The organism is Streptomyces sp. NPDC003042 (assembly GCF_053591315.1).
In genome coordinates this window covers 1-56709 of record NZ_JBSFTP010000005.1, presented here as the reverse complement: position 1 = coordinate 56709, position 56709 = coordinate 1, and the positions used below count along the sequence as shown (strand labels likewise).

Below are 56709 nucleotides of genomic sequence, written 5' to 3'. Positions count from 1 at the left end.
ACTTCTTGAACTCGTCCGGGAGGTCGAACTCGTCGGCGGACCGACCCTCCGGGCCACCCGCGGGAAGACCGAAGGGGTTGGCGGCGGCCGCGGGCTCGATCGCCTGCGGGCCCTGCTCCTTGCGGAGCGCGGCTGCCGCCTCTTCTTCCCTGCGCTTCATCGGGTTGCCGCTCTTGCGCTTGCCCTTGGCCTGCTTGACCTGCTTCTTCTGCCGGCCGGGGCCGCCACCCATCCCGGGCATGCCCGGCATGCCCGGCAGGCCGCCGCCCTGAGCCATGCGGGACATCATCTTGCGGGCGTCGAAGAAGCGCTCCACGAGCGACTTGACGGCGCTGACCTCGCTGCCGGAACCCTTGGCGATACGGGCACGGCGCGAACCGTTGATGATCGTCGGGTCCTGGCGCTCGGCCGGGGTCATCGACTTGATGATCGCGGCGGTGCGGTCCACGTCGCGCTCGTCGATGTTGTTGATCTGGTCCTTGATCTGCCCCATGCCCGGCAGCATGCCGAGCAGCTTGGAGATCGAGCCCATCTTGCGGACCTGCTCCATCTGGGCCAGGAAGTCGTCGAGCGTGAACTCCTTGGGACCCTTGGCGAGCTTGGCCGCCATCTTCTCGGCCTCGGCCTGCGAGAAGGTCTTCTCGGCCTGCTCGATGAGGGTGAGCATGTCACCCATGTCGAGGATCCGGCCCGCCATGCGGTCCGGGTGGAAGGCGTCGAACTCGTCGAGCTTCTCACCGTTCGAGGCGAACATGATCTGCTTGCCGGTGACGTGCGCGATGGACAGCGCGGCGCCGCCTCGGGCGTCACCGTCGAGCTTGGAGAGCACGACGCCGTCGAAACCGACGCCGTCACGGAAGGCCTCGGCGGTGTTGACCGCGTCCTGGCCGATCATGGCGTCGACGACGAAGAGGATCTCGTCGGGCGAGACCGCGTCACGGATGTCCGCGGCCTGCTGCATCATCTCGACGTCGATGCCGAGGCGGCCGGCGGTGTCGACGATGACGATGTCGTACTGCTTCGTGCGCGCGTACTCGATGGAGTCCTTGGCGACCTGGACCGGGTCACCGACGCCGTTGCCGGGCTGGGGCGCGTAGACCGCGACCCCCGCGCGCTCGGCGACGACGGAGAGCTGGTTGACGGCGTTGGGGCGCTGGAGGTCGCACGCGACGAGGAGCGGGGTGTGGCCCTGCCCCTTCAGCCAGAGGCCGAGCTTTCCGGCGAGGGTGGTCTTACCGGCACCCTGGAGACCGGCCAGCATGATCACGGTGGGGGCGGTCTTGGCGAACCGCAGCCGCCGGGTCTCACCGCCGAGGATCGTGACAAGCTCGTCGTTGACGATCTTGAGGACCTGCTGGCCGGGGTTCAGCGCCTTGCTGACCTCCTCGCCACGGGCCCTCTCCTTGACGTTCGCGATGAAGGAGCGGACGACCGGGAGGGCGACATCCGCTTCAAGGAGCGCGATACGGATTTCCCGGGCCGCCGAGTCGATGTCAGCCTCGGACAGCCGGCCTTTGCCGCGCAGGCCCTTGAAGGTATTCGCCAAGCGGTCGGAGAGCGTATCGAACACGGTGGTCGCGATTCCTCGGGTCGGGGGCGGTGTCGTCGTCCCCCAGGGTATCGGGCCGAGCCGCGGGCTCGACCCTTCGGGCGGTTTTCGGGCTCCGCCCCGCACCCCGCGCCTCCAACGCCGACGGGGCTGGATTCGGCTGATGCCGTCCGCTCGGCGGGGGCGCGGGTCCGGGCGGAGCCCGGGGACCGGTGGAAGGGCGGGGCGGGGACCGGCTCCGCGCAGCGGCCGGGTCCCGCTACGCCAGGGCCGACTGCACCGAGCCGGCCAGGGTCGCCGCCTCCGCGGCGGACAGGGGTTTGCCGTTTCCGTCGACCACGTACACGGTGTCCACCGCATTGGCGCCCAGCGTCGAGACGTGTGCGCTGCGCACCCGTACGCCCCCCGCGTCCAGGGCGCGGCCGATCCGGTGCAGCAGTCCCACCGCGTCCGGGGCGCGCACCTCCAGGACCGTGGCCAGGGAGGAGACGTCCGGGACGACCGTCACCCGGGGCGGCGGCGGGACCACCCCGCGCCGTCGCGGGTACGCCGCCTCGCGGTCGGCCAGCTTCGCCGGGACGTCCAGCGACCCGTCGAGCGCCCGGATCAGGTCGGTCCGCAGCCGTGCCGCCTCCGGCAGCGAGCCGTACTCCGCGGCCACCCGCCACCGCAGTACGAGTACCTCGCCCAGCAGGTCCGGGAGCTCCATCGACCGCAGGTCCGCCGCGCGCACGGTGAGCCGGTGCAGCGCCAGCACCCCGGCCACCGCCGGGAGCACCCCCGGTTGGTCCGGGACGGCGACGACCAGTTCCACGCCGACCGCGTCGTCCTCCTCCCGGCGGGCGTGCAGGGCCAGCACCGGCTCTCGCGTGCGCAGTGCCTCGACCGCCAGGCGTTCCTGTTCGGTGGTCGGGATCTCCAGTTCCGTCGCCGCCGGGGCCGCGCCGCGCAGGACGGCGGCGACGCGGGACACGAGGTCGGCGACGAGCGAGCCGCGCCAGGTGCTCCACGCCGCCGGGCCGGTGGCGAGGGCGTCGGCCTCCGTCAGGGCGTGCAGGATCTCCAGCGTGCCCAGGGAGCCCAGGGCGCGGGCGACCGAGCGGACCGTGGCCGGGTCGTCCAGGTCGCGCCGGGTCGCGGTGTCGATCAGCAGCAGGTGATGGCGTACGAGGACGGCCAGCACGGCGGCGTCCCGCGCGTCGAAGCCGACCCGTACGGCCACGTCGCGGGCGATGGTCTCGCCCGCGACGGAGTGGTCCCCGGGCCAGCCCTTGCCGATGTCGTGCAGCAGCGCCGCCATCAGCAGCAGGTCGGGGCGGCTCACCCGGCGGGTCAGCGCCGAGGCCCGCACCGCGGTCTCGATGAGGTGCCGGTCCACCGTCCAGGTGTGCACGGGGTTGCGCTGCGGGCGGCACCGGACCCGCTCCCAGTCGGGCAGTAGTCGGCTGATCAGGCCCTCGGCCTCCAGGGCCTCCCACACCCCGACCATCGGCTCCCCCGCGCCGAGCAGGGTCACCAGTTGCTCCCGCGCCTCCGCCGGCCAGGGCACCGGCAGCGGCTTGGCCTGGGCCGCGAGCCGCCGTACGGCGTGCAGCGACACGGGCAGGCCCGCCTGTGCGGCGGCCGCGGCGAACCGCAGGGGCAGGGCGGGATCCCGGTCGGGCCGGGCGGCCAGCGCCAGTACGGCCTCTCCGTCGGACTCCACCACTCCCTCGGCCAGCGGCGCACGCTCGGCCGCCGCGGCCCCCCGGGTCCCCAGCAGCCCGCGCAGCCTCGGCCGGGCGGCCCGGGCCCGCACGACCCGGCCCACCTCGCGCCAGGTGACGTCACCGGCGTACGCGATCACGCGCGCGGCCTCGTACACCTCCCGCAGCAGGGCGTCGGCGTCGAGCAGTCCGAGCCGGGCCGCGACCTGGTCCTGCTCCTGGAGCGCGAGCCGGTCGGTCGCCCGGCCCGTCACCAGGTGCAGCGCGTCCCGCGCGTCCAGCAGCCGCCGTCCGGCTTCGGCCAGGCCCTCGCGCGGGGCGTCGGCCAGCCAGGACGCGGCGACGGCCCGCAGCGCCGTGGCGTCCCGGAGCCCGCCGCGGGCCTCCTTCAGGTCGGGTTCCAGCAGGAAGCGCAGCTCTCCGGCCCGGTCGGCCCGCTCCAGGCACATCGAGTGCAGTTGCGGCAGCCGCTTGACGGCCTGGTTGCGCCAGTCGGCCAGCACCGAGGTGCGCAGCCCGGCGAGCAGTCCGGCGTCCCCCGCGACGGACCGGGCGTCCAGCAGTCCCAGGTGCACCTTGAGGTCCTCGGCGGCGGTCTTGCGGGCCTCACCGGGGGTCCGCACCGAGTGGTCCAGGGCCAGGCCGAGGTCCCAGACGGGGTACCAGAGACGGTCCGCGAGCATGCTCAGCACCCGTGGCTCGGCCCGGCCGTCGTGGAGCAGCAGCAGGTCGAGGTCACTGCGCGGGGAGAGTTCCCCCCGCCCGTAGCCGCCGACGGCGACCAGGCTCGCGCCGCGGACGCCGGTCTCCCGTACGGCGGCCGTGAACAGCGCGTTCAGCCATTGGTCGGTCAGCGCGGACAGGGCGGAACGCCGCGAAGGCCCGGACCGCGACTCCTCCTGGAGGAGTCGCAGCCGGGCCGCGGCGTAACCGCTGGGTCCCGAGCCGACTGGTCCGTGCGTTCCGCCCGTGCCGTCCGTGGTCTCTTCGACGCTCGTCACCCAGGAGCTCCCGTCAGTTAGGGCCTGTCCGGTCGATCATGCCGGGCTCGCGTGCCCTGGTGCGCACTCCCCCAGACTCCGTCCGGGGGGACCCCCGGCCGCGTTGTCGTCGGTCACCGACGCTCCGCGTCGATTCCCTCCTCCGCCTTGCGATCGCACGCACCAGCCCGCGCTCGCTTCCGGCCCGACCGACCGGACAGGCCCTACAGCGCGTCAGCGCCGCGCTCGCCGGTGCGGACCCGTACGACCGAGTCCACGGGGACGCTCCACACCTTGCCGTCGCCGATCTTGCCAGTGCTGGCGGCGCTGACGACGACGCGGATCACTTCCTCCGCGTCGGTGTCCTCGACGAGCACCTCGATGCGGATCTTCGGTACGAGGTCCACGGTGTACTCGGCGCCCCGGTAGACCTCGGTGTGGCCGCGCTGGCGTCCGTAGCCGCTGGCCTCGGAGACCGTGAGGCCCTGGACCCCGAACACCTGGAGGGCGTCCTTGATCTCGTCCAGCTTGTGCGGCTTGACGATCGCGGTGATCAGCTTCATGCGTCAACCTTCTTGCTCGCGGTGGCGGCGGGGGCGGAGGTGGCGGTGCTCCGCGAGGAGGACCCGCCGCCGGCCCCGCTGAAGTCGTAGGCGGTCTCGGCGTGCTCGACCTGGTCGATGCCGGAGACCTCGTCGTCCTCGGTCACCCGCATTCCGATCGTCTTGTCGAGGAGGAAGGCCAGGATCGCGGACGCCACGAGAGAGTAGGCGAGGACCGCGAAGACTCCGATGGCCTGCTTGCCGAGCTGTTCCAGGCCGCCGCCGTAGAAGAGGCCGGCCACGTCGGACTGGACCTTGCCGGTGGCGAAGAGGCCGACGAGCAGCGAGCCCGCGATGCCGCCGACGAGGTGGACGCCGATCACGTCGAGGGAGTCGTCGTAGCCGAACTTGTACTTCAGGCCCACGGCCATGGCGCACAGCACACCGGCGATGACGCCGATGGCGATCGCACCGAGCGGGCTGACGGCGCCGCCGGCGGGGGTGATGGCGACGAGGCCCGCGACGGCGCCGGAGGCCGCGCCGAGGGTGGTGAAGGAGCCGTGGCGCAGCTTCTCGTAGCCGAGCCAGGCGAGCATGGCGGCGGCGGTGGCGACCTGGGTGTTGACGAACATGACCGCGCCGACGCCGTCGTCGTTGCCGAGCCAGGAGCCGGCGTTGAAGCCGAACCAGCCGAACCACAGCAGACCGGCGCCGAGCATCACGAGCGGCAGGCTGTGCGGGCGCATCGGGTCCTTCTTGAAGCCGACGCGCTTGCCGATGACCAGGATCACGCCGAGGGCCGCGGCGCCCGCGTTGATGTGGACGGCGGTGCCGCCGGCGAAGTCGATGACGCCGAGCTCGAAGAGCCAGCCGCCCGCGCCCCACACCCAGTGGGCGACGGGGAAGTAGACGACGGTGACCCACAGGGCGGTGAACAGGACCCAGGCGCTGAACTTGACCCGGTCGGCGAGGGCGCCGCTGATCAGGGCCGGGGTGATGACGGCGAACATCAGCTGGAAGACGGCGAAGACGAAGACGGGGATGGTGTAGCCGTCCCACAGCTCGGTGACGCCGATGCCGCTGAGGCCCACGTAGTCGGAGGACCAGCCGATGACGCCGCCGGTGTCGGCGCCGAAGGCGAGGCTGAAGCCGTAGATGACCCACAGGATCGTGACGATCCCGAGGCTGATGAAGCTCATCATCAGCATGTTGAGGCTGCTCTTGACGCGGACCATGCCTCCGTAGAAGAAGGCGAGTCCCGGGGTCATCAGCATGACCAGGGCGGAGCAGATGAGCATGAACCCGGTGTTCGCGGCAGACAGCGTCGGGGCGTCTGCCGCGAGGGTCGTGATGGCTGATGCCATCGGCGTCTCCTCGTCGTCGGTACGTTCGCGTGCGGGCGATCGTGAAAACCTGAGCGGCGCAAGGCGTAGGCCTGGGGGTGGGCCTGGCCTGGGGGCTGGCCGGTTATTGACCCCGAGATTCGCGCAGGCCGGTTTCCGGCGCAGCCGCTGGGTGTTTCACGCCGATGACGAAGAGTTCGGCAGTGTTACAGCCCCATGAACGGCGCAACCACCAAATTGAGCAACCACGACGGCGAGCAACCACCTCCGCGAGAGCGGCGGCGGCTTAGCCGCAAAGGGGGGTCGAGCAACCACCTCCGCGAGAGCGGCGGCGGTTCAGCCGCACAGGGGTGCTCAGACGGCTTCGGCGGCCTCGGGGAGGCGGGACGCGAGGTGGTCGGTGAGCCGGACCACGTCGGCGACGTCGCCGTACTCGCGGGCGGCGGCGTCGACGGTCTTGCGCAGCCGCGTGTTCACCCGTTCCGAGCGCACCTTTCGCGCCACGTCGAGGGCTTGGTCCACGAGGACGGTCGCCTGCTCGGGTTCGCGCTGGAGCAGGTGGACGGTGGCCATGCCGATGAGGTTCAGGGCGTACGAGCGCTGGTGCTCCTCGTCCTTGGCGAACAGCTCGACCGCGCGCTCCATGACCGGTTCGGCGAGGGAGGCGTACGTGGGGCTGCGCCCGGCGACGTAGGCCAGATCGCGGTAGGAGTGGGAGTTCTCGCCGTTGAGCTCGGCCTCGGAGAAGAAGCGGATCCAGTCGGGCTCGGGCTCGGGTTCGCCGCCGAAGCCGACGTCGGAGAAGGTGTCCTCGGCCATCCGGACGGCGCGCTTGCAGCGGCTCGGCTGGCCCATGTTGGCGTAGGCGCGGGCCTCCATCGCATACAGCATGGCCTGGGTGCGCGGGCCGGCGCAGTCGCGGCTGCCGTACTGCGCGAGGTGGACGAGTTCCAGGGCGTCCTCGGGGCGGCCGAGATGGATCATCTGGCGGCTCATGCTGGACAGGATGTACGAGCCGAGCGGCTTGTCCCCGCCTTCCTTCGCGGCGTGCAGCGCCAGGACGAAGTACTTCTGCGCGGTGGGGTGCAGCCCGATGTCGTAGCTCATCCAGCCGGCGAGTTCGGCGAGCTCGGCGGCCACCTTGAAGAGCCGCTTCATGACGGGGGCGGGGTGGTTCTCCTGGAGCAGGTCGGTGACCTCGTGGAGCTGTCCGACGACGGCCTTGCGGCGCAGTCCGCCGCCGCACTGGGCGTCCCACTGGCGGAACATCACGGTGGTGGCTTCGAGGAGGTCGAGTTCCGGCTCCGACAGCCGGGGCGGCCGGTGCCCGTCCAGCAGGCCCGCCGGCCCGCCCTCGGTACGCGATCCGGGGTCGGCGGCCGGGACCGGGACGAGCCAGCGCTGCATGGGCTCGATGAGGGCGGGACCGGCGGAGAGGGCGAGCGAGGTCCCGAGGAAGCCCCGGCGGGCCAGCATGAGGTCGCTGCGGGAGAACTCGCTGAGCAGTTCCACGGTCTGCGGGCCGGCCCAGGGCAGGTCCACGCCGGAGACGGAGGGGGTCTGGTGGGCGGTGCGCAGGCCGAGCTGCTCGATGGCCACGACGGAGCCGAAGCGTTCGGAGAACAGCTCCGAGAGGATGCGCGGCACGGGCTCGCGCGGCTGTTCTCCGTCGAGCCAGCGGCGTACGCGCGAGGTGTCGGTGCTGATGTGGTGGGCGCCCATCTGGCGGGCGCGGCGGTTGACCTGGCGGGCGAGTTCGCCCTTGGACCAGCCGCTGCGGACGAACCAGGAGGTCAGCTGGACATTCTTGTCGGCGGATTCCTCGATCGTTCCGCTTGCGCCGCTGCCGCTCACTGGAACGCCCCCATCCGCATCGCTTCTTCAGCACGAACCCTGGCCGCTGCGGCCGAGCCCGACGGGGACCTTCACAAGTCCTCCACGGGTTGCCTCCGGCATACCCACGGACGGGTCCGCCTCCAGGCTCCGTGCACCGAAAGTAATCCTACGATCACCCCTTCGGCGACGTCGATTCCAGAAACGCCACCATTCGCCACCCCTTCGAATGAACTCGGCGGCGGCCAGGCGCGATTCACTTGACAGGCAGGCGGGACTGAACGGTTGGACGGGAGTGCGCACGGGGCGCGCGCGGCGAGGAGTGCGCCGGGGCGGCTCCGATGGAGGACGCGACGCACCCACCCGCCGACAGGTCTCGCCGACGTCGTAACCACCGGCGCGTCCGACCCGTTGGAGGGGACATGGGCATGGGCTTCACGATCGGCGGCAGCCGCAGCACCAAGGAGTTCCGTTCCGGTTCCCGGCGTCGCGGCCGGACGTCGGAGTGCACGGCCGTGGCGGAGTACACCGGGCTGTGGGGCTGGGACGCCGTCCCCGGCGCCCGCGCCGCGGCTCCCGCCCGCGACTGCTCCTGCGGTCATACGAAATGCGGCGCGCCGGGGGCGCACCCGCTCGCGTTCGCTCCCACCGTCCCGGCGGGCGCCACCCTGGACGAGGTCACCGAGATCTGGGGCGAGTACCCGGGCGCGGCGATCCTGCTCCCGGTCGGCCGCACCTTCGACGTCATCGAGGTCTCCCGGGAGGCGGGGCGGCGGGCGCTGGTCCGGCTGGAGCGGATGGGGCTGCCCCTGGGCCCGGTCACGGCGACCCCGGACGGCCGCGCGCAGTTCTTCGTCGCCCCCGGGGCCGCGGCCGAGCTGCCGCAGCTGCTGTACCGGATGGGCTGGGACGACGCCGATCTCGACCTCCGCGCCCTCGGCCACGGCGCCTTCCTGACCGCCCCGCCCTCGGACCACGCGGGCCTCGGCCCGGCCGACTGGCTGCGCCGGCCCGCCCTCGACGGCGCGGGGAGCCTCCCGCAGGCCCGGCTGCTGCTGGGCACCCTGGCCTACATCTGTCACCGCTTCCGGCACTGACGGCCGGCCCCCTACGCAGCGCAGTGCCCCCGTGTCCGGCCGGACACGGGGGCACTGGTCTGCGTAAAGGGGCTTCAGTCGCCGATCAGGGCGTCCACGAACGCCTCCGGCTCGAAGGGGGCCAGGTCGTCCGGGCCCTCGCCGAGGCCGACGAGCTTGACCGGGACGCCCAGCGCGCGCTGGACGGCGATGACGATGCCGCCCTTGGCGGTGCCGTCGAGCTTGGTGAGCACGATGCCGGTGATGTCCACGACCTCGGCGAAGACGCGCGCCTGGGTCAGGCCGTTCTGGCCGGTGGTGGCGTCGAGGACGAGCAGGACCTCGTCCAGCGGACCGTGCTTCTCGACGACGCGCTTGACCTTGCCGAGCTCGTCCATGAGGCCGGTCTTGGTGTGCAGTCGGCCGGCGGTGTCGATGAGGACCACGTCGGCGCCCTCGGCGATGCCCTCCTTGACCGCGTCGTAGGCGATCGAGGCCGGGTCGCCGCCCTCGGGGCCGCGGACGGTACGGGCGCCCACGCGCTCGCCCCAGGTCTGGAGCTGGTCGGCGGCGGCGGCGCGGAAGGTGTCGGCCGCGCCGAGGACCACGCTGCGGCCGTCGGCGACGAGTACGCGGGCCAGCTTGCCGGTGGTGGTGGTCTTGCCGGTGCCGTTGACGCCGACGACCATCACGACGGCGGGGGTGTCCACACCGCTCTCGGTCTTCACGGCGCGGTCGAAGTCGGTGCCGAGGAGGGTCAGCAACTCCTCCTTCAGCAGGGCGCGCAGGTCGGCGGGGGTGCGGGTGCCGAGCACCTTGACCCGCTCGCGGAGCCGGTCCACCAGCTCCTGGGTCGGCGCGACACCGACGTCGGCGACGAGGAGGGTCTCCTCGATCTCCTCCCAGGTGTCCTCGTCGAGGTGCTCGCGCGAGAGCAGCGTGAGCAGCCCCTTGCCGAGGGTGTTCTGCGAACGGGCGAGCCGCGCGCGCAGCCGGACCAGGCGGCCGGCGGTGGGCTCGGGCACCTCGATCTCGGGTGCGGCCGGGACCTCGGGCACCACGACGGGAGCCTCGGCCTCCGCCTCGGGGAGCACGACCTCCTCGATGGTGCGGCGCGGCTCTTCGACCGTCGGTGCGGCGTCCTCCCCCACCTGCGGCTCGGCGGGCGGGGCAGTGATGGTCGGCGTACTCGACGGCGCCGTGGGGGGCAGCTGCTTCTTCTTGCGGCTGCTGACCACGAGCCCGCTGATCGCGCCGACCGCGACCAGGGCGATGACGACAGCAAGAATGAGGATTTCCATAGCTCGACCAGTATGCGTGACCCCGTCCCGGCAGAGGTTCCGTCAGGGCGCGGAGCCAGGCACTAAGCCTCTATTTGTGCTTTTCCGGGCGAATCCACGATGATGGGCGACTCCCCCACTCCCTCCCCCACGGAGTAGCCCATGCCTGCCGAGACCGCCGACGGAGCGATATCCGCCCCGGCCGAGACCGCCGTCGAGACCCGCGGACTCGAGCCGGTGCCCGACTCCGAGCGCGGCGGGCGTGTCCGCGAGCTCGTCCCCACCTGGGTCGCCGCGAACATCAGCGTGCTGCTGCTGACCATGGGCGCGGGCCTGGTGATCTTCAACAAGCTGAACATCTGGCAGGTGCTCGTCGTCGCGGTCGCCGCGCCCGTCATCTCGTACGGGATCGTCGGCCTGATCTCCATCGCCGGCAAGCGCGGCGGCGCACCCGGCATGGCGCTCTCCCGGGCCGTCTTCGGCCAGCGCGGCAACCTCTTCCCCGGCGCCCTGATCTGGGTGGCCCGGTGGGGCTGGGAGACCATCAACGCGGTCAGCGGCGCCTACGCCGTCCTGACGGTCCTCGATCTGCTCTTCGGCATCAAGAGCAACACGGCGCTCATCGTGGTCACCCTGCTGTTCTTCGTGGGCTGCACCTTCGTGGTCTCGGGGCTCGGCATCAACGCGCTGCGCGTCTGCTCCACGTGGTCGACGTACCTCTTCGGCGGCTTCAGCGTGCTGGTCCTCGGCTACCTGCTCTTCGAGACCGACTGGTCCGCCGTCTTCGCCAAGCCCGCCGGCTCCACGGCGATGATGATCGCGGGCATCAGCACCATCGCGGCCGGCGGCATCAGCTGGGTGCCCTCCGGCCCGGACTTCACCCGCTACCTGCCGCGCACCGCCTCCTCCAAGGGCATGGTCGGCGCGACGATCGGCGGCGCCGGGGTCGTCGTCCTGCCGATGGTGCTGATGGGTGCGGTCATGGCCGTCGGCACGCCGGACCTGGCCTCGGCCCAGGACCCGGTCTCCTTCATCGGCGAGCTGCTGCCGACCTGGATCGCGGTCCCGTACCTGCTCGTCGCGCTCGTCGGCATGCTGCTGATCAACTCGATGTCCATGTACTCGGCCGGCTTCACCGCGCAGACCCTCGGCATCAAGGTGCCGCGTGCCTGGGCGGTCAGCGTCAACGCCGTCATCAGTCTGGTCTTCGGCTTCCTGCTGATGGTGGTGGCGACCAGCTTCTTCGGCTCCTTCATCTCCTTCCTGACGCTGCTGGCGGTGGCCTTCTCCGCCTGGATCGGCGTCTTCGGCGTGGACATGCTGCGCCGCACGAGCTACGACGGCCCCGCGCTGCTGGACACCACGCGGAGCAGCGCCTACTGGTACAAGGGCGGTTTCGCCTGGCAGGCGATGACCGCCTGGGCCCTGGCCCTGGTCGTGGGTCTGCTGTTCACCAAGGTGGACTGGTTCAGCGGGCCGCTCGCCTCCACCTGGATCGGGCAGAACGGTCTGGGCTGGATGGCCGGCATCATCACGTCCGGCGTGCTGTACGCCGTACTGCCGCGCACGGCGCCGACCGTGCGGGAGGCGCCCGCCCCGGAGGCGGAGCTCGCCGGATCCCTGTCCAACTGACGCAGCGTCAGCTAACGTCCCCCTTCGCCGCCCACCCACATCCGGCGAAGGGGGACTTCTTCATGCCCATCACCGTGGCCCGGTTCAATCTCGTCGACCCGCACGGAACCCCCGAGACCCTCCGCGACCGCTACCGGGCCGCGCTGGAGATGGCGAAGTACGCGGACGACCGCGGAATCGACACCCTCCAGACCGAGGAGCACCACGGCACCGGCAACAACTGGCTGCCCTCCCCCTTGGCCTTCGCGGGAGCCGTCTTCGGCGCCACCCGACGGATCGCGGTCACGGTCTCGGCGATCATCGGCCCGCTCTACGACCCGTTGAAGGTCGCCGAGGACATCGCGGTGCTGGACCTGCTGAGCGGCGGCCGCCTCGTCACCGTCGCGGGAATCGGCTACCGGCCCGAGGAGTACGAGCAGCACGGTGTGGAGTGGGGCCGTCGCGGCCGGCTCCAGGACGAGCTGCTGGAGACCCTGCTGAAGGCGTGGACCGGCGAGCCGTTCACCTTCCGGGGCCGGACGGTGCGGGTCACCCCGCGCCCCTTCACCCAGCCGCACCCCCTGCTGCTCGTCGGCGGAAGCTCCGAGGCCGCGGCGCGCCGCGCGGCCCGGCTCGGGCTGCCCTTCTTCCCGAGCGCGCACCTGCCGGAGCTGGAGGCGTACTACCAGGGCAAGCTCACGGAGTACGGCACGGAGGGGTTCTGCATGATGCCCGCCGCCGAGACTCCGCTGCTGCACATCGCCGAGGACCCCGACCGGGCCTGGGCCCAGCACGGCGAGCGCTTCCTGCACGAGGCCGGCATGTACGCCTCCTGGCAGTCCAAGGACATCCGCAGCGCCGTACGGTCGGCCGCGCGCACGGTGGCGGAGCTGCGGGCGGAGGGCGTGTACCGGATCCTGACCCCGGAACAGGCGGTGACGTACGCCCGCGGCGCGGGTGAGGCGGGGAACCTGGTGCTGCACCCGCTGTGCGGCGGCATGCCCGTCGACGAGGGCTGGCGCAGCCTCCAGCTGCTGTGCGAACAGGTGCTGCCCCGGCTCAAGACCGAGCCGGGGCAGCACCTGCTGTAAGAGGAGAGGGGGCGTTGGCGGGGGTGGTTACCCCATCTCCTCCAACGCCTTGCCCTTGGTCTCCGGCACCCACTTGAGGATGAACGGGATCGAGAGCACGGCGAAGGCCGTGTAGATGACGTAGGCGCCGGACAGGTTCCAGTCCGACAGCGTCGGGAAGCTGACGGTGATGACCCAGTTGGCGACCCACTGGGCGGCGGCGGCGACACCGAGGGCCGCGGCGCGGATCCGGTTGGGGAACATCTCGCCGAGCAGCACCCAGACCACCACGCCCCAGGACAGGGCGAAGAAGAGCACGAAGGAGTGTGCGGCGATCAGCGCGATCGTGCCCTGGGTGTCGGGCATGGAGATGTTGTCGCCGGTGCCGGTCTTGTACGAGAACGCCCAGGCGGCGAGCGCGAGGGAGAAGGCCATGCCGACCGAGCCGATGAGCGCGAGCGGCTTGCGGCCGATCCGGTCCACGAACATCATCGCGATCACCGTGCCGACGATGTTGATGATCGACGTGGTGAAGGAGTAGAGGAACGAGCTGGTCGGGTCGATGCCGACGGACTGCCACAGCGAGGAGCTGTAGTAGAAGATCACGTTGATGCCGACGAGCTGCTGGAAGACCGAGAGGCCGATGCCGATCCAGACGATGGGCATCAGGCCGAAGCGGCCGCCGAGCAGGTCCCTGAAGGTGGACTTGTGCTCGGAGCGCATGGCGCGCTCGATCTCGAAGACGCGCCCGTCCAGGTCGATGTGCTCGCCCTCGACCGCGCGCAGCACCTGCTTGGCCTGCTCGGTGCGGCCGACGGAGATCAGGAAGCGCGGGGACTCGGGGATGACGAAGGACATGAGCCCGTAGAGCACGGCCGGGACGACCATCACGCCGAGCATCCACTGCCAGGCCTCGAAGCCTGCGATCGTGCCGCGCTGGTCGCCGTCGGCGAGGTTCAGGATGCCCCAGTTGACGAGCTGCGAGATGGCGATGCCGATCACGATCGCGGCCTGCTGGAAGGAGGCGAGCCGGCCGCGGTAGGCGGGCGGGGACACCTCCGCGATGTACGCCGGTCCGATGACGGAGGCCATGCCGATGCCGAAGCCGCCGATGACCCGCCACATCGCGAGGTCCCAGAGGGCGAAGGGCAGGGCCGAGCCGATGGCGCTGGCCGTGAAGAGGACGGCGGCGATCTGCATGCAGCGGATGCGGCCGATCCGGTCGGCGATGCGGCCGGCGGTGGCGGCGCCGAAGGCGCAGCCGATCAGCGCGGCGGCGATCACCTGGGCGAGCGCCTCGGAGCCGACGTCGAAGCGGTCGCGGATCGCGACGACGGCGCCGTTGATGACGGAGCTGTCGTAGCCGAAGAGGAAGCCGCCCATGGCAGCGGCGGCGGTGATGAAGATGACGTGCCCGAGGTGCTCGGGCTGCGATGCGCGTCCGCCGCCCGGCGCCGGGGCCTGCGCTGTGCTGCTGGTCAAGGTGTGCTCCGTGGGGGTTTTGTCCGTCCTCACAGTGGCGCACAGGTCAAGATCGGGCACCACCCGAAGGCGGGAGACAGCGGAGCGAGCCTATGTGTTCATTTCCTGAAGTCAATACCGTGCACGGTCGGTAGATTAAGAGGTCGACTGCGAAGCTGAGTTCACTTCTTTAACTGAACGCCCAGACTGGGGCAGGTCGGCTTCAGCGGAGCCGCTGGCTGATGACCTTCGAGACGCCGTCGCCCTGCATCGAGACGCCGTAGAGCGCGTCCGCGACCTCCATCGTCCGCTTCTGGTGCGTGATGACGATCAGCTGCGAGCTCTCCTGGAGCTCCTCCATGATCCGGATCAGCCGCTGGAGGTTGGTGTCGTCGAGGGCGGCCTCCACCTCGTCCATCACGTAGAAGGGGCTGGGGCGCGCCTTGAAGATGGAGACCAGCAGCGCCACGGCGGTCAGCGACCGCTCGCCGCCGGACAGCAGGGACAGCCGCTTGACCTTCTTACCGGGCGGCCGGGCCTCGACGTCCACGCCGGTGGCCAGCATGTTGTCCGGGTCGGTGAGGACCAGCCGCCCCTCGCCACCGGGGAACAGGCGCGAGAACACCCCCTCGAACTCCCGCGCCGTGTCCCGGTACGCCTCCGTGAAAACCTGCTCGACCCGCTGGTCGACCTCCTTCACCACCTGAAGGAGGTCGGTACGGGTCTTGCGCAGGTCCTCCAGCTGTTCGCCCAGGAACTGGTGGCGCTCCTCCAGCGCCGCGAACTCCTCCAGCGCCAGCGGGTTGACCTTGCCGAGCTGCTGGTAGGCGCGCTCGGCGGCCTTCAGCCGCCTCTCCTGCTCCGCCCGGACGAAGGGTCCGGGCAGAGCGGCGGGGTGCTCCGGACCCTCGGGCCCCCCGGTCCCCTCCGGCCCCTCGGTCGTGGGCAGGCTCGGCAGTACGGGCTGGTCGGGGCCGTACTCCGCCACCAGCGCGGTCGGCTCCATCCCCAGTTCCTCCAGCGCCCTCGTCTCCAGCTGCTCGATCCGCATCCGCTTCTCGGCACCGAGCACCTCGCCCCGGTGCACGGAGTCGGTCAGCTTGTCGAGCTCCGCCTTCAGGTCACGGCCCCGGCCGCGCGCCTCGCCGAGCTCCCGCTCGCGCAGCCCCTTGGCGTACTCGGCGGACGCCCGCTCCTGCTCCGCCCGACCGACCGACACCTCCAGGTGTGCCAGCAGCTGCCGCGCCCCGTCGGCGACGGCCAGGCCCACCTCGGCCTCGTGGCGCAGCCGCCGCCGGCGCCGCTCGGCGCGGGCGCGGCTCTCCCGTTCCGCCCGGGCCGCCCGGTCCAGCGCGTCCGCGCGTCCGGCCAGCGCCTTGACCCGCTCCTCGTGGGTGCGCAGTTGGAGCCGGGCCTCCATCTCGGTCTGCCGGGCGTTCGCCCCGTCGGCGGCGAGCCGGTCGCGCGCCGAGGTGTCGGGTTCCTGCTCGACGGGCATCTCCTCGACCGCCGCGAGCCGCTCCGCGCACTCCTCCACGTCGGCCCGCGCCTGCTCCAGCGCCTCCTGTGCGGTGGCTGCGGCCAGGGCGCTGCGCTCGGCTTCACCCAGGGCCCCTTTCGCCTGCCCGGCGAGCCGCCCGAGCTGCTGCGCGACTCCGGCGCGGGCCTTTTCCCCGGCCCGGCGCCGCTGCGCCAGCTCCTCGACCCGGGTGGCGGCTTGGGCGTGCCCTGCCTGGGCGTTCTCCTTCGCGGTCGCCAGCTCCCGGCACTGCGCGTCCAGCCGGTCCAGCTCCGCCGCCGCCTCGTCCACGGCGGCCCGCACCTCGATCAGGCTGGGCGCCCCGGCGGAGCCGCCGTGCGCCAGGTGCGCCCCGAGCACATCTCCCTCGGCGGTCACGGCCACCAGGCCGGGGTGCTCGGCGACCACCGACTCGGCTTCCTCCAGGGTGCCGACGACGACGTGGTCCCGCAGCACCCACGCCACGGCCCGAAGCACCTCGGCGTCGCCGCTGACCAGTTGGGCCGCCGGGCGCGGCGCGGAGCCCGAGCCCAGCACCTCCAGCCCCGCCGCCGGCCGCGGCACAGCGTCGGGGGCGGAGCCCCGGAGGGTCCCGGGCGCAGTGCCGGTGCGGGAGGGGGCGGGGTGGGTAAGACCCGAGCCCCCCTGGGCGGCCTGTCCGGGCAGGTCGGCCCGGTGCGGGGCCTGGCCCGGAAGGACGGCCGCCGCCGGGGCGATCAGGAACGTCGCCCGCCCCCCGTCCGCCTCCCGCAGGTGCCGGATGGCTCCGGCCGCCGCGCCCGGAGAGGCCACCGCCACCGCGTCGGCGGCGGCCCCGAGCGCCGCCGCCACCGCGATCTCGTACCCCGGGGCCACCGTGACCCGCTCCGCCGCCGGCCCCAGCAGCCCGGCCAGCCGCTCGCGCGCGGCCAGCACCGCCCCGGTCCCGTCCTTGCGCCGCAGCCCCAGCGCGAGCGCGTCCCGCCGCGCCGAAACCGCCGCACGGGAGCGTTCCGCCGAGGTCAGCGCCTCCCGGGCCGCCCCGAGCGCCGACTCCGCCCGCGTCAGCTCGCCCCTCGCGGCCTCGTGCTCCCCCTCCACCGCGAGGTCTTCGAGCCCGCCGACCTCCTCCTCCAGCGCCTCGTACTCCTCGCGCGCCGTCACCGCCCTGGCCTGCGCCGCGTCCCGGGCCGCCACCAGGCGGTCGATCTCCGCCTGCGCCGCGCCCGCCCGGGAGCGGGCCGCGCCCAGCCTCCCGGTCAGCCGGGCCAGCTCTTCGCGCCGGTCGGCGATGGTCCGCGCCGCGTCCCGCAGCCGCCTCTCCTCCTCGGCCAGCGCCCGCTCCAGCTCCGCCCGGTGTTCCGCCGTGTCCTCCAGCGCCCGCCCGGCCGCCTCCAGGGCCGCCGTCAGCTCGGCCTCCTGTTCGCGGATCCGCTCGGCCTCCCGCTCCATGTCCTCGGGATCACGGCCGCGCCGTTCTTCCTCGGCCGGAGCGCGGGCGCTCTTGACCCGCGCCTGCGCCAGGGACTCCGTGCTCCGTACCCGCTCGGCCAGCTGGGAGAGCTCGTACCAGGTCTGCTGGGCCCGCTGGAGCCGGGGCGCGAGCCCGCGTACGGCTTCCTCCAGCTCGGCCTCCCGCCGCAGCGCGCCCGCGAGCTCCCGCTCCGCCGACTCCTTGCGCTCCTTGAGGGCGGCCTCGTCCGCGACCTCCGCGTCCAGTGCGCCGCGGAGCGTCACCAGGTCGTCGGCGAGCAGCCGTAGCCGCGCGTCGCGCAGGTCCGCCTGGATCACGGCGGCCCGTCGCGCCACCGCGGCCTGCCGTCCCAGCGGCTTGAGCTGGCGCCGCAGTTCGTCGGTCAGGTCCTGCACCCGCGCGAGATTGGCCTGCATCGCGTCGAGCTTGCGCAGCGCCTTCTCCTTGCGCTTGCGGTGCTTCAGTACGCCCGCGGCCTCCTCGATGAAGGCGCGACGGCCCATCGGATCGGCGTGGAGTACGGAGTCCAGCTGTCCCTGTCCGACGATGACGTGCATCTCGCGGCCGATGCCGGAGTCGGAGAGCAGCTCCTGGATGTCGAGCAGCCGGCAGGTGTCCCCGTTGATCTGGTACTCGCTGCTGCCGCCGCGGAACATGATCCGCGTGATGGTGACCTCGGCGTAGTCGATCGGCAGCGCGCCGTCGGAGTTGTCGATGGTCAGAGAGACCTCGGCGCGGCCGAGCGGCGGGCGCCCGGTGGTTCCGGCGAAGATGACGTCTTCCATCTTTCCGCCGCGCAGGGTTTTGGCTCCCTGTTCCCCCATGACCCAGGACAGCGCGTCCACCACGTTGGACTTGCCGGATCCGTTCGGGCCGACGACGCAGGTGATTCCCGGTTCGAAACGCAGGGTGGTCGCGGAGGCAAAGGATTTGAAGCCGCGCAGGGTCAGGGACTTGAGGTGCACGCCGCCGGACTCTACCTTTCACGGTCGGTTTCACCCATGAAGGTGCAGGGCACATCAGACGTTAAAGGACGGCCGGAAAGAAAGAAGGGACGCCGAAGCGTCCCTTGCAGATTCTGCGTGGCTGGAGTCGAGCGACGATTGTCAGGTGAGCGCAGGCTCCGCCTTGGATACGTCGAGGTCGATGCTGTCCAGCAGCGAGTCTCCGTGCTGAGCGGCGGCCGCATTCAGTGCGTCGTTCTCGGACTGGATTCGTCCGAGTTCGGACTCGAGGTCCTGGACGCGCTGCTGAAGCCGTCGCATCTCGGCGAGGAGTCGCGGGTCGGAACCGCCGACGTAACCGAGAAGCGCCTTTGCCATGATGGATGGTCCTCCACACTGAGTGACCGACCGAAGCGGTGTGGGTCGTGAGGGAATCGCACCCGCGGATGTCCGGCAGCGACTGACAGTCACTGCGCTTACTACTGCCAACACTGCCAAACAGCTCAGGTGCGCGGGGCTTCCAGCGTCTCACCAAAAAGTTTGACGGTCAACACGATCACGCCCTGTATCGGCGGGCAGCCCGGCTCTCGCAAGGGTCCTGGGGATCGTCCTCGACTCCGAGCCTTCCACGAATCGACCGCGGCAGCAACGCGTCGGCGAGGAATGCGCAGATCCGACCGGGTGCGCGCCATCCAGAGATCTGATCAGTTCATGATCAGCGAAAAGATCACCGGATCTCGAATCCGTCGTAGCCCCCGCGCGGTGTGCCCCAGATCTCTGTCACTCCGTCCACCCTCCCGGGCGTGTCGGCCGAGCGGAGCCAGTCCAGCAGCCGGTGGCAATTCTCACGTTGACCTTCCGCCACCACCTGCACTCGACCGTCGTCGAGGTTGAGCGCGAAGCCGGCCAGTCCGCCGATCTCCAGAGCATTGGCCCTGGTGAACCAGCGGAAGCCCACTCCCTGTACTCGACCGCGTACCCAGGCGGTCAGACGGACCTCTTCATTCATGCGTGAACGCTAACCGGGCAAACACTTCCGGGGCACATCGCCCCCCTGACGTCATCGGCTACAGTCCCCCACCAACGACCACCCGTTCGGGTGAGTACGCGTTGATCTTGCGAGGAAGGCAAGCCACCGATGGGACGCCACCGACTCCACGCCGCGCCACGCGGCGGCGGCAAGCGCCGCACCGCCGTGCGCACCGGCCTGCTCGGTGCGTCCGTGGCCGTGGCCCTCGGTACGGCGGCAGTCACGACCGGTTTTGTACCGGTCGGCGGCTCGTTCCCGTACGTCGGCACCGACTCCGCCTCCCAGACCCGGGCCCAGGCCGAGCCCTCGGCGAGCCCCAGTCGCACGCTGGAGCAGCAGGGCGGCCTCGCCAACCTCTCCGGCCGTGCCTCCGCCGTACCGGACGCGGGCACTCCTTCCGCCTCGCCCAGCCCGTCGGCCTCCCCTTCCCCGTCGGCGTCGCCCTCGGCGTCCCCCTCGCCCTCCCCCTCCACCCAGGAGCCGGAGAAGAGCGCCACGCCGAAGCCGGCGGCCCCGAAGCCGGCGGCCCCGAAGCCGGCCGCCCCCAAGCTCGTGGTTCCCAAGCCGGTGGTCCCCAAGCCGGTGGTCTCCAAGCCGGTGGTCCCCAAGCCCCTGGTCCCCAAGCCCGTCGCACCGAAGCCCTCGGCCCCCGCCCCCTCGGACGGGCACTCCGCCGAGGAGGCGGCCGTCCTCACGCTGGTCAACCAGGAGCGCGCCCAGGCCGGGTGCGGTCCGGTCCGGGCGAACCCGCCCCTCGCGGCGCTGGCCGGGGCCTTCAGCAAGGACATGGCCGTGCGGGGCTTCTTCGACCACACCGACCCCGACGGGAACACCCCGTGGATGAGGGCCGAGAACGCCGGGATATCCGGCATGGGCGGCGAGAACATAGCCCGCGGCCAGGGTGACGCCGACGCCGTGATGAAGGCCTGGATGAACAGTCCGGGCCACAAGGCGAACATCCTCAATTGCGAATACCGCACCCTGGGCGTCGGCGCCCACTTCGCCGCGGGCGGCCCCTGGTGGACCCAGGAATTCGGCTTCTAGCCACCGGCCCCGCCCATCGCAGCGGCGGCTAACTCTTCGAAAGCGCAGGCGGACGCTCAGCGCTGCACGGGAGTACGCTGAAACCATGGAGACTCCCACCCGCGCCGAAGCCCCCGCGTCCGGGCTTCCCTTCGACGTCTTCGCGCGCGCCTGCCCCTCCCGGGAGACCCTGGAGCACGTCACCGGCCGCTGGGGCAGCCTCACGGTCGGCGCCCTGCGCTCCGGCCCGTGCCGCTTCAACGAGCTGCGCCGCCGGGTGGACGGCGTGAGCGAGAAGATGCTCTCCCAGACCCTGCACGCGCTGGAGCGCGACGGCATCGTCCACCGCGAGGCGCAGCCGACCAACCCTCCGCGCGTGGACTACGAGCTGACCCCGCTCGGCCGCGAGATCGCCGACCGGCTGATCCCCTTGATCCACTTCCTGGAGGGCAGCATGGACCAGGTCCTGGCGGCCCGGCAGTCCTACGACGCCACGCGCGCCGGCCGCTGACACCGCGGGCAGAAGTAGCTGGACCGGTTCATCCACGCCCGCCGCCGCATCGGCGTACCGCAGCGGCGGCAGGGCTCGCCCTCGCGCCCGTAGGCGTCCAGGGAGCGGTCGAAGTAGCCGGATTCGCCGTTCACGTTCACGTAGAGGCTGTCGAAGCTGGTTCCGCCGACGGCGAGCGCGGCGTCCATGACCGCGCGCACGTGGGTGAGGAGTTCCGCGCTCCGGGGGCGGGTGAGGGTGGCCGTGGGGCGCTCGTAGTGCAGCTTCGCCCGCCACAGCGCCTCGTCCGCGTAGATGTTGCCGACGCCGCTGATCAGCGACTGGTCCAGCAGCGCCCGCTTGACGGTGGTGCGCTTGGCGCGCAGGGCCAGGTGATAGGCCCCCTCGTCGAAGAGCGGGTCCAGGGGGTCCCGGGCGATGTGCGCGATGACATCGGGCAGTCCGTCCGTGCTGCCGGGGACCGTCTCGTGGAGGGAGAGCCCGCCGAAGGTCCGCTGGTCCACGAAGCGCAGCTCGGTCCCGGCGTCGTCGTCGAAGCGGATCCGGACGCGCAGGTGCTTCTCGTCGGGGGCGTCGGCCGGCTGCACGAGCAGCTGTCCGCTCATTCCGAGGTGTCCGAGGACGGACAGGTCCCGCCCTTCCAGGGGCAGCCACAGGTACTTCCCGCGCCGCCGCGGCACCCCGATGGCCTGCCCGGCCAGGCGCGCGGCGAAATCGGCGCCGCCCGCCAGGTGGCGCCGTACCGCTCGCGGGTGGAGCACCTCCACGGCGGCGACCGTCCGCCCGGCCACCCAGCGCTCCAGCCCGCGGCGCACGACTTCGACCTCGGGCAGCTCGGGCACGGTTTCCTCCGGGGCGGGGCGGGCGGGGGCGCGGGATGAGGGCGCTGCCGCCGAGCCTACCGGCCCTCGAAACGGGGCCGCCCGCCCCTGCTCGGCAGGGGCGGGCGGGCAAATCCCGAAGGAAGGGTCAGGCGTTCAGCGTCGGGTCGGCGGGCACCGGTGCCCCGCCGTCCTCGGCCTCGGCCGGAGCGGTAGCGCCCACGGCTGCTGCCGCGATCCGCTGGTCCGCCGCGGCGCGGATTCCGCGCCACGCGGACTCCGCCGCCTGCTGTTCCGCTTCCTTCTTGCTGCGGCCGGTGCCGGTGCCGTACGAGACACCACCGACGCGAGCGGCAGCTGTGAAGGTCTTCTCGTGGTCCGGTCCGGTCTCGGTGACCAGATATTCCGGTACGCCGAGGCCTTCGGCCGCCGTGAGCTCCTGGAGACTGGTTTTCCAGTCCAGGCCGGCCCCGAGGTTGGAGGACTTCTCGATGAGCGGGTCGAAGAGCCGGTGGACCAGCTCCGAGGCCGCGTCGAGGCCCTGATCGATGTAGACCGCGCCGATCACCGCTTCAAGGGTGTCGGCGAGGATGGAGGCCTTGTCCCGGCCACCCGTACCCTCTTCGCCCCGGCCGAGCCGGATGAAGGAGCCGAGTTCGAGGCCGCGCCCCACCTCCGCAAGTGCGCGCGAGTTGACCACCGCGGCCCGAAGCTTGGCCAGCTGGCCTTCGGGGAGATCGGGGTGGGTCGTGTACAGCGTGTCCGTGACCACCAGGCCCAGCACGGAGTCCCCGAGGAACTCCAGCCGTTCGTTGGTGGGCAGACCGCCGTTCTCGTACGCGTACGAGCGGTGGGTCAGCGCACGCACCAGAAGGGCGGACTCGAGTTGGTACCCGAGCCGCCCTTCCAGAAGCGTGTGGGACGAGGCCGCGTTCTTACTGTCTGCCTGCTTCTCAGCGTTGGACAGCTCAGACATTGCGCCTCTCACCAGCCGCTCAGACCTCGAGGACCTGGCGCTTGTTGTAGGTGCCGCAGCTCGGGCACGCAATGTGCTGGAGCTTCGGCTCCTGGCAGCGCTCGCACGAAACCAGGTTGGGGACCGCAGCCTTCCACTGCGACCGGCGGTGGCGCGTGTTGCTGCGCGACATCTTCCGCTTCGGAACAGCCACGGCTACTTCTCCTGCTTCTCGGCGGCGCTCTGAACGTCGTCAGATGCAGTGCCGCTCATGTTGTCCTTCTCGTCGTCCTGATCGGTCACGACGAGTTCCTGCAATGCCGCCCAACGGATGTCGACGGCATCATGGTGGTGGTCCGGGTCGTCATTCAGGCTGAGCCCGCAATCGGGGCACAGTCCGAGACAGTCCTCCCGGCACACCGGCTGCAGCGGCAGTGCGAGCACCACCACGTCGCGCAGCACGGGTTCGAGGTCGAACAAGCCGTCCTCAAGGTGGAGCGTGTCCTCGTCGTCCTCGGCGTCGTCGGCCGGCTCCGCCTTCGAGCGGGTCCGGTCGTCGGCGTCAGGGTACGAGAACATCTCCTGGAAGTCCGCCTTGATCTCGCGCTCGACGGACTCCAGACACCTTACGCACTCCCCCACGGCCGATGCACGGGCGGTGCCTGTGACAAGCACCCCTTCCATGACCGACTCCAGGCGGAGCTTGAGCTTCAGCGGGGTGCCTTCCGGCACTCCGATGACTCCGGCGAGACCGAGGTCCGCCGGTGCCGCGATCTCGCGGGACAGCCGCAGCATGGCACCAGGACGCCGACCCAGCTCGTGCGTGTCGAACACGAGAGGGTTGCGGTGGTCGAGGTGGGTATTCAGGGCTGGTCCCGCTTTCACAGATCGCTGAAGATCAAAAACCATCAAGACACTGCCACTTACGGGCAGCATGGATCACGGTGCATACGCGCGACCGAAGAGCCAGGATACCCGGAGCCGCGCCCTGGACCCAATCGGGGCTAGCGTCCCTGTTCGTACTGGCGCAGCTGGTCCAGGTTGATCATGCTCGTGTCGAAGAGGCTGGTCTCGTCGAGCGCGGGCTGCTGGGGCTGGGCGTATCCGGCATACGGGTCGGCCTGCTGCGCGGGGACCCCGTAGGGCGCCGCGTAGCCCGCGCCCGCACCGGCGTACGGGTCCTGCTGCTGCATCGCGTAGGTCTGCCCGGCATAGGGGTCCGTGTAGGGCGCGGCGTATACCGCTCCAGTGGAGCCGGTGCTTGCACCGGGGTACGCGTCCTGCTGCTGGGCGGCGGGCTGCTGGTACGGGTAGGCGTCGTACTGGGGTTCCGGCTGGGCCTGCGCGGGGACGGGGGCGCGCGGCGGTGCGGGCTCCGGCTCGGCGAGGCCGGCCAGGAAGTCGGCGTCGCTCGCGTGCCGGGCGCTCTGCCCGGCGGCCGCGTCCTGGGCGGCCATGTGCGCCCCGAGGTCGTCGGCCGGCGCCCGGCCCAGCAGCTTCTGCCGGCCCCGGCCGACGGCCTCCAGGGTCTTGGAGAGCACCGCCTCGAAGGTGGCCAGCTTCGTGTCGACGTACGCGTCCGCCTGCTCCCGCTGGATCCGCGGGTCGTCGCTGCGCTCCGGCGCCTGCGCGTCCGCGTACCCGTGCTCGTCCAGGCCGGGCCCGCGGCCCAGGAGCTTCTCGCGGCCCCGGTCGACGGAGCCGATGGTCTTGCTGAGCACGACCTCGAAGTTGGCGAGCTTGCTGTCGACGTAGTCGTCCGCCTCGGCCCGGATCTCCTCGGCCTCCCGGCGGGCTTCCGCCAGGATCCGGTCCGCCTCGGCCTGCGAGCGGCGCGCGATCTCGGTGTCGGAGATCAGCGAGCCGCGCTGGGCGTGCGCGGACTCGATGATCCGGTCCGCCTCCCGGCGGGCCTCGTCGACCATCTGCTCCCGCCCCCCGATGAGCTCGCGCGCCTGCGCGAGCGAGCCGGGCAGGGCCTGGCGCACCTCTTCGAGCTGGGCGAGGAGTTCCGTGCGGTTGATCACGCAGGATGCCGACATCGGCATGGACCGGGCGCCGCCGACGGCCGCGACGATCTCGTCGAGCTTCTTCTGTACGTCCATGGGGGCTCGCACTCTCTCTGCCTCGGGCGGATCCCGAGACGGACGGGACGACTGTAGGGCCACCCGGTGGACGTACGGCGCCGACCGGGAAAGTTCAGCCGGCCCGCCGCCCGGTCACCGGTTGCGCAGGCGCTCGATCAGCGCCGCGTGCACCGACGCGGGCAGCAGGTGGGCGACGTCGCCGCCCCAGGCCGCGACCTCCTTGACCAGGGAGGACGACAGGAAGCTGTACGTGGGGTTGGTGGGCACGAACAGCGTTTCGACGCCCGACAGCCCCATGTTCATCTGGGCCATCTGGAGTTCGTAGTCGAAGTCGCTGACGGCACGCAGGCCCTTGACGATGGCCGGGATGTCCCGCTGCTTGCAGAAGTCGACGAGCAGCCCGTGGAAGGACTCCACCTCGACGTTCCCGTAGTCGGCCGTCGCCTCGCGGATCAGCTCGATCCGCTCCTCGACGGTGAACAGTCCCTGCTTGGACTGGTTGATCATCACGGCGACGTGGACGACGTCGTAGAGCCTGGAGGCCCGGCCGATGATGTCGAGGTGTCCGTTGGTGATGGGGTCGAACGACCCCGGACAGACGGCGCGGCGCAACTGAAGTCCCTCGCTCTCCGGTGCGGGCATCATGAACCTTCGCTGGTGAAGGCGGCGCGACCGTACCAAAGGGTGCCTTCGCCGTACTTGCGCGAACGGAGCGGTTCGAATCCCTCGGGCCACGGGAACGCGCCGCTCCTCGTGCTGCGCTCCACGGTGACGAGCGCATCGTCCGTGAGCCAGCCATTGGACCGGAGTGTGAGGAGGATCTCCCGGAGATCGTCGTGGCCGACGGCGTACGGAGGGTCCAGGAAGACGATGTCGTACGGGTCCCCGTGCGCGGCGGCCGACACGACCTGCTCGGCTTTGCCCGCGCGGAACTCGGCCCCCGGCAGACCCAGCGCCTTGATGTTGTCCCGGATGGCCTTGGCCGCCTTCGCGTCGGGCTCGACCAGCAGGGCGTGGGCCGCGCCCCGGGAGAGGGCCTCCAGGCCCACGGCGCCGGAGCCGGCGTACAGGTCGAGCACCCGGGAGCCCTCCATGCCGTGCAGTGACTCCCAGGTGGAGAAGAGCCCTTCGCGCATCCGGTCGGAGGTCGGGCGGGTGCCGGTGCCGGGCGGCACGGCCAGCTTCCGCCCGCCGGCGGTGCCGGCGATCACGCGGGTCATCTGGGGTCCTTCGCTGGGGCGGGTGGGTCGGGTACGGCAGTTCCACGATAGGTCGTGCCGTTCGGGTCATGCCGTTCGGGTGGGGTGCCCTCAGCCCTTCTCCAGGTACTGCTCACGCTCGGTGTCCAGCAGGGCGTCCAACGCGGTCAGCAGCCCCGGCAGCCGCTCCAGCTCCGGGTCGGCGGCGACGACGCGGCTGGCCTCCTCCCGCGCCTCGGCGATGATCTCCTCGTCCTCGATGACGGACAGCACCCGCAGCGAGGAGCGGACTCCCGACTGGGCCTGGCCCAGCACGTCGCCCTCGCGGCGCTGTTCCAGGTCGATCCGGGAGAGCTCGAAGCCGTCGAGGGTGGCGGCGACGGCCGCGAGCCGGGCCCGGGCGGGGCTGGCCTCGTGCATCTCGCTGACCAGCAGGCACAGGCCGGGCGCGGAGCCCCGGCCGACGCGGCCGCGCAGCTGGTGGAGCTGGGAGACGCCGAACCGGTCCGCGTCCATGATCACCATGACAGTGGAGTTGGGGACGTTCACACCGACCTCGATGACGGTGGTGGCGACGAGCACCTTGACCTCGCCCGCCGTGAAGCGGCGCATCACGTCGTCCTTGTCGGCCGGGTCCATCCGTCCGTGCAGCACCTCGACGCCCAGCCCGGCGAGCGGGCCGCGCGTGAGCTGCTCGGCGATGTCCAGGACGGCCAGCGGCGGCCGCTTCTCGGCCTCGTCCTCGGCCGAGGGCTTCTTCTTCTTGGGGTCGTCCTCCGCGTCACCGATGCGCGGGCACACCACGTACGCCTGGTGGCCGTTCTCCACCTCCTCGCGGACCCGTTCCCAGGCGCGGGTGAGGAAGTGCGGTTTGTCCTTGGCGGGCACCACATGGGTGGCGATCGGGGACCGCCCGGCCGGCAGCTGGTCGAGGACGGAGGTCTCCAGGTCACCGAAGACGGTCATCGCGACCGTGCGCGGGATCGGGGTCGCGGTCATCACCAGCAGGTGCGGCGGCTGTTTGCCCTTGGAGCGCAGCGCGTCGCGCTGCTCCACGCCGAAGCGGTGCTGTTCGTCGACCACGACGAGGCCGAGGTCGTGGAACTGCACCTTGTCCTCGATCAGCGCGTGCGTGCCGATGACGATCCCGGCCTCACCGGTGACCAGGTCGAGCAGGGCCTGGCGCCGGGCGGGCATCCCCATCGACCCCGTGAGCAGTACCACCTTGGTGCCCTGGTCGGAGCCGCCGAGCATCCCTCCCTCGGCCAGCTCGCCCATCATCTCGGTGATCGAGCGGTGGTGCTGCTGGGCGAGGACTTCGGTGGGCGCGAGCATCGCGGCCTGCCCTCCGGAGTCGACGACGGCGAGCATGGCCCGCAGCGCCACCAGAGTCTTCCCCGAGCCGACTTCGCCCTGGAGGAGGCGGTGCATGGGGTGGCTGGTGGCGAGGTCGTCGAAGATCTCCTGGGAGACCTTCTGCTGGCCGTCGGTCAGCGTGAAGGGCAGCTTGGCGTCGAAGGAGTCCAGGAGGCCGCCGGGGGTGGGTCGGCGCGGGACGGCCGGGAGCTGGGAGTCGGCGTGCCGGCGGCGGGCCAGGGCGACCTGGAGGACGAAGGCCTCGTCCCACTTCAGGCGCTGGCGGGCGTCGTCGATGTCGGCCTTGGTCGCCGGACGGTGGATCTTGAGGAGGGCTTCGGTGAGCGGGACGAGCCCGCGGCCCTCGCGCAGGGCGGGCGGCAGCGGGTCCACGGTCTCGTGGACGCTGGGCAGCACCGCGTCCACGCATTTGGCGATCTTCCAGGACTCCAGTTGCTTGCAGGCCGGGTAGATGGGGATGAGCCGGCCGGCGAAGGCGGACGCCGCGTCGCTCTCGCCCGCTTCGGCACCGAGCGGCTCGTACGCGGGGTGGGCCAGCTGGAGTTTGTGGTTGAACTTCGAGACCTTGCCCGCGAACATCGCGCGGCTGCCGGGCAGCAGGTCCTTGTGCGGCTTGTGCACGCCCGCGCCGAAGAAGACCAGCTGGAGCCGGCCGTTGCCGTCGGTGATGGTGACTTCGAGGCGTTTGCCGCGGCCGCCGTTGAAGGTCAGGATGCGGGCGTCGGCGACCTGCGCGACGACCGTCACGTGCTCGTCGAGCTGGTCGGCGAGGTCGGTGAGGGAGGTCAGCTCACCGCGCTCGGCGTACCGCCGGGGGTAGTGGTGCAGCAGGTCCAGGGCCGTGTGCAGGCCGAGCTGCTCGGCCAGCACCTTGGCGGTGGCGGGGCCGAGGGTCTTCTTGAGGTCTTCGTCGAGCGCGGGCACGTGTTCCATTGCACACCATCGCGCTGACAAGGCCGCCGCGCGACCCTTACTCCACCCCGATGAGGAGCGGCGCCGAGTACTGCCCGCCCCGGTAGGTGACGGTGTCGACGGCCAGGTGCGCGTGCTGGACGTACGCCTCCAGGCGCGCGGCGAGCGCGTCCGGCACGTCGGGTCCGAGGACGAGGGTGACGAGCTCGCCGCCCGAGCCGAGCATCCGCTCCAGGACCGCCTCGGCCGTCTCGGGCAGGCCGGAGCCGATGACCGCGACGTCGCCGTCGATGAGCCCGAGCACGTCCCCGGCCTGGCAGATGCCGGCGGAGGTGAACGACTGCCGTTCCGCGACGGCCAGTTCCGCGTACCGGGTGGCGCCGGCGGCCGCGGTCATGGCGACGACGTCCTCGTCGAAGCTGCCGTCCGCGTCGTGCACCGCGAGGGCGGCCAGGCCCTGGACCGCGGACCGGGTGGGGATCACGGCCACCCGTACGCCGTCGGCGCGGGCCTGCTCGGCCGCCGCGACCGCGGCGGCGCGCTGCTCGGTGCCGCCGGGCAGCAGGACCACCTCGCGGGCGTGGGCCCGCCGGATGGCGTCGAGCAGTTCGGCGACGACGGGCGGCTCCCCGGGGCGGGCCAGCACGGTGGTCGCGCCCGCCTCCGCGCAGAGCACGGCCAGTCCCTCGCCGGGGAGCACGGCGACCACGGCCCGCTGGACGCGCGGGGCCCGGGTGCGGCGCCGTTCGTCGCCGAAGTGCGTGATGCGGATCCGGTACGGCCGCCCGGCGACCACCCCGGCCTCCACGGCGGCGCCGGGATCGTCGACGTGCACGTGGACGTTCCACAGCCGGTCGCCGCCGACCACCACCAGGGAGTCGCCGAGCCCGTCGAGCCGCGTGCGCAGCCGCGCGACGGCTTCTTCGGCGGCCTCCAGCAGGTAGATGACCTCGTACGCGGGCCCGCCGTGTTCCTCGGCGCACGGCTCGGGCACCTGCGCTGCGGGCGCGGCCCGGCCGCGTACCGGCTCGGGTTCGGGCTCCTGTCCGGACAGCGCCTGCCACAGGGCCCCGAGTACGGCGACCAGCCCGCAGCCTCCGGCGTCGACCACCCCGGCCCGGCCCAGCACGGCCAGCTGCCCCGGGGTCTCGGCGAGGGCGGCGCGGGCCCCGTCGTAGGCGGCGCGGGCCACGTCGGCGGCCGTCGCGGCGGCGGTCTCGGCGGCCGTACCGGCCCGCGCGGCGGCGGCCGCGACGGTGAGCATGGTGCCCTCGACCGGGTGCGCGACGGCCTCGTACGCCTCCTGCGCGGCCCGGGTGAGCGCCTGCGCCAGCAGGGGGCCGGGCGCCCGGCCCGCGGGCTCGGCGCCGAGTACGTCGGCCACTCCGCGCAGCAGCTGGGCCAGGATCGTCCCGGAGTTGCCCCGGGCGCCTATGAGGGCGCCGTGCGCGTAGGCCCTTACGGCCCCGGACAGGGAGGCGGAGGCGGGCGTGCCGTCGGTCACCCAGGCCTCGGTGAGCGCGCGGTCGGCCGACTCGGCGGTCAGGTAGAGGTTGGTGCCGGTGTCGGCGTCCGCGACCGGGTAGACGTTGATCGCGTCGATCTCCTCGCGGGCCCGGCCCAGTGCGGCCAGGGCCAGCGAGCTCCAGGTGCGCACCGCTTCGGCGTCGAGGGTGTGCGGGCCAGGCTCGTGCGCCACCGGGCGTTCCTCCTTGTGCGGGCCAGGGTTCACCGCAGGGTAACGAAGGACGGCCCGCACCCCTGGACCCCGGGGCGGGGCCGGCGGCGGTCATGGTAGTTTTCTTGGACCGAAGCAGTCGTTGTATGCTGCTCAGGTTGCCCGGCGAGAGTCGGGCCATTCGTCCGGCAAGCCACTTCAGACTCTCTGATTCCGGTGCGCCGGATTTCACTGTAAGTGCATCTGAAGTCTTTGGAGTGACCTGTGGCTGCCAACTGCGACGTTTGCGCCAAGGGGCCGAGCTTCGGCAACAGCATCTCCCACTCGCACCGCCGTACGTCCCGTCGCTGGAACCCGAACATCCAGCGCGTCCGTGCCGTGGTCAATGGGACGCCGAAGCGCCTCAACGCCTGCACCTCGTGCATCAAGGCCGGCAAGGTCGCGCGCTGACGCCCCGTCGTCGTAGCGCAGCCCTTCCGGTTGCCAAGAAGGCCGGTCCACCTCTGGTGGACCGGCCTTTTGTCTTGTCCGGCGCGGGTCCCCGCACCCGCGCCCGCTGTCAGCGCGACCGCCAGGCGTGATCCACCGGTCCGATGCCCGCGCCGAGCGGGAAGCCGGCGGCGATGGCGCCGCTGACGTACTCCTTGGCGTCCGTGACGGCCTGCGGGACCGTGAGGCCCTTGGCCAGGCCCGCCGCGATCGCGCTGGCGAGGGTGCAGCCCGTGCCGTGCGTGTGCGGGTTGCCGTGCCGGGGCGCCCGTAGCCACAGTTCCTCGGCGCCGTCGGTCAGCAGGTCCACCGCTTCGCCGCCGTGCGCCGCGAGGTGTCCGCCCTTGATGAGCGCCCACCGGGGCCCGTGGCGCAAGATCGCGTCGGCGGCCCGCCGCATGTCGTCCTCGTTCTCCACGGCCACGCCCGTGAGCCGCGCCACCTCGTCGAGGTTCGGCGTCGCGACCGTGGCCCGGGGCAGCAGCTCCGTGCGTACGGCGTCCAGCGCCGAGGCGGCCAGCAGCGCGTCCCCGTGCTTGGAGACCCCCACGGGGTCCACGACCGCCGGGGCCGCGGTGCCGGCCAGCAGCTCCGCCACCGTCTCCACCAGCACGGCGGAGGAGAGCATCCCGGTCTTCACGGCCTGGACGCCGATGTCGTCCACCACGGCCCGGTACTGGGCCGTGACGGCCTCGGCGGGCAGTTCCCAGGCCCCGCGCACGCCGAGCGAGTTCTGCGCGGTCACCGCGGTGATCACGCTCATGCCGTGCACGCCGAGCGCCATCATGGTCTTGAGGTCCGCCTGGATGCCCGCGCCGCCGCCGGAGTCCGATCCGGCGACGGTCAGGCACAGCGGCGGGGCCCCGGCGTTCATCGCGAGGGCTCCTCGGCGGCCGGGTCGGCGCCGAAGTGGTCCCAGCCGCCGGTGCTGGTCCAGGGTGCTCCGTCCACGGTCACCTGGGGCAGCGCGGAGCGGTTCTGCACCTCTCCGATGACCTTCCAGCGGGCCGGCAGCTTCACGTCGGGCGGGAAGGTCGCCACGATGGCGTGGTCCTCTCCCCCGGTGAGCACCCATTGCAGCGGGTCCACGCCGACGGCCTGGCCGATGTCGTGCATCTGCGTCGGGATGTCCACGGCTCCCGAGCGCAGGTCGATCCGTACCTTGCTGGCCTCGGCGATGTGCCCGAGGTCGGCGATCAGGCCGTCGCTGACGTCGGTCATGGCCGTGGCGCCGAGTCCGGCGGCCGCCGGGCCCGCGTGGTAGGGCGGTTCGGGCCGCCGGTGCGCCTCCACGAAGGCCCGGGGGGAGCGGAAGCCGCGCGAGAGCACCGCGAAGCCGGCGGCGGACCAGCCGAGCCAGCCCGTGACGGCCACGACGTCGCCGGGCTGGGCGCCGGAGCGCAGGACGGGCTCGTGGTTGCGCAGGTCACCGAGGGCGGTGATGGCGACGGTGATGGTGTCGCCGCGTACGACGTCCCCGCCGACCACGGCCGCGCCCGCGACCTGGCATTCGTCGCGGATGCCGTCCATCAGCTCGGTGGGCCAGGTGACCGGCAGCTCCGCCGGGACGACGAGGCCGAGCAGCAGCGCCGTGGGCACCGCGCCCATCGCGGCGATGTCGGCGAGGTTCTGCGCGGCGGCCTTGCGGCCGACGTCGTAGGCCGTGGACCAGTCGCGCCGGAAGTGCCTGCCCTCCAGGAGGATGTCCGTGCTCGCCACGACCCGCCGGTCGGGGGCCGACACCACCGCGGCGTCGTCGCCGGGTCCGAGCCGGACCGCCGGGGTGGTGGTGAGCCGTGAGGTGAGCTCCCGAATGAGCCCGAACTCCCCCAGCTCGCCCACAGTGCCCTTCATCGCTGTGCCCCTTCTTGGCAAGTCCGCTTGCGGTCGCGAGCCGTCACAGCTCTGGGTACCGTCAACAGATACGTCAACTTCTGGTCTCCGTACACCCCGATACGTGTGGCGCCGGGCCCATGGGGTATCCCCACGGCACGTAGGGGAAGGGTCTCCCCGCGGCGCACGGCGACGCGGTACCGTGGCGTCCCTTCTTCCCCCGGCCCGCCCGATCTTCCCGGGCCCATCCGAAGGTTAGGGGAAATGATCCTCGTGGCCGCCCTGGAGGTTCCGTGGTACAGGCGTACATCCTCATCCAGACCGAGGTGGGCAAGGCGTCGTCCGTCGCCGAGTCCATCGGCCAGATCGCGGGGGTGATTCAGGCCGAGGACGTGACGGGCCCGTACGACGTGATCGTGCGCGCCGAGGCCGACACCGTCGACGATCTCGGCCGCATGGTGGTCGCCAAGGTCCAGCAGGTGGAGGGGATCACCCGCACCTTGACCTGCCCGGTGGTCCATCTGTAGCCCCCGTCTACTCTGGGCCGGTGATGTCACTACACCGCCGGCGACTGCGTCTGCCCGCCCTGCTGGCCCTGCTGGCCCTGGCGGGCTGTGCCCCGGGGGATTCCGAGGCGCGGGTGGATCCGCCGCCCGCTCCGCCCGCCGACGTCGCGGGGCTCTGTGCGGCGTTGCACGAGGAGCTCCCGCGGACGGTGGCCGGACTGGCGCGGACCCCCACCGAACCGGCGTCGGATCTGACCGCCTCGTGGGGCGGCTCGGCGATCGTACTGCGGTGCGGTATCCCCAAGCCCCCCGCGATGGCGGATCCGAAGCAGGAGGGCGTCGAGGTGAACGGCGTCGCGTGGCTGCTGGAGAAACGGCCCGACAGCGCCGGCGGCGGCTTCCGGTTCACCACCGGGGCGCGGCTGGCGTACACGGAGGTCCGGGTGGACAAGCAGCATGCCACGGATGCGGGCATGCTGGTCGAACTCTCCGGCGCCGTGGCCGCCACCGTCCCCGTCGGCATCTCGTCCTACTGAGCCGTCCCGCTGAGCCGTCCCGCTCCGCCCCCGCGCACGCACCGCCGCCCGTCGGCCATGCCTTTCAGGGCGGGCCGGCGGGCGGTCGGCTGTGCGGGGGGGCAGGCGGCTAGCGCAGCCCGGTGGAGCGGCGCAGGGCAGCCTGGATCAGGAGGTCCACGAGCTCCTGGTACTCGATGCCGGACTCCTGCCACATGCGCGGGTACATGGAGATCGGCGTGAAGCCGGGCATGGTGTTGATCTCGTTGATCACGAAGGTGCCGTCCTCGGTGAGGAAGAAGTCGGCACGCACCAGGCCCTCGCAGGACGCGGCGTCGAAGGCCTCGATCGCGAGCCGCCGCACCTCGGCGGTCTGCTCGGGAGTGAGCGGGGCGGGCACGATCCCGGAGGCGGAGTCGATGTACTTCGCCTCGAAGTCGTAGAAGTCGTGGCTGGAGACCGGCGGGATCTCGGCGGGCGCGCTGGCGCGCGGTCCGTCCTCGAACTCCAGCACGCCGCACTCGATCTCGCGGCCGCGCAGCAGCGCCTCCACGATGATCTTCGGGTCGTGGCGGCGGGCCTCGCGGACCGCGGCGTCCAGGCCGGAGGCGTCGTCGACCTTGGTGATGCCGATGGAGGAGCCGGCCCGGGCTGGCTTGATGAACAGCGGCCAGCCGTGCTCACCGGCGAAGTCGAGGATCTTCGCGCGGGCGGCGTCCTGGTCCGCTTCCCACTCGCGGGGGCGGATGGTCACGTACGGGCCGACCTTCAGCCCGAAGGACGTGAAGACCCGCTTCATGTAGTCCTTGTCCTGGCCGACGGCCGAGGCGAGGACGCCCGAGCCGACGTACGGGATCCCGGAGAGCTCCAGGAGGCCCTGGAGGGTGCCGTCCTCGCCGTACGGGCCGTGCAGCACGGGGAAGACGACGTCGACCTCGCCCAGGGCCTTGGGGACGGCTCCCGGCTCGGTGTAGACGACCTCGCGGCTGGCGGGGTCCACGGAGAGCACCACGGTGCCGCCGGAGGACTCGGCGAGCGTCTCCACGCTCGGGAGCTCGCGGTCCGCGATGGCCATGCGCTCGGGCTCGTCGGCGGTCAGCGCCCATCGGCCGTCCGTGGTGATGCCGATGGGCAGCACCTCGTACTTGGCGCGGTCGATGGAGCGCAGCACGGCGCCCGCGGTGACGACCGAGATGGCGTGTTCCGAGCTGCGGCCGCCGAACACGACGGCCACGCGGGGCTTGCGGCCCTGCTGCTCAGGGGTCTGGGAGAGGTTCTCGCTGCTCATATCGCCACGAGGGTACCCGCTCACACGTCCGGAAAGGACTCAGTGGCGTTCCGGTTTGGCGCTGCGTCCCATCAGTTCCTTCAGCGCGACCAGCGTGGGCTTGCCGTGGTGCACGATGTCGACCACGGTGTCGGTGATCGGCATGTCCACTCTGTACCGGCGGGCCAGATCCGCCACGGACTGGCAGGACTTGACCCCCTCGGCGGTCTGCTTGGTGACCGCGATGGTCTCCTCCAGGGTCATCCCGCGGCCGAGGTTGGTGCCGAAGGTGTGGTTCCGGGAGAGCGGCGAGGAGCACGTGGCGACCAGGTCGCCGAGGCCGGCGAGGCCGGAGAAGGTGAGCGGGTCGGCTCCCATCGCCACGCCCAGCCGGGTCGCTTCGGCGAGACCGCGGGTGATGAGGGAGCCCTTGGTGTTGTCGCCCAGACCCATGCCGTCCGCGATGCCGACGGCGAGACCGATGACGTTCTTGACGGCGCCGCCGAGCTCGCAGCCGATGACGTCGGTGCTCGTGTACGGGCGGAAGTACGGGGTGTGGCAGGCGGCCTGGAGGCGCTGGGCCACGGCCTCGTCGACGCAGGCGACGACGGAGGCGGCGGGCTGCCGGGCGGCGATCTCGGCGGCCAGGTTGGGGCCGGTCACGACGGCGATGCGCTCGGCGGGGACCTTCGCGACCTCTTCGATGACCTCGCTCATCCGCTTGGCGGTGCCGAGTTCGATGCCCTTCATCAGGGAGACGAGCACCGTGTCGGGCGCCAGCAGCGGGGCCCACGCGGCGAGGTTCTCGCGCAGGGTCTGCGAGGGGATGGCGAGGACGGTGAAGTCGGCGCCGGCCGCGGCCTCGGCCGGGTCGGTGGTGGCGCGGATGCCCGCGGGCAGTTCGACGCCGGGGAAGTAGTCCGGGTTGGTCCGGCCGGTGTTGATGGCGTCGACGACTTCGGCGCGGCGGCCCCACAGGGTCACCTCGCAGCCCGCGTCGGCGAGCACGATGGCGAAGGCCGTGCCCCACGAGCCGGTTCCGTAGACGGTTGCCTTCACGGGACGTGTCACTTCATGCCCTCCCCCGCGGCGTTGCGCCGCTGCTGCGCCCTGGCCTTGCGATGGTCGTACGGCTGCGCGGGCGCGCTCTCGCCCCGCAGCTCCTCCAGGAGTTTGGTGATGTCGGCCATGATGGCCTCGGTGGCCGCCTTGAGGACGTCCGGTGTGGGTTCCCGGTCGTAGAAGGCCGAGAGGTCCACGGGCGGTCCCGCGAGCACCTGGAGGGTCTTGCGCGGGAACAGGCGGATCTTGTTCTCCTTGGCATAGGGCGGCATCGCGAGATTCGCGCCCCACTGGGCCACCGGAATGACGGGCGCCTTGGTGATCAGTGCCACCCTGGCGGCGCCGGTCTTCCCGGCCATCGGCCACATCTCCGGGTCGCGGGTGAGGGTGCCTTCCGGGTAAAAGGCCACGCATTCACCGCGTTCGATGGCGTCCACGGCGGCCCGGAATGCGTCCAGCGCGTTGGTGGTCTCGCGGTAGACGGGGATCTGGCCGGAGCCGCGCAGGATCATGCCCACGAAAGGCACCCTGAAGAGTCCGGCCTTCGCGAGCAATCGGGGCACCCGGCCGGTGTTGTACTGGAAGTGCGCGTAGGAGAGCGGGTCCAGATACGAGTTGTGATTGACCGCCGTGATAAATCCGCCCTCGGCCGGAATGTGATCCATTCCCCGCCAGTCCCGCTTGAAGAGCACTACCAGCGGCGGTTTCGCGATGGCCGCCGCCAGGCGGTACCAGAAGCCGATTCTGCGGCGGGACACTCGGACACCTTCCTCTAGGACCGGTGCGTGGCTTCGGCACCTCGTCGTCCGGACAAGTCTCGCCCCGGGTCCGGTCTCTGTCGAGGACACCGTACGCCCCGCTCGCACCAAGGGGCCTCCCCGTGTCAGGTCGGGGGCGACAATGGGCCGACCGATGACCGGGGCACGGACTGCCGTCGGCCGGGGCGGGTGCGCCAGCGCACCGGAGGGAAGGGGTCCGTCACGAACGCCGTCTGGAGTGTGGTGCTCCCGCTGAAGCCCTTGGCACTGGCCAAGAGCCGTCTGGCGGCGGCCGTCGGCGCCTCCCGTCCCGGGCTGGCGCTGGCGTTCGCGCAGGACACCGTGGCCGGGGCGCTGGCCTGCGGGGCGGTGGCGGATGTGGTGGTCGTCACGGACGACGCCGCGGCGGGGGCGGAACTGGCCAGGCTGGGCGCGCGGATCGTCACCGACGCCCCGGGCGCCGGGCTCAACGCGGCGCTGGCCCATGGGGCGCGGGCGATACGGGCGGGCCGGCCGGGGTCCCCGGTGGCCGCGATGAACGCCGATCTGCCGGCCCTGCGGCCACCGGAATTGCTACGGGTGCTCGATACCGCCGCCGTATTTCCCCGGGCATTTCTGGCGGATGCGGCGAGAATCGGGACGACCTTGCTTTCCGCTGCTCCGGACGTGGAATTGGCCCCTTCGTTCGGTGGTCCGTCGCGGGCCCGGCATTCGGCCTCGGGCGCGGTGGAAATCTCTCTGGCGGGCGTCGAGAGCGTACGCCGGGACGTGGACACCGGCGCGGATCTGCGGACGGCCCTCGCCCTTGGTGTGGGGCCCCACACGGCCCGATACAGTGCCCGTATGCAGGCGACCGCGTACACGTACGACTCCCAGACCCGCAGCGGCAGTGTGCTGCTGGACGACGGCACCCCGGTGCCCTTCGAGGCCCAGGCCTTCGACGCGGGCGGTCTGCTGCTGCTGCGGCCGGGGCAGCGGGTGCGCATCGAGACGGACGGCGAGGGCGCGGACCTGCGCATCACCCTGGTGACTCTGCAGACCTTCTAAACCGCCTTGACCCTCGCACCCCTGTGACCTGCGAAGAACACACCGCGGGCCGGCTTCCCCAGGAGGGGAAGCCGGCCCGGCGTGTGTGACTCGTGCCCTTACTTGCTGCGGGCGGTGGTCTTCTTCGCGGTGGCCTTGCGCGTCGCCGTCTTCTTGGCGGGCGCCTTCGTCGCGGTGGCCTTCTTGGCCGCCGGAGCGGTCTTCTTGGCGGTCGCCGTGGTCTTCTTCGCGGCAGGCGTCGCCTTCTTGGCGGCGGTCTTGGCGGCCGGAGCCGCCTTCTTGGCCGCGGCGGTCTTCGCCGTGGTCTTCTTCGCGGCAGGCGTGGTCTTCTTGGCCGTGGTCTTCTTCGCCGCCGTGGTCTTCGCGGCGGTCGCCTTCTTCGTGGCGGCCTTCTTGGCCGCGGCCTTCGCGATGGTGGGAGGCGGGCCGGAAAGGCTGCCCTTGGGCGCCTTCTTCACCGAGACCTCGCCACCCTTGGGGAGCTTCTTGGTGCCGCTGACCAGGTCCTTGAAGCCCTGGCCCGCACGGAAGCGGGGAACCGAGGTCTTCTTGACCCGGACGCGCTCCCCCGTCTGCGGGTTGCGGGCGTAACGGGCCGGACGGTCGACCTTCTCGAACGAGCCGAAGCCCGTGACCGAGACCCGGTCGCCCGCGACGGTTGCGCGGACGATCGCGTCCAGTACCGCGTCGACAGCGTCCGCCGCCTGCTGGCGGCCGCCCAGCTTGTCGGCAATCGCTTCTACGAGCTGCGCCTTGTTCAACGTCTTCCCCTTCGGAGACTTCGCCAGAACGAATGTGTTCAAGCTTATTTCGCACGTTAGGCGGATATATACCGCAAATCAAACACGAAACGGGCTAATCACCCTAGTGCCGCAACGATGTCGGCTGTTACGGAGTTCCTTCGCATCAGTCGCCTTCAGGGAATCGACCCTCGTCGAGGTCCTTCATCAACCTGTCCAGGCGCCTTGCCGCATCGGCGAGATCATGCTTCGCCGTGGCAGTGACGACCAACAGCTTCCGGGACAGCGCCATCCTTACGCCCTCCGGGACTTGCAGTGTGCGCACCCTTCTGTGTGCTTCTTTCAACCGGTCCGCGACGAGTTCGTAGAGCTCGAGTTGACTGTCGCGTTCCATGCACAGATTGTGCCATCTGGGGCGAGTTGTCGCCTCACGGGGCCTCAACATACGGCTGTGCCCCCCGCCGGAAGGCGGGGGGCACAGTGTTGCCGATGTGATCACCCGAGGGCGAATAAGCGCTGATCAGGCAGGAATCAGGCCTGAATCGTGCGCGGCTTGAAGACCGGGCGGGTGCTTTCGTAAGCGCTGATGTCCCCTTCGTTCTGAAGGGTGAGCGAGATGTCGTCCAGCCCCTCCAGGAGACGCCAGCGGGCGTTGTCGTCGAGTTCGAACTCCGCCTCGACGCCCTCGGCTCGGACCTTGCGGTCGACCAGGTCGACGGTGACCTCGGCGGTGGGGTCGGCCTCGGTCAGCTCCCACAGCCGGTCGACGGTCTCCTGCGGCAGGACGACGGTCAGCAGACCGTTCTTCAGCGAGTTGCCGCGGAAGATGTCGGCGAAGCGGGAGGAGATGACCGTCTTGAAGCCGAAGTTCTGCAGCGCCCAGACCGCGTGTTCGCGCGAGGAGCCGGTACCGAAGTCGGGGCCGGCGATCAGGACGGTCGCGCCGGCGCGCTCCGGGCGGTTGGTGACGAACTCCGGGTCCTTGCGCCAGGCCTCGAAGAGCCCGTCCTCGAACCCGTCACGGGTGATCTTCTTCAGCCAGTGGGCCGGGATGATCTGGTCGGTGTCGACGTTGCTGCGGCGCAGCGGGACGGCCCGGCCGGTGTGGGTGGTGAAGGCTTCCATGGTTCAGACTCCGGCGTTCGCGGGGGCTTCGGACAGGTCGGCGGGCGAGGCCAGATGGCCCAGCACCGCGGTGGCCGCGGCCACCTGCGGGGACACCAGGTGGGTGCGCCCGCCCTTGCCCTGCCGGCCTTCGAAGTTGCGGTTGGAGGTGGACGCGGAGCGCTCGCCGGGCGCCAGTTGGTCGGGGTTCATGCCCAGACACATCGAGCAGCCCGCGTGCCGCCATTCGGCGCCGGCCTCCTTGAAGACCTTGTCCAGGCCCTCCGCCACGGCCTGCAGCGCGACCCGGACCGAGCCGGGGACGACCAGCATCCGTACGCCGTCGGCGACTTTGCGGCCCTCGATGATCCCGGCGACGGCGCGCAGGTCCTCGATGCGGCCGTTGGTGCAGGAACCTACGAAGACGGTGTCGACCCTGATGTCGCGCAGCGGCTGGCCGGCGGTCAACCCCATGTATTCCAGGGCCTTTTCGGCGGCATTGCGCTCCGAAGCGTCCTCGTACGAAGCCGGGTCGGGGACGTTGGCCGACAGGGGCGCGCCCTGGCCGGGGTTGGTTCCCCAGGTGACGAACGGGGACAGCGTGGTGCCGTCGATGACGACCTCGGCGTCGAAGACCGCGTCGTCGTCCGTGCGCAGCGTCTTCCAGTACGCGACCGCCGCGTCCCAGTCCTCGCCCACGGGGGCGTGGTCACGGCCCTCGAGGTAGTCGAAGGTCGTCTGGTCGGGGGCGATCATGCCCGCGCGGGCGCCGGCCTCGATCGACATGTTGCAGATGGTCATGCGGGCTTCCATCGACAGCTGCTCGATGGCCTCGCCGCGGTACTCCAGGATGTAGCCCTGGCCGCCGCCGGTGCCGATCTTGGCGATGATCGCCAGGATCAGGTCCTTGGCGGTGACGCCGTCGGCGAGCGCGCCGGTGACGGTGATCGCCATGGTCTTCGGGCGGGCCAGCGGCAGCGTCTGGGTGGCCAGCACGTGCTCGACCTGGCTGGTGCCGATGCCGAAGGCCAGAGCGCCGAAGGCGCCGTGCGTGGAGGTGTGCGAGTCACCGCAGACCACGGTGGTGCCGGGCTGGGTCAGACCCAGCTGCGGGCCCACGACGTGGACGACGCCCTGCTCGACATCACCCAGCGAGTGCAGGCGTACGCCGAACTCGGCGCAGTTCTTGCGCAGCGTCTCCAGCTGGGCCCGGGAGACCGGGTCGGCGATGGGCTTGTCGATGTCGATGGTGGGGGTGTTGTGGTCCTCGGTGGCGATGGTGAGGTCCAGGCGGCGGACCTTGCGACCGGCCTGCCGAAGTCCTTCGAAGGCCTGGGGGCTGGTCACCTCGTGCAGCAGGTGCAGATCGATGAAGAGGAGATCGGGCTCGCCCTCGGCGCGCCGGACGACATGGTCGTCCCAGACCTTCTCCGCGAGTGTCCTACCCATCGCTTTCCCTCCGGCCGGCCGGTTGTGCCGGCGCTTCTTAGAGATCTGGTGCGCCTGATCGCCCGTACCCCACGTGCGGAACGACGGCTCGGACCCAGTGGTTCGTGGACCCGCACATACAGACTCGCTGGTTCTTGGAAAAATTGAACTTGCGTTTCACAGTGTGAGACGTGAATATCGTTTCATGGACAACTCTAGCGGCGTCGGCGTTCTCGACAAGGCAGCTCTGGTATTGAGCGCACTGGAGTCCGGTCCGGCCACCCTCGCCGGGCTGGTCGCGGCGACAGGGCTCGCACGACCCACGGCACATCGCCTTGCCGTGGCACTGGAACACCACCGGATGGTGGCGAGGGACATGCAGGGCCGGTTCATCCTCGGCCCGCGGCTGGCAGAGCTTGCCGCCGCGGCCGGCGAGGACCGTCTGCTGGCCACGGCCGGACCGGTGCTCACGCACCTGCGGGACGTGACGGGCGAGAGCGCGCAGCTCTACCGGCGTCAGGGCGACATGCGTATCTGCGTGGCGGCAGCCGAGCGGCTGTCGGGCCTGCGGGACACCGTCCCGGTGGGCTCCACGCTGCCGATGAAGGCGGGTTCCGCCGCGCAGATCCTGATGGCCTGGGAGGAGCCCGAGCGGCTCCACCGGGGTCTCCAGGGCGCGCGCTTCACGGCGACGGCCCTGTCGGGCGTACGGCGCCGCGGCTGGGCCCAGTCGATCGGCGAGCGGGAGCCCGGTGTGGCTTCCGTCTCGGCGCCGGTGCGCGGGCCCTCGAACCGGGTGGTGGCCTCCGTATCGGTCTCCGGCCCGATCGAGCGCCTGACCCGGCACCCGGGGCGGATGCACGCCCAGGCCGTCATCGACGCGGCCGCCCGTCTGACGGAGGCCCTGCGCCGCTCCGGCTGACCTGCCCACGCCTCACACATCCCCCGGGCCCGGGGGCGCGTACGACGCCGCACACGTCCAACTCGCGCCCCTGGGCCCGTACTCACGCGCCCGTACGGGAACAGCGAAGAGGCCCTCCGCGATGATCGCGGAGGGCCTCTTCCATGCGTACCCCCGACCGGATTCGAACCGGCGCTACCGCCTTGAGAGGGCGGCGTGCTAGGCCGCTACACAACGGGGGCCAGCTGGTACTGCGCTGGGCTACCAGGACTCGAACCTAGAATAAGAGAACCAGAAACTCTCGTGTTGCCAATTACACTATAGCCCATAGTGGTCTAGACCAAGCTAGACGTAGTACCCCCGACCGGATTCGAACCGGCGCTACCGCCTTGAGAGGGCGGCGTGCTAGGCCGCTACACAACGGGGGCCCTAGCGATCCTGCATCAACACGTCCGGGTGCGACCCTGGACATCTCGCGGGAAGGATCTGTACCCCCGACCGGATTCGAACCGGCGCTACCGCCTTGAGAGGGCGGCGTGCTAGGCCGCTACACAACGGGGGCAAGCACTGCGTTACTTCTGCACTGCGCTGGGCTACCAGGACTCGAACCTAGAATAAGGGAACCAGAAACCCTCGTGTTGCCAATTACACTATAGCCCACCAAAATGCAAGCCCCTGAGAGGCTTTCATTCGGTTAGCGCCCCCCTCCAGCCTTTCGGCCCGCTCGGGCGGCGCAGAAAGAACATTACCGGATGCCCGACCGTGCTCCAAAACGGGTATCCCCGGCCAGCAGCTCCGGGAGCTGGGCAAGCCCGGCGATCCGGTGGACACCGGCGGGCGCCGGACCGCGTGCGCCGTCGCGGTCGAGCCAGACCGCGGTGAGCCCCGCGTCCCGGGCGCCCCACGCGTCGATCTCGGGCTCGTTCCCCACGTACGCCACCTCGCCCGGCGCCAGCTCCATCGCCGCGCAGGCGCCGAGGAAGGCGGCGGCGTCCGGCTTGCTGGCCCCCAGCTCGGCGGCGCAGACCAGCACCTCGAAGCGGTCGCGCAGCCCGAGGTGGCGCAGTTTGGGGTCCTGGTTGACGGTGGAGGAGTTGGAGAGCACCCCGTGCCGGTAGCCGTCGGCGAGCACGTCCAGTACGGGCACGACGTCCGGGAAGAGTGCCCAGGCGGCCTTGTAGTGCTCCACGTAGCGGTCGAACCAGGCGTCGGCCTCCTCCCCGGTCATCCCGGGAGCCCCGAGGAAGTCCCGTACGCGGTCCTGGCGCTGCCCCCGGAAGGTGACCTCACCGGCGGCGAAGCGCGCCCAGTGCCGTTCGGTGAGCCGCCGCCACAGGGCGAGCGCCTCGGCCGGGGACCCGTAGCGCTCCCCGAGCCCCTCGTCGGCGAGGTGGCGCGCGAGCCCGGCCGCGTCGGCGCCCGTGTAGTCGAAGAGGGTGTCGTCGATGTCCCACAGCACGGCGCGGAGCGTCATGGAGCCGAGCCTACGCCGGGCGTTCGTCCTGGGTGGGCCCTTCACACAACACCACAGGGGGCGACGGCCGGGAATCCGGCTGCCGCCCCCTGTGGTGTGCGCGAGCTACGCGGTGAGCTTCGCCAGGGCCGCGTCGATGCGGGCCAGCGAGCGGTCCTTGCCCAGGATCTGCAGGGACTCGAAGAGCGGCAGGCCGATCGTGCGGCCGGTCACGGCCACGCGGACCGGGGCCTGGGCCTTGCCCAGCTTGAGGCCGTGGGCCTCGCCGGCGGTCAGGACGGCCTGCTTGAGGGACTCCGGGTCGTTCCAGTCGGCGGCCGAGAGGTGCTCGCGCGCCGTGGTCAGCAGGGCCGCGGGGTCACCCTTCATCGCCTTGTCCCAGGCGGCCTGGTCCTCGACCGGCTGCTTGCGGAAGAGGAAGTCGACGTTCGCGGTGATGTCCGACAGGACCGTCACGCGGGTCTGGGCGTACGGCGCGATGGCCGCCCAGGCCTCGGCGTCGAAGTCCTCGGGCTCCCAGTTGGCGTGCGGAGCCCGCAGCCACGGGGTGCAGGCGTCCGCGAAGTCCTTCGGGTCCAGCAGGCGGATGTGGTCGGCGTTGATCGACTCGGCCTTCTTGAGGTCGAAGCGCGCCGGGTTGGCGTTCACGTCCGTGATGTCGAACTTCGCCACCATCTCCTCGATCGAGAAGATGTCCCGGTCGTGGGAGAAGGACCAGCCGAGGAGCGAGAGGTAGTTCAGCAGGCCCTCGGGGAGGAAGCCGCGCTCGCGGTACAGGTTGAGCGAGGCCTCGGGGTCGCGCTTGGAGAGCTTCTTGTTGCCCTCGCCCATCACGTACGGCAGGTGGCCGAAGGCGGGGGTGTCCTTGGCGATGCCCAGCTCGATCAGCGCCTTGTAGAGCGCGATCTGGCGGGGGGTGGAGGACAGCAGGTCCTCGCCGCGCAGGACGTGCGTGATCTCCATCAGCGCGTCGTCGACCGGGTTGACCAGCGTGTACAGCGGGGCGCCGTTGGCCCGGACGATGCCGAAGTCCGGCACGTTGTCGGGGGTGAAGGTCAGCTCGCCGCGGACGAGGTCCGTGAAGGTGATCGGCTCGTCGGGCATCCGGAAGCGGACGATGGAGGGGCGGTGCTCGCCCTGGTACGCCTCGAGCTGCACGGTGGTCAGCTCGCGGCAGTGGCCGTCGTAGCCCGACGGCTTGCCGGCCGCGCGGGCGGCCGCGCGGCGCGCGTCGAGCTCCTCGGTGGTGCAGTAGCAGCGGTACGTGTAGCCGCCGTCGACCAGCTTCCGCGCGACGTCCTCGTAGATGTCCATGCGCTCGGACTGGCGGTACGGGGCGTGCGGGCCGCCGACCTCGGGGCCCTCGTCCCAGGTGAAGCCCAACCAGCGCATCGAGTCGAGCAGCTGCTGGTACGACTCCTCGGAGTCGCGGGCCGCGTCGGTGTCCTCGATGCGGAAGACGAACGTACCGCCGTGGTGGCGGGCGAACGCCCAGTTGAAGAGGGCCGTGCGGACCAGTCCCACGTGGGGGTTGCCGGTCGGGGAGGGACAGAAACGTACGCGGACGGGTCCGTTAACCACGCTTGATCACCTTGTTGGTGAGAGTGCCGATGCCTTCGATGGTGACGGCGACCTCGTCGCCGACGTTGAGGGGGCCGACTCCGGCCGGGGTTCCCGTGAGGATGACGTCGCCCGGGAGGAGTGTCATGGCCTCGCTGATGTGGACGATCAGGTCCTCGATGGAACGGACCATGTCGCTGGTGCGGCCGAGCTGGCGCTGTTCGCCGTTGACGGTGCACTGGATGGTCAGGTCGCTCGGGTCCAGATCAGTCTCGATCCAGGGGCCGAGGGGGCAGGCGCTGTCGAAGCCCTTGGCCCGGGCCCACTGGTTCTCACGCTGCTGGACGTCGCGGGCGGTGACGTCGTTGGCGCAGGTGTAGCCGAGGATCACGTCCTTGACGCGCTCCTTCGGGACCTCGCGGCACATGCGGCCGATGACCACGGCGAGTTCCGCCTCGTGGTGGAGGTCCTGGGAGAAGGAGGGGTACGCGATCGGGTCGCCCGGGCCGACCACCGAGGTGGAGGGCTTGAAGAAGACGACGGGGGCGTCCGGACGGCCCTGGTCGTCGACGATGGCGTTGCCCAGCTCCGCCGCGTGCTCCGCGTAGTTGCGGCCGACGGCCACGACCTTGTTCGGGAGCACCGGCGGCAGCAGCCGGACCTTGTTCAGCGGGACCTTCGTACCGGAGAGCTCGAAGTCCGCGAACGGAATGCCTTTGATGATGTCGAGAACGAGCGTCGCTTCGTCGCCGGGGGCGGTGCTGCCCTCGACCGCGCCGAACGCGACGTTGCCGTCGATCGAGAACCTGGCGATGCGCACGTGTGGCGTCTGCCCCTCTGTATTTCCGCTGGCTGGAGTCTGCGGACTCCAGGCTAACGCGGTGGGGGGCGGCGCTCGGCGCTCGTGGCGGCCGTGCCTACCGCGCGGCGGCGACCGGGGCGTCCATCAGGACGGTGCGGCGCGGGTTCGCGGTCTGGGCCGGCAGCTCGACGGAGTGCTCCGGGGTGGCCGGGGCCGCCTGCAGCTCCTCGGCGTCCTTCAGGTGCGCGAGGGTCGTGCGGCGGGGGTTGGCTATGTTGCGGAACATCATCGTCGTCTTCATCGGAGTCTGGGGCCCTCGGCTCGGTCGTGGGTGGTGGTTGTTCGGTGCGCGGACCGTTCGGTCGGTGCGCCAACCCTTTAAAGGGCAAGGCTAAACATCTGAATCGCCGACTGAACCGGGAAGTAATGGCCACGGCCGTGTGAGTTTGCTCACCAATGACCGGGCAATTCAGGCACAACGGACAGTCAATTCCGGGCGCCGAAACGGACATTGCGCCACTGAATGCGTCATTCCGCTGCTGATCATCTCGACTGGGACACCTTGACAGGCACAAGCTTTGATTGGCGTAAGTCCGATTCCTCCCCATAAGGCTTCCACATGGTGTAGTCCAGCTGTCACAAGCCGTGACCGGCTCGCCGGGCCGACACGCGCACCTTGTTGGAGATCCCCCACTGTGCTGGAATTCGCGGGACCGCCGCGGGAATCAGCCGGCGCGCAGGTGGCGCGAGACAGCGCCGAGCGCGGCGGCACGGAGAGGGAGACGCGCCGGTCACCGACGACCACCATGGGGCCGTCAGTGCCCCACGACTCGACACCGTCCCACCGCTCACCCGGCGGGACGCCTGGTCCAGAGGTTGCGACGCTAGTGCAGGGACGATTCAAGAGGGATGGAATGGGGTCTCCCCAGGCCCGCCAGGGCCGAGGGGAAGCTGCGGCGGAGCAGGAGCCGCGCGGCGGGACCGACCGTGGCTCCTCGCCCCAGCACGCCCAAAACCGCGGGCCGGCTGTCGAAGGAGCGCGCCCCGACACCTCCGCCGCGGTACAGGCGAAGGGTCGCGGCAAGTCCGGGAAGCCCGGGAAGACCGGTAATTCCGGGAAGCCCAGCAGGGCCAAGGGCAAGAGCGGACCCGTCGAGCCGGCCGAGGCGATACCGAAGGCCCCCAGTGGGTCCGGTTCCCGCCTCGCCATGCAGAACTGGCGCATCAGCACGCGACTGGTGTCGCTGCTGACCCTGCCGGTCGTCGCCGCCACCACGCTCGGTGGCTTCCGTATCAACGACTCGATGAACGACATCGCGCAGCTGGAGCACATGCAGCTGCTGACGACGATGACCCGGCAGGCCACCCACCTGGCCGCCATGCTCCAGGAGGAGCGGGACAAGTCGGCGGGTCCGCTGTCGGTCGACAGGTCGGGCAAGCCCAACACCCTCGTCGCGGGTGTCCGCGACCAGACCGACGCCGCTGCCGCGTCCTTCGCCGCCGCGACCGAGAAGGTCGACAGCACGGAGGACAAGGACGACACCCTCAAGTCGATCCGCAACAACATCCTGCAGATCGGCCGCCAGCTCACCGGCATCGAGGACATCCGCAAGAAGGCGTACCAGAACGGTGCCCAGCAGACGGTCACCGAGTACAACGCGCTGATCGTCTCGCTGCTCTCCCTCTCGCAGGACATGGCCCAGGCCACCTCCAGCCCCGAGATGATCAAGCGTACGCGCGCCCTGGCGGCCTTCTCCTCCGCCAAGGAGTACGCCTCCATCCAGCGCGCGATCATCGCCGCCTCGCTCCCCGAGAGCGGCGACCGCGCCGGCCGGCTGGAGGAGAACGACCGCCTGTACGCCCTCTCCGCGCTGCGCGGGGAGAGCCAGTCGAAGAAGACCTTCGAACTCGTCTACCAGGGCAAGCCCGAGGAGCTCCTCGCGGCGCTCGGCGACGGCAACCCGGAGATCGGCAGCGCCGACCACTACGCCCGCCGCGTCCTGAGCACCCAGGGACAGTTCGGCAAGGAGAAGAACCGGTCCTGGATGGACTGGTACGACGCCGACGACACCAAGCTCCAAGAGATGAAGAAGATCGAGCTGAGCCTGCTCCAGGACATGGAGCAGAAGGCTCGCGAGCTCAAGAACGAGTCGCAGCAGGACGCCATCATCAACGGTGCCCTGATCCTCCTCGTCCTCGGTGTCTCCCTCATCGGCGCCTTCGTCATGGCGCGCTCGATGATCCGCTCGCTGCGCCGTCTCCAGGACACCGCGACGCGCGTCGCCCAGGACCGTCTGCCCGAGCTCGTCAAGCAGCTCTCCGAGTCGGACCCGCAGGACGTGGACACCTCCGTGGAGTCCGTCGGTCTGCACACCCGCGACGAGATCGGCCAGGTGGCCGCGGCCTTCGACGACGTGCACCGCGAGGCCGTCCGCCTCGCCGCCGAGCAGGCCCTCCTGCGAGGCAACGTCAACGCGATGTTCACCAACCTCTCGCGCCGCTCGCAGGGCCTGATCCAGCGCCAGCTCTCGCTCATCTCCGAGCTGGAGTCGCGCGAGGCCGACCCGGACCAGCTGTCCTCGCTCTTCAAGCTCGACCACCTCGCGACCCGTATGCGCCGTAACGGCGAAAACCTCCTCGTCCTCGCGGGCGAGGAGCCGGGCCGCCGGTGGACCCGCCCCGTCCCGCTCGTCGACGTGCTCCGCGCCGCCGCGTCCGAGGTGGAGCAGTACGAGCGCATCGAACTCTCGTCGGTGCCCGGCACCGAGGTCGCCGGCCGCGTCGTCAACGACCTCGTGCACCTCCTCGCCGAGCTGCTGGAGAACGCCACCTCGTTCTCCTCCCCGCAGACCAAGGTCAAGGTCACCGGTCACGCGCTGCCCGACGGCCGGGTGCTCGTCGAGATCCACGACACCGGCATCGGCCTCTCCCCCGAGGACCTCGCCGCGATCAACGAGCGGCTCGCCTCGCCGCCGACCGTGGACGTCTCCGTCTCCCGCCGCATGGGCCTGTTCGTGGTCGGCCGCCTGTCCCTGCGACACGGCATCCGCATCCAGCTGCGCCCCTCCGACTCGGGCGGTACCACCGCCCTCGTCATGCTGCCGGTCGATGTCGCCCAGGGCGGCAAGAAGCCGGCTCCCATGCCCGGCGCCTCCGGCGGTCCGCAGGGTGGTCCCGGCGCGCCGGGTGCCTCCGGTGGTCCCGGTGCGCAGAATGCCGTGGCCGGTGCGGGCGTACGTCCCCCCGTGGGCGCCGGTCCGCAGCGCGGCCAGGTCGCCGGTGGCGGCCAGCGTGCCGCCCTGCCGGGACGCGACGGCGCCGGTCAGCAGCAGCGGCCGCAGGGTCAGGGCCAGCAGGGGCAGCAGGGTCCGGGCCAGCAGGGCCGTCCCGCCGCTCCGACGGGTCAGGCCCAGGGCCAGGGTGCCTTCGCCGGCGGTGCGCCGCTCCAGGGCCGCGGCCCGCAGGCCCGCCCGGGCGCCACGCCGTCGGCGTCCGGTCCGGCCGCGTTCCCGCAGGGCAACGGCTTCGAGCGGCCTCAGCCGCAGCAGGGCCAGCCCCAGCAGGCGCAGCAGCCGCCGCAGGCCACGCAGCAGTCCGCTCTCCCGCCGGCCCCCGGTCAGCGCAAGCGGCCGCAGCTGCCGCCGCGCGGTGGCGCGCCCCGCCCGGAGCTTCCGGGTGCGGCCGCCTCGCCCGCCGGGATACCGCAGAGCACCAGTTGGGGCGCCGGCCAGGGGGGCCACGAGGTCCCGCGTGGCCACGACGAGCTCTCCGGCCCCGGTTCCACGGCCGAGTTCGCCCGCCCGGACTTCAACGCCCCGTACCCGCAGGCCGGTGGCGGCAACCCCGCCAACGGCACGACCGGCCAGTTCGAGCGCCCGCAGCTCGGCGGCCAGTCCCCCAGTCAGACCACGGGCCAGTTCGCCCGCCCGGCAACGCCCCCGTCCAACGGCCAGGCGCCGCGGACCGGCGGGCCCGGGGTCGGCGGCTACTCCCCGCAGCAGCCGCAGGGTCAGCAGCCCGGCGGCTATGCCCCCGCACCCGTACCGGCGACCCGCGCCGAGGCTCCGCGACTGCCGCAGGCGCACCAGCCGGAGGCCTTGCCGCCGGCCCCGGCGCACAGCTCCGGCGAGAACCGCAGCCCGATCTTCGACTCGATGGAGTCGAACTGGTTCCGCGAGGAGGCCGAGCAGGCCGCCGCGCAGGGATCGGCCGTACCGCAGCCGCCCCAGCAGCAGCAGTACGAGGCGCAGCAGCGCCCGCAGCAGCCGATGCCGCAGCGCGGTCAGGAGCCCGCTGCCGAGCCCGCCCCGGCGGTCACCGGCAGCTCTCCGACGGTCAGCTGGCGGTCCTCACCGAACGACGAGCTGATGCGGCAGGCCGAGCGCGTGCGCCAGCCCGCCGCAGGGGGTATCACCACCTCGGGGCTCCCCCGCCGGGTACCGCGGGCGAACCTCGTGGCGGGCACCGCGCAGCAGCAGGCGGACGCTCAGGCCGGTCCGCAGGTCTCGCGTGCTCCGGACGAAGTCCGCGGCCGTCTCACCAATCTCCGACGCGGTATCCAGCAGGGGCGCCAGGCCGGCACCACCGGCCCCGCGACCGGCAGTTTCCACGTCGACCCCACTTACCAGCAGGAGCGATAGTTGAGCTCGATGAGCCAGGCGGCACAGAACCTGAACTGGTTGATCACCAACTTCGTGGACAACACCCCTGGGGTGTCCCACACCGTGGTGGTCTCCGCCGACGGACTCCTTCTGGCGATGTCCGAAGGTTTCCCCCGTGACCGCGCCGACCAGCTGGCGGCCGTCGCCTCCGGTCTGACCTCGCTGACCGCCGGAGCCTCCCGGATCTTCGAGGGCGGCGCCGTCAACCAGACCGTGGTCGAGATGGACCGCGGTTTCCTCTTCCTGATGTCCGTCTCCGACGGATCCTCGCTGGCCGTGCTCGCCCACCCCGAGTGCGACATCGGCCTCGTGGGCTACGAGATGGCCCTCCTCGTGGACCGCGCCGGCAGTGTCCTCACCCCGGACCTGCGCGCGGAGCTGCAGGGAAGCCTGCTCACCTGACGAGCTCTTACGACTGCCCCTCTTCCGGCCGGACGGTACTTCCGGCCGGAAGACCGGGACCCCCGTCCCGGAACCAAGTACCCCCGCAGGCCGTCATCACCTCCCCCCACCGGCCGCCCCGTCAGACGGCACGCTGACCACTGCTGTCCAGCCCGGAGGATCAATGACACCGCCCCCCGCCTATCCCGACGCGTACGGAGACTCGTACTCGGACGGCGATCAGCCGCTGGTGCGTCCGTACGCGATGACCGGCGGCCGTACCCGGCCCCGCTACCAGCTCGCCATCGAGGCACTGGTCAGCACCACGGCCGATCCGATGCACCTGTCCGGCCTGCTGCCGGAACACCAGCGCATCTGCACGCTGTGCCGTGAGGTCAAGTCGGTCGCGGAGGTCTCCGCACTGCTGTCGATGCCGCTCGGTGTCGCCCGGATCCTCGTCGCCGACCTGGCGGAGGCCGGAATGGTGGCCATCCACCAGCCGGGCAATGGAGAGGCCGGCGGAACGCCGGATGTAACGCTGCTCGAGAGGGTTCTCAGTGGACTTCGCAAGATCTGACGGCGGAGCGGCTCCTCGCTCCACCACCTCCGCGAAGATCGTGGTCGCGGGCGGCTTCGGCGTGGGCAAGACCACGTTCGTCGGCGCGGTCTCCGAGATCAACCCCCTGCGCACCGAGGCGGTGATGACGTCCGCGAGCGCGGGGATCGACGACCTCACGCACACGGGTGACAAGACGACCACCACGGTCGCCATGGACTTCGGCCGCATCACCCTGGACCAGGACCTGATCCTGTACCTCTTCGGTACGCCGGGCCAGGACCGGTTCTGGTTCATGTGGGACGACCTGGTCCGCGGCGCCATCGGCGCCGTCGTCCTCGTCGACACGCGCCGCCTCGCCGACTGCTTCCCCGCGGTCGACTACTTCGAGAACAGCGGCCTGCCCTTCGTCGTGGCGCTCAACGGCTTCGAGGGGTACCAGCCCTACACCCCGGAGGAGGTCCGCGAGGCCCTCCAGATCGGCCCCGACGCCCCGATCATCACCACCGACGCCCGCCACCGCGCGGACGCCAAGAGCGCGCTCATCACGCTCGTGGAGCACGCCCTGATGGCGCGGCTCAAGTAACACGCTTTTCACCGCGACACCTCGGGGCGGGCTGTGTCTTATGACACGGCCCGCCCCTGTCGTTCATAACGTTTCGACAGAGAATTACCGTCAGGTGGGCACAGCCCGCGTTCGGTTGGTGCCGCTACGCGCACAACTAGCCCTATTTTTGCCGCAGCTCGCTCTTTATGTCCGGTTTATGTGGGGCGTAGGGCTCTGTGAATGGCCGATTTCATCTGTTTGGAACACTGCGGTTAACCATGCTGGAATTCAACGAACTAGCTAGTAGCACCGCCGAGAGGTTGTTGGTCGAGTGAGGCGAAGCAACTCGAGCCCCGCGGATGAACCCGCGCGCGGCAACTTCACCCCGCCGCCGCGCGGGGCCACGTCGTCTTTCGACGTGCCCGTGGATCCACCCGCGATTGGTGGCAGCACCAGCAAGTTCTCGCCCCGTAACTGGCGTGTGCCGACCCGCCTGAACGCCATCCTCCTCGTACCCGTCCTCGTCGGACTGGTCATGGGCGGCTTCCAGGTGAAGGGTTCGGTCGACAGCTGGAACGAGGCCAAGGACGCCGAGAAGACGGCCCGCATCGTCCAGGCCGCGGCCGAGTACGGACAGGCCCTCCTCAACGAGCGCGACCTCACCGCCGAACCGCTGCTGAACAACCAGCGGGGCAGCGAGGTCGTGACGAAGGCCTACGCGGCCACCGACGCGGCGAAGCAGAAGTTCGCCGCGGCCGTGAAGGACATGCCGGCCGAGCAGGGCCTGGAGCGCCGCCTGGAGCTCTTCCAGCAGGAGGAGCCGAAGCTGGAGCAGGTCCGCAAGACGGCCTACGCCATTCCGGAGACGCCCAAGAAGAACCTCCCCACCTCGGCCGGCCCCATCCCGACCGAAGAGGGGTACGTGCTGGTCCAGCACTACCTGATGCAGTTCTCCAACGAACTGGGTCTGGGCACCGGCAACGTCACCAGCTACGGCCGCATGGTCTACGCGATCGAGCTGGCCAAGGCCGCGAACTCGCTCCAGCGTTCCGTCGGCACGCACCTGCTGGTCCGCCCGAACGAAGACGAGACCGTCCGCAAGGCCCAGCTCGTCGCCTTCTCCTCCTACGCCTACCTCGAAGAGATCGCCATCGGTGAGTACGTCGCCGCCGGCACCGACGAGGACACGAACCGGCTCAAGGAGGTCATGGGCAAGAAGTCCCAGGAGGGAGCCGCCAAGCTCGCCGAGGCCAAGCGCCAGTCGGAGCAGGCCGGCACCACCTTCAAGGCTCCGCCCGTGGTCAACGGCTCCGTGCTCACCGGCATGACCGAGGCGATAGCCGGCGGCGGGAAGAACACCCGGCTGGCCGCGGAGGGCACCACGCCCATGGCCTGGCAGGCCGCCTCCACCGCCAAGTTCGAGGGCTACGCCGAGATCGAGAAGGAGCTCCTCGACAAGGCCGTCGAGAACGCCGGAGCGGTTTCCGAGGAGTCCCGCAACGACGCCATCCTGACCGGCGCCATCGTGGTCGTGGCCCTGCTCGCCGCCTTCATCCTGGCCGCGATGATGGCCCGTCAGATGAGCACCGCGATGCGGCGCCTGCGCAGCTCCGCCTTCGACATCGCCGAGCAGCGCCTGCCGATGCTCGTCGACCAGCTCTCGCGCACCGACCCGGGCAAGGTCGACACCCGCGTCGCGCCGATCCCGATCAACTCCCAGGACGAGATCGGCGAGGTCGCCCGCGCCTTCGACCAGGTGCACCGGGAAGCCGTGCGGCTCGCCGCCGAACAGGCGCTCCTGCGAGGGAACGTCAACGCGATCTTCACGAACCTCTCCATGCGCAACCAGTCCCTGATCGAGGGCCAGTTGACCCTCATCACCGACCTGGAGAACAACGAGGCGGACCCGGACCAGCTGGAGAACCTCTTCCGCCTGGACCACCTGGCCACCCGTATGCGTCGCAACGGCGAGAACCTCCTCATCCTCGCGGGTGAGAACCCGGGCCGCCGCTGGGACCAGCCGGTCCCCCTCGTCGACGTCCTGCGCGCCGCCTCCTCCGAGGTGGAGCAGTACGAGCGCATCGAGTTCTCCGGCGTCTCGGAGGCCGAGATCCACGGCCAGGCCGTGACCGACCTCGTGCACCTGCTCGCCGAGCTGCTGGAGAACGCCACCACGTTCTCCTCCCCGCAGACCAAGGTCCGCGTCAACGCCACCCGTCTTCCCGACGGCCGCGTGATGGTAGAGATCCACGACAAGGGCATCGGCCTCACCGCCGAGGACTTCGCGGACATCAACCACAAGCTGGCCAACCCGCCGACCGTGGACGCCGCGATCTCGCAGCGCATGGGTCTGTTCGTGGTCGGCCGGCTGGCGGACCGGCACAGTATCCGCGTCCAGCTGCGCCCTTCGGGCGAGGCGGCCGGCACCACTTCGCTGGTCATGCTCCCCGACGCCATCACCCACGGTGGCGGTGGCGAGGGCATCCCCCAGGACGACTTCACCGTCTCCTCGATCATTCCGCAGCAGAAGAGCCAGCAGCCCGCCCCGCTGCGCACGGCCGCCGAACTCGGATTCGACGACTCGCGCTACTCCAACGCAAGCGTCGGCTCCACCGGAGCGGCTGGCGCCGCCGGCGAGTCCGTCGACCCGGTCGTGCGGTCCCTGGGCCGCGAGGAGCGCCGGGCCGCGCTGGAGGCCCAGGCCGGCTACCCGCAGGAGCAGTCCGCGTACCCCGGCCCGGAGTATCCGGAACCGCAGCCGGAACACGGGTACCAGCCGTACCAGGGCTACGAACAGCAGTCCGCACAGGGCTACGAGGCCCCGTACGAGGCGCAGCCCCAGCAGCCGGGCTACGAGGCGTACCCGGAGCAGGGCTACGCCTATCCGGAAGCCGAATACCAGGACCCGCAGCAGCCCGCGCAGGCGTACGAGGGCGGCTACAAGGACCAGTCACCGCAAGGGGAGTGGCCCGAACAGAACACGTATTCGGGCTCCTACCAGCAGGATTACCCGACTGAATCGGAAGCCCCCGCCGCTCCCGAACCGGCCGCGGAACGCGTAGGCTTCGACCGTCCGGGCACCGCTGCCGACACCGGTCACCAGGTGACCGGAGCGGGCCTGCCGCGACGCGGCAGCCAGCAGCAGTGGCAGCCGGCACAGCAGGAAGCGGAGTCCACCGGATCCCTCTTCGAGCAGCGGCCGCCGCGTCAGCAGCAGCCCGAAGCGGAGCGGGCCCCGGAGGCAGAGGAAGGCAGCGAGTCCTGGCGCTCGCGCAACGACGAGCGCTGGCAGCAGGCCGGCAAGCTCCGTGAGCCGAAGGCCGGCGGGGTCACCCCGTCCGGTCTCCCTCGGCGGGTACCCAAGGCCAACCTGGTCGAGGGTGCTGCGGAGACGACCCCGCAGGGCGGCCCCCAGGTCTCCCGCGCCCCGGAGGACGTCCGCGGCAGGTTGAGCAACCTGCGTCGCGGTGTCCAGCAGGGACGCAGCGCGGGTTCCGAGCAGTCAAGTAACAGCTATGACCAGGAGCGTTAGTGTGAGCCCGATGAGCCAGGCGGCACAGAACCTGAACTGGTTGATCACCAACTTCGTGGACAACACCCCTGGGGTGTCCCACACCGTGGTGGTCTCCGCCGACGGACTCCTTCTGGCGATGTCCGACGGATTCCCGCGCGACCGCGCCGACCAGCTGGCGGCCGTGGCCTCCGGTCTGACGTCGCTGACCGCCGGAGCCTCCCGGATCTTCGAGGGTGGCGCCGTCAACCAGACCGTCGTGGAGATGGACCGAGGGTTTCTCTTCCTCATGTCGGTCTCGGACGGATCCTCGCTCGCGGTGCTCGCGCACCCCGAGTGCGACATCGGTCTGGTGGGCTACGAGATGGCCCTCCTCGTGGACCGCGCCGGCAGTGTCCTCACCCCGGACCTGCGCGCGGAGCTGCAGGGAAGTCTTCTCAACTAACAGACAGACAGTGCGGTTCGCGCCATCGCACCATAGGGTGCGGTGGCGCGGTTCCACAGGGAGGACTGCGTTCTTGGAGTCGGAGGAGGAAACGTGACAACACCCGGAGGACATCCTTATGGCGGCGCGCAGCAGCCGCAGGGTGGGCACGACCAGAACCGCTTCAATTTCCCCTCCGCTCCCAGCCGGCCCGTGCCGGAGCACAGCCCGTACCAGCAGCAGCAGCCGTACGGGCAGCCCCAACAGCCGCAGCAGCAGCCCCAGATGCCGCCTCAGCAGCCGCGCGCTGTCCGGCAGGCTCCGAAGGCCCACAACCCGCTGGTGCGTCCGTACGCGATGACAGGCGGCCGTACCCGGCCGCGCTACCAGCTCGCCATCGAGGCGCTGGTCAGCACCACGGCCGATCCCGCGCGCCTGCAAGGGCAGTTGCCCGAGCACCAGCGCATCTGCCGTCTGTGCCAGGAGATCAAATCCGTCGCGGAGATCTCGGCACTTCTCTCCATTCCTCTTGGTGTCGCCCGCATCCTCGTCGCCGACCTGGCGGAGGCGGGCCTTGTCGCCATTCACCAGCCCGGCGGCGACGAGTCTGCCGGCGGCCAGCCAGATGTGACACTGCTCGAAAGGGTGCTCAGTGGACTTCGCAAGCTCTAACGGCGGAGCGGCTCCTCGCTCCACCACTTCCGCGAAGATCGTGGTCGCGGGCGGCTTCGGCGTGGGCAAGACCACGTTCGTCGGCGCGGTCTCCGAGATCAACCCCCTGCGCACCGAAGCCGTCATGACCAGCGCCTCCGCCGGGATCGACGACCTCACCCACACCGGTGACAAGACGACCACCACGGTCGCCATGGACTTCGGCCGCATCACCCTGGACCAGGACCTGATCCTGTACCTCTTCGGTACGCCGGGCCAGGACCGCTTCTGGTTCATGTGGGACGACCTGGTCCGCGGCGCCATCGGCGCCGTCGTCCTCGTCGACACGCGCCGCCTCGCCGACTGCTTCCCCGCGGTCGACTACTTCGAGAACAGCGGCCTGCCCTTCGTCATCGCCCTCAACGGCTTCGACGGGCACCAGCCCTACACCCCGGAGGAGGTCCGCGAGGCCCTCCAGATCGGCCCCGACGCCCCGATCATCACCACCGACGCCCGCCACCGCGCGGACGCC

49 protein-coding genes, 5 tRNA genes and 1 pseudogene (1 of these 55 only partly in view) are annotated in these 56709 nt (G+C 71.0%); 18 read left to right on the top strand and 37 right to left on the bottom strand.

From position 1 onward, the window contains the following. The 5 genes from ffh to nsdA all read right to left on the bottom strand — a co-directional run. Positions 1 to 1570 carry the 5' portion of a signal recognition particle protein gene (ffh, locus tag ACWDYJ_RS04395; protein WP_451563944.1) on the bottom strand. It extends 11 nt beyond the left edge of the window, so 1570 of the gene's 1581 nt are visible here — the first part of the coding sequence; its start codon is at positions 1568 to 1570; its stop codon lies beyond the left edge, outside the window. A 238-nt stretch (positions 1571 to 1808) separates the two neighbouring features. After that, positions 1809 to 4256 carry a [protein-PII] uridylyltransferase gene (locus ACWDYJ_RS04390; protein WP_451563943.1) on the bottom strand — a complete coding sequence of 816 codons (2448 nt, stop codon included), beginning with the start codon at positions 4254 to 4256 and terminating at the stop codon, positions 1809 to 1811. Positions 4257 to 4459: 203 nt separating this feature from the next. Then, positions 4460 to 4798: a P-II family nitrogen regulator gene (locus ACWDYJ_RS04385; RefSeq protein WP_451563942.1), complete on the bottom strand. Its 339-nt coding sequence runs from the start codon at positions 4796 to 4798 to the stop codon at positions 4460 to 4462. Next, positions 4795 to 6141: an ammonium transporter gene (locus ACWDYJ_RS04380; protein WP_451563941.1), complete on the bottom strand. Its 1347-nt coding sequence runs from the start codon at positions 6139 to 6141 to the stop codon at positions 4795 to 4797. The genes ACWDYJ_RS04385 and ACWDYJ_RS04380 overlap by 4 nt, the downstream gene beginning before the upstream one ends. 333 nt (positions 6142 to 6474) lie before the next feature. Continuing rightward, positions 6475 to 7974 carry a transcriptional repressor NsdA gene (gene nsdA / locus ACWDYJ_RS04375; RefSeq protein WP_451563940.1) on the bottom strand — a complete coding sequence of 500 codons (1500 nt, stop codon included), beginning with the start codon at positions 7972 to 7974 and terminating at the stop codon, positions 6475 to 6477. Positions 7975 to 8381: 407 nt separating this feature from the next. Here nsdA and ACWDYJ_RS04370 point away from each other — a divergent pair, with 407 nt between their 5' ends. Then, a complete protein-coding gene (locus tag ACWDYJ_RS04370) occupies positions 8382 to 9050 on the top strand; it encodes a bifunctional DNA primase/polymerase (protein WP_451563939.1) in 669 nt (222 codons plus the stop codon). A 74-nt stretch (positions 9051 to 9124) separates the two neighbouring features. Here ACWDYJ_RS04370 and ftsY read toward each other — a convergent pair whose 3' ends face one another. Then, entirely contained in the window at positions 9125 to 10330 is a 1206-nt protein-coding gene (gene ftsY / locus ACWDYJ_RS04365; RefSeq protein ID WP_451563938.1) for a signal recognition particle-docking protein FtsY, read from the bottom strand. 141 nt (positions 10331 to 10471) lie between these two features. On the opposite strand from ftsY, the gene ACWDYJ_RS04360 reads away from it, so the two are divergent. Further along, positions 10472 to 11941 (top strand): cytosine permease, encoded by a 1470-nt coding sequence (locus tag ACWDYJ_RS04360; RefSeq protein ID WP_451563937.1) that lies wholly within the window; start codon positions 10472 to 10474, stop codon positions 11939 to 11941. A gap of 62 nt (positions 11942 to 12003) precedes the next feature. Further along, positions 12004 to 13011, top strand: coding sequence for an LLM class flavin-dependent oxidoreductase (locus tag ACWDYJ_RS04355; RefSeq protein WP_451563936.1), 1008 nt, complete (start codon positions 12004 to 12006; stop codon positions 13009 to 13011). Between the two features lie 27 nt (positions 13012 to 13038). Here ACWDYJ_RS04355 and ACWDYJ_RS04350 read toward each other — a convergent pair whose 3' ends face one another. From ACWDYJ_RS04350 to ACWDYJ_RS04335, 4 genes are all read right to left on the bottom strand, one after another. Beyond that, a complete protein-coding gene (locus ACWDYJ_RS04350) occupies positions 13039 to 14472 on the bottom strand; it encodes a sugar porter family MFS transporter (RefSeq protein WP_451563935.1) in 1434 nt (477 codons plus the stop codon). Between the two features lie 202 nt (positions 14473 to 14674). After that, positions 14675 to 18388 (bottom strand): AAA family ATPase, encoded by a 3714-nt coding sequence (locus ACWDYJ_RS04345; protein ID WP_451563934.1) that lies wholly within the window; start codon positions 18386 to 18388, stop codon positions 14675 to 14677. Between the two features lie 141 nt (positions 18389 to 18529). After that, positions 18530 to 18745: a hypothetical protein gene (locus ACWDYJ_RS04340; RefSeq protein WP_451563933.1), complete on the bottom strand. Its 216-nt coding sequence runs from the start codon at positions 18743 to 18745 to the stop codon at positions 18530 to 18532. 349 nt (positions 18746 to 19094) lie between these two features. Then, complete coding sequence (locus tag ACWDYJ_RS04335; protein ID WP_451563932.1) at positions 19095 to 19376, bottom strand: acylphosphatase; 282 nt, start codon at positions 19374 to 19376, stop codon at positions 19095 to 19097. Between the two features lie 129 nt (positions 19377 to 19505). Here ACWDYJ_RS04335 and ACWDYJ_RS04330 point away from each other — a divergent pair, with 129 nt between their 5' ends. Further along, on the top strand, positions 19506 to 20441 hold the full coding sequence (locus ACWDYJ_RS04330) for a CAP domain-containing protein (RefSeq protein ID WP_451563931.1): 936 nt from the start codon (positions 19506 to 19508) through the stop codon (positions 20439 to 20441). An 85-nt stretch (positions 20442 to 20526) separates the two neighbouring features. Further along, positions 20527 to 20931 carry a winged helix-turn-helix transcriptional regulator gene (locus ACWDYJ_RS04325; protein ID WP_451563930.1) on the top strand — a complete coding sequence of 135 codons (405 nt, stop codon included), beginning with the start codon at positions 20527 to 20529 and terminating at the stop codon, positions 20929 to 20931. On the opposite strand, the gene mutM is transcribed toward ACWDYJ_RS04325, so the two are convergent. From mutM to ACWDYJ_RS04280, 9 genes are all read right to left on the bottom strand, one after another. Beyond that, the gene (gene mutM / locus ACWDYJ_RS04320; protein ID WP_451563929.1) at positions 20904 to 21773 is read right to left on the bottom strand and encodes a bifunctional DNA-formamidopyrimidine glycosylase/DNA-(apurinic or apyrimidinic site) lyase; all 870 of its coding nucleotides are present in this window, start codon (positions 21771 to 21773) and stop codon (positions 20904 to 20906) included. The two genes, ACWDYJ_RS04325 and mutM, sit on opposite strands and share 28 nt — an antisense overlap. A gap of 127 nt (positions 21774 to 21900) precedes the next feature. Then, on the bottom strand, positions 21901 to 22728 hold the full coding sequence (gene rnc / locus ACWDYJ_RS04315; protein WP_451563928.1) for a ribonuclease III: 828 nt from the start codon (positions 22726 to 22728) through the stop codon (positions 21901 to 21903). A gap of 19 nt (positions 22729 to 22747) precedes the next feature. Beyond that, the gene (gene rpmF, locus ACWDYJ_RS04310) at positions 22748 to 22921 is read right to left on the bottom strand and encodes a 50S ribosomal protein L32 (RefSeq protein WP_053675094.1); all 174 of its coding nucleotides are present in this window, start codon (positions 22919 to 22921) and stop codon (positions 22748 to 22750) included. Positions 22922 to 22923: 2 nt separating this feature from the next. Next, positions 22924 to 23616, bottom strand: coding sequence for a YceD family protein (locus tag ACWDYJ_RS04305; protein ID WP_451563927.1), 693 nt, complete (start codon positions 23614 to 23616; stop codon positions 22924 to 22926). Between the two features lie 95 nt (positions 23617 to 23711). Continuing rightward, complete coding sequence (locus ACWDYJ_RS04300) at positions 23712 to 24812, bottom strand: cell division initiation protein (protein WP_451563926.1); 1101 nt, start codon at positions 24810 to 24812, stop codon at positions 23712 to 23714. A gap of 114 nt (positions 24813 to 24926) precedes the next feature. Beyond that, a complete protein-coding gene (coaD, locus tag ACWDYJ_RS04295) occupies positions 24927 to 25406 on the bottom strand; it encodes a pantetheine-phosphate adenylyltransferase (protein ID WP_451564037.1) in 480 nt (159 codons plus the stop codon). A 29-nt stretch (positions 25407 to 25435) separates the two neighbouring features. After that, on the bottom strand, positions 25436 to 26014 hold the full coding sequence (rsmD, locus tag ACWDYJ_RS04290; protein WP_451563925.1) for a 16S rRNA (guanine(966)-N(2))-methyltransferase RsmD: 579 nt from the start codon (positions 26012 to 26014) through the stop codon (positions 25436 to 25438). A 90-nt stretch (positions 26015 to 26104) separates the two neighbouring features. Then, positions 26105 to 28303 carry an ATP-dependent DNA helicase RecG gene (gene recG, locus ACWDYJ_RS04285; RefSeq protein ID WP_451563924.1) on the bottom strand — a complete coding sequence of 733 codons (2199 nt, stop codon included), beginning with the start codon at positions 28301 to 28303 and terminating at the stop codon, positions 26105 to 26107. Positions 28304 to 28340: 37 nt separating this feature from the next. Continuing rightward, the gene (locus tag ACWDYJ_RS04280) at positions 28341 to 29981 is read right to left on the bottom strand and encodes a DAK2 domain-containing protein (protein WP_451563923.1); all 1641 of its coding nucleotides are present in this window, start codon (positions 29979 to 29981) and stop codon (positions 28341 to 28343) included. Between the two features lie 243 nt (positions 29982 to 30224). Here ACWDYJ_RS04280 and rpmB point away from each other — a divergent pair, with 243 nt between their 5' ends. After that, positions 30225 to 30410: a 50S ribosomal protein L28 gene (gene rpmB / locus ACWDYJ_RS04275; protein ID WP_385593115.1), complete on the top strand. Its 186-nt coding sequence runs from the start codon at positions 30225 to 30227 to the stop codon at positions 30408 to 30410. Between the two features lie 109 nt (positions 30411 to 30519). Here rpmB and thiD read toward each other — a convergent pair whose 3' ends face one another. Further along, complete coding sequence (gene thiD, locus ACWDYJ_RS04270) at positions 30520 to 31323, bottom strand: bifunctional hydroxymethylpyrimidine kinase/phosphomethylpyrimidine kinase (protein ID WP_451563922.1); 804 nt, start codon at positions 31321 to 31323, stop codon at positions 30520 to 30522. Beyond that, positions 31320 to 32303, bottom strand: coding sequence for a thiamine-phosphate kinase (locus ACWDYJ_RS04265; RefSeq protein WP_451563921.1), 984 nt, complete (start codon positions 32301 to 32303; stop codon positions 31320 to 31322). The genes thiD and ACWDYJ_RS04265 overlap by 4 nt, the downstream gene beginning before the upstream one ends. A 272-nt stretch (positions 32304 to 32575) precedes the next feature. Here ACWDYJ_RS04265 and ACWDYJ_RS04260 point away from each other — a divergent pair, with 272 nt between their 5' ends. After that, complete coding sequence (locus ACWDYJ_RS04260) at positions 32576 to 32809, top strand: Lrp/AsnC ligand binding domain-containing protein (protein ID WP_451563920.1); 234 nt, start codon at positions 32576 to 32578, stop codon at positions 32807 to 32809. 23 nt (positions 32810 to 32832) lie between these two features. Further along, entirely contained in the window at positions 32833 to 33324 is a 492-nt protein-coding gene (locus tag ACWDYJ_RS04255) for a DUF3515 family protein (RefSeq protein WP_451564036.1), read from the top strand. Between the two features lie 109 nt (positions 33325 to 33433). Here ACWDYJ_RS04255 and ACWDYJ_RS04250 read toward each other — a convergent pair whose 3' ends face one another. Genes ACWDYJ_RS04250 through ACWDYJ_RS04240 form a run of 3 tightly spaced genes read right to left on the bottom strand, consistent with a single transcriptional unit; the run spans position 33434 to position 36390 of the window. Next, on the bottom strand, positions 33434 to 34591 hold the full coding sequence (locus tag ACWDYJ_RS04250; RefSeq protein ID WP_451563919.1) for a D-alanine--D-alanine ligase family protein: 1158 nt from the start codon (positions 34589 to 34591) through the stop codon (positions 33434 to 33436). 39 nt (positions 34592 to 34630) lie between these two features. Beyond that, positions 34631 to 35641, bottom strand: coding sequence for an NAD(P)H-dependent glycerol-3-phosphate dehydrogenase (locus ACWDYJ_RS04245; protein ID WP_451563918.1), 1011 nt, complete (start codon positions 35639 to 35641; stop codon positions 34631 to 34633). Then, positions 35638 to 36390, bottom strand: a complete 753-nt coding sequence (locus ACWDYJ_RS04240; RefSeq protein ID WP_451563917.1) for a lysophospholipid acyltransferase family protein — start codon at positions 36388 to 36390, stop codon at positions 35638 to 35640. Before ACWDYJ_RS04240 ends, ACWDYJ_RS04245 begins: the two co-directional genes overlap by 4 nt. A 189-nt stretch (positions 36391 to 36579) precedes the next feature. Here ACWDYJ_RS04240 and cofC point away from each other — a divergent pair. Next, positions 36580 to 37230: pseudogene (gene cofC / locus ACWDYJ_RS04235) on the top strand (2-phospho-L-lactate guanylyltransferase); the annotation flags it as partial. A 305-nt stretch (positions 37231 to 37535) separates the two neighbouring features. Here cofC and ACWDYJ_RS04230 read toward each other — a convergent pair. The 4 genes from ACWDYJ_RS04230 to leuC form a co-directional block, all read right to left on the bottom strand. Then, entirely contained in the window at positions 37536 to 38198 is a 663-nt protein-coding gene (locus ACWDYJ_RS04230; protein WP_451563916.1) for an HU family DNA-binding protein, read from the bottom strand. A gap of 145 nt (positions 38199 to 38343) precedes the next feature. After that, complete coding sequence (locus ACWDYJ_RS04225; RefSeq protein ID WP_451563915.1) at positions 38344 to 38571, bottom strand: SCO5555 family protein; 228 nt, start codon at positions 38569 to 38571, stop codon at positions 38344 to 38346. 137 nt (positions 38572 to 38708) lie between these two features. Continuing rightward, positions 38709 to 39302: a 3-isopropylmalate dehydratase small subunit gene (leuD, locus tag ACWDYJ_RS04220; RefSeq protein WP_451563914.1), complete on the bottom strand. Its 594-nt coding sequence runs from the start codon at positions 39300 to 39302 to the stop codon at positions 38709 to 38711. 3 nt (positions 39303 to 39305) lie between these two features. Next, complete coding sequence (gene leuC / locus ACWDYJ_RS04215; RefSeq protein WP_451563913.1) at positions 39306 to 40730, bottom strand: 3-isopropylmalate dehydratase large subunit; 1425 nt, start codon at positions 40728 to 40730, stop codon at positions 39306 to 39308. Positions 40731 to 40914: 184 nt separating this feature from the next. On the opposite strand from leuC, the gene ndgR reads away from it, so the two are divergent. Beyond that, positions 40915 to 41631: an IclR family transcriptional regulator NdgR gene (gene ndgR, locus ACWDYJ_RS04210; protein ID WP_007266782.1), complete on the top strand. Its 717-nt coding sequence runs from the start codon at positions 40915 to 40917 to the stop codon at positions 41629 to 41631. A gap of 148 nt (positions 41632 to 41779) precedes the next feature. Here the strand turns inward: ndgR and ACWDYJ_RS04205 are convergent. From ACWDYJ_RS04205 to ACWDYJ_RS04165, 9 genes are all read right to left on the bottom strand, one after another. Beyond that, positions 41780 to 41852: transfer RNA gene (locus ACWDYJ_RS04205), tRNA-Glu, on the bottom strand. Positions 41853 to 41866: 14 nt separating this feature from the next. Then, positions 41867 to 41938: transfer RNA gene (locus tag ACWDYJ_RS04200), tRNA-Gln, on the bottom strand. A gap of 27 nt (positions 41939 to 41965) precedes the next feature. Next, positions 41966 to 42038, bottom strand: a tRNA-Glu gene (locus ACWDYJ_RS04195). A gap of 61 nt (positions 42039 to 42099) precedes the next feature. Beyond that, a tRNA-Glu gene (locus tag ACWDYJ_RS04190) sits at positions 42100 to 42172 on the bottom strand. Between the two features lie 26 nt (positions 42173 to 42198). Next, positions 42199 to 42270 (bottom strand) — tRNA-Gln (locus ACWDYJ_RS04185). An 85-nt stretch (positions 42271 to 42355) separates the two neighbouring features. After that, positions 42356 to 43084: an HAD family hydrolase gene (locus ACWDYJ_RS04180; RefSeq protein WP_451563912.1), complete on the bottom strand. Its 729-nt coding sequence runs from the start codon at positions 43082 to 43084 to the stop codon at positions 42356 to 42358. 105 nt (positions 43085 to 43189) lie between these two features. Beyond that, positions 43190 to 44665 carry a glutamate--tRNA ligase gene (gene gltX, locus ACWDYJ_RS04175; protein WP_451563911.1) on the bottom strand — a complete coding sequence of 492 codons (1476 nt, stop codon included), beginning with the start codon at positions 44663 to 44665 and terminating at the stop codon, positions 43190 to 43192. Beyond that, positions 44658 to 45464: a fumarylacetoacetate hydrolase family protein gene (locus ACWDYJ_RS04170; RefSeq protein WP_451563910.1), complete on the bottom strand. Its 807-nt coding sequence runs from the start codon at positions 45462 to 45464 to the stop codon at positions 44658 to 44660. Before ACWDYJ_RS04170 ends, gltX begins: the two co-directional genes overlap by 8 nt. 97 nt (positions 45465 to 45561) lie before the next feature. Further along, positions 45562 to 45747 (bottom strand): hypothetical protein, encoded by a 186-nt coding sequence (locus tag ACWDYJ_RS04165; protein ID WP_451563909.1) that lies wholly within the window; start codon positions 45745 to 45747, stop codon positions 45562 to 45564. Positions 45748 to 46360: 613 nt separating this feature from the next. Here ACWDYJ_RS04165 and ACWDYJ_RS04160 point away from each other — a divergent pair. From ACWDYJ_RS04160 to ACWDYJ_RS04125, 8 genes are all read left to right on the top strand, one after another. Then, positions 46361 to 50086, top strand: a complete 3726-nt coding sequence (locus ACWDYJ_RS04160) for a nitrate- and nitrite sensing domain-containing protein (RefSeq protein ID WP_451563908.1) — start codon at positions 46361 to 46363, stop codon at positions 50084 to 50086. Between the two features lie 9 nt (positions 50087 to 50095). Beyond that, a complete protein-coding gene (locus ACWDYJ_RS04155; RefSeq protein WP_069922098.1) occupies positions 50096 to 50509 on the top strand; it encodes a roadblock/LC7 domain-containing protein in 414 nt (137 codons plus the stop codon). A 163-nt stretch (positions 50510 to 50672) separates the two neighbouring features. After that, on the top strand, positions 50673 to 51065 hold the full coding sequence (locus ACWDYJ_RS04150) for a DUF742 domain-containing protein (protein ID WP_451563907.1): 393 nt from the start codon (positions 50673 to 50675) through the stop codon (positions 51063 to 51065). Next, positions 51046 to 51630, top strand: coding sequence for a GTP-binding protein (locus ACWDYJ_RS04145; RefSeq protein WP_451563906.1), 585 nt, complete (start codon positions 51046 to 51048; stop codon positions 51628 to 51630). Before ACWDYJ_RS04150 ends, ACWDYJ_RS04145 begins: the two co-directional genes overlap by 20 nt. A 292-nt stretch (positions 51631 to 51922) precedes the next feature. After that, positions 51923 to 55123, top strand: coding sequence for a sensor histidine kinase (locus ACWDYJ_RS04140; RefSeq protein ID WP_451563905.1), 3201 nt, complete (start codon positions 51923 to 51925; stop codon positions 55121 to 55123). Between the two features lie 10 nt (positions 55124 to 55133). Next, entirely contained in the window at positions 55134 to 55547 is a 414-nt protein-coding gene (locus ACWDYJ_RS04135) for a roadblock/LC7 domain-containing protein (protein ID WP_030037347.1), read from the top strand. Positions 55548 to 55640: 93 nt separating this feature from the next. Beyond that, a complete protein-coding gene (locus tag ACWDYJ_RS04130; RefSeq protein ID WP_451563904.1) occupies positions 55641 to 56198 on the top strand; it encodes a DUF742 domain-containing protein in 558 nt (185 codons plus the stop codon). Beyond that, on the top strand, positions 56179 to 56709 hold a 531-nt coding region (locus ACWDYJ_RS04125; RefSeq protein WP_451563903.1), incomplete at its 3' end, for a GTP-binding protein. The genes ACWDYJ_RS04130 and ACWDYJ_RS04125, both read left to right, overlap by 20 nt.

Excerpts from the sequence above, each read along its gene's own strand:
- ACWDYJ_RS04385 (WP_451563942.1), bottom strand. The coding sequence starts at position 4,798 with ATGAAGCTGATCACCGCGATCGTCAAGCCGCACAAGCTGGACGAGATC.
- ACWDYJ_RS04380 (WP_451563941.1), bottom strand. The coding sequence starts at position 6,141 with ATGGCATCAGCCATCACGACCCTCGCGGCAGACGCCCCGACGCTGTCT.
- ACWDYJ_RS04370 (WP_451563939.1), top strand. The coding sequence starts at position 8,382 with ATGGGCTTCACGATCGGCGGCAGCCGCAGCACCAAGGAGTTCCGTTCC.
- ftsY (WP_451563938.1), bottom strand. The coding sequence starts at position 10,330 with ATGGAAATCCTCATTCTTGCTGTCGTCATCGCCCTGGTCGCGGTCGGC.
- ACWDYJ_RS04360 (WP_451563937.1), top strand. The coding sequence starts at position 10,472 with ATGCCTGCCGAGACCGCCGACGGAGCGATATCCGCCCCGGCCGAGACC.
- ACWDYJ_RS04355 (WP_451563936.1), top strand. The coding sequence starts at position 12,004 with ATGCCCATCACCGTGGCCCGGTTCAATCTCGTCGACCCGCACGGAACC.
- ACWDYJ_RS04340 (WP_451563933.1), bottom strand. The coding sequence starts at position 18,745 with ATGGCAAAGGCGCTTCTCGGTTACGTCGGCGGTTCCGACCCGCGACTC.
- ACWDYJ_RS04335 (WP_451563932.1), bottom strand. The coding sequence starts at position 19,376 with ATGAATGAAGAGGTCCGTCTGACCGCCTGGGTACGCGGTCGAGTACAG.
- ACWDYJ_RS04330 (WP_451563931.1), top strand. The coding sequence starts at position 19,506 with ATGGGACGCCACCGACTCCACGCCGCGCCACGCGGCGGCGGCAAGCGC.
- ACWDYJ_RS04325 (WP_451563930.1), top strand. The coding sequence starts at position 20,527 with ATGGAGACTCCCACCCGCGCCGAAGCCCCCGCGTCCGGGCTTCCCTTC.
- rnc (WP_451563928.1), bottom strand. The coding sequence starts at position 22,728 with ATGTCTGAGCTGTCCAACGCTGAGAAGCAGGCAGACAGTAAGAACGCG.
- ACWDYJ_RS04305 (WP_451563927.1), bottom strand. The coding sequence starts at position 23,616 with ATGGTTTTTGATCTTCAGCGATCTGTGAAAGCGGGACCAGCCCTGAAT.
- ACWDYJ_RS04300 (WP_451563926.1), bottom strand. The coding sequence starts at position 24,812 with ATGGACGTACAGAAGAAGCTCGACGAGATCGTCGCGGCCGTCGGCGGC.
- rsmD (WP_451563925.1), bottom strand. The coding sequence starts at position 26,014 with ATGACCCGCGTGATCGCCGGCACCGCCGGCGGGCGGAAGCTGGCCGTG.
- recG (WP_451563924.1), bottom strand. The coding sequence starts at position 28,303 with ATGGAACACGTGCCCGCGCTCGACGAAGACCTCAAGAAGACCCTCGGC.
- thiD (WP_451563922.1), bottom strand. The coding sequence starts at position 31,323 with ATGAACGCCGGGGCCCCGCCGCTGTGCCTGACCGTCGCCGGATCGGAC.
- ACWDYJ_RS04265 (WP_451563921.1), bottom strand. The coding sequence starts at position 32,303 with ATGAAGGGCACTGTGGGCGAGCTGGGGGAGTTCGGGCTCATTCGGGAG.
- ACWDYJ_RS04255 (WP_451564036.1), top strand. The coding sequence starts at position 32,833 with ATGTCACTACACCGCCGGCGACTGCGTCTGCCCGCCCTGCTGGCCCTG.
- ACWDYJ_RS04250 (WP_451563919.1), bottom strand. The coding sequence starts at position 34,591 with ATGAGCAGCGAGAACCTCTCCCAGACCCCTGAGCAGCAGGGCCGCAAG.
- ACWDYJ_RS04225 (WP_451563915.1), bottom strand. The coding sequence starts at position 38,571 with ATGGAACGCGACAGTCAACTCGAGCTCTACGAACTCGTCGCGGACCGG.
- leuD (WP_451563914.1), bottom strand. The coding sequence starts at position 39,302 with ATGGAAGCCTTCACCACCCACACCGGCCGGGCCGTCCCGCTGCGCCGC.
- leuC (WP_451563913.1), bottom strand. The coding sequence starts at position 40,730 with ATGGGTAGGACACTCGCGGAGAAGGTCTGGGACGACCATGTCGTCCGG.
- ndgR (WP_007266782.1), top strand. The coding sequence starts at position 40,915 with ATGGACAACTCTAGCGGCGTCGGCGTTCTCGACAAGGCAGCTCTGGTA.
- ACWDYJ_RS04180 (WP_451563912.1), bottom strand. The coding sequence starts at position 43,084 with ATGACGCTCCGCGCCGTGCTGTGGGACATCGACGACACCCTCTTCGAC.
- ACWDYJ_RS04165 (WP_451563909.1), bottom strand. The coding sequence starts at position 45,747 with ATGAAGACGACGATGATGTTCCGCAACATAGCCAACCCCCGCCGCACG.
- ACWDYJ_RS04160 (WP_451563908.1), top strand. The coding sequence starts at position 46,361 with ATGGGGTCTCCCCAGGCCCGCCAGGGCCGAGGGGAAGCTGCGGCGGAG.
- ACWDYJ_RS04155 (WP_069922098.1), top strand. The coding sequence starts at position 50,096 with ATGAGCCAGGCGGCACAGAACCTGAACTGGTTGATCACCAACTTCGTG.
- ACWDYJ_RS04150 (WP_451563907.1), top strand. The coding sequence starts at position 50,673 with ATGACACCGCCCCCCGCCTATCCCGACGCGTACGGAGACTCGTACTCG.
- ACWDYJ_RS04135 (WP_030037347.1), top strand. The coding sequence starts at position 55,134 with ATGAGCCAGGCGGCACAGAACCTGAACTGGTTGATCACCAACTTCGTG.